This window comes from Streptomyces collinus Tu 365 (assembly GCF_000444875.1).
Classification (GTDB): domain Bacteria; phylum Actinomycetota; class Actinomycetes; order Streptomycetales; family Streptomycetaceae; genus Streptomyces; species Streptomyces collinus_A.
On sequence record NC_021985.1, the window covers coordinates 6,470,178 to 6,527,848 of the forward strand.

Here is a 57,671-nt window from a genome sequence, read left to right on the forward strand (position 1 = left end):
AGTTCTCCTTGGCAAAGTCATTACCACCGCACGCGCCCGCCGTCGCCCCGGTTCGCCGCCGGCGCGACCGACGTGAGGAGAACGCCCGTCATGGCCCCCACCCCCGCCTCGGGCCCGCACCACGGCCTACCCGGCCGCAGAACCGCGCAGCTCCCCGCTCGTGAACCGAGTCCGGGCGACGCGTCAGCACACCCGCGCCACTCCCGCTCGCTCCGGCGGGCCCCGGCCACCGCCCACCGGCGGACCGCCGCCCCCGCCACGCGCTAACAGCCTTCCCCCCACCGACTCGCACGGGCCCGCCAGGGACCCGTGTCAGCGCTGCGTCAGCGCGGTGTCAGGGAGCTGCGCGACAGTGGCGTACCACGTCCGCGCGTGCCCCGGAGGGAGTCATTCCTCTTCGTGGCCCGCCGGGCCCCCTCACCGTGCCCCCACGCAGAGAGAGAGTCGGTGCCGAGGAACACCTTTGCCCCCCGAACATGGAGGACGAACATGTCACTCGCGGACCACACCGACATCCTGGACTGGCCCTTCGCCCGGACCGAGGACGGCGCCCCACCGCCCCTCCTGGCCGAGCTGCGCAAGGCACCCCCGTGCGTGGTACGGATTCCCGCGGGCGCCGCTGAATCCCGCCTGGCCTGGCTGGTCACCCGCTACGCCGACGTACGGCAGGCGCTGGCCGACCCCCGCCTGAGCGCCGACGAGACCTTACCCGGCGCTCCCGTGCGCATCCAGGTGCCGCCCGGGGGCAACCCCAGTTCGTTCCTCCGCCTGGACGACCCCGAGCACGCGCGGCTGCGCGGCATGATCCAGACCGAGTTCACCGCCCGCCGCGTCAAGCGGCTGCGCGAGCCGGTCCAGCGCCTCGTCGACGAGCTGCTGGACGAACTGGCCGCCCAGCCCCAGCCGGCCGACCTGCACGCCGTCTTCTCCCGGGCGCTGCCCACCCTCGTCATCGCGCGGTTACTGGGCGTCCCCGAGGAGGACTCGCCCTTCTTCATCGAGAAGACCCGCGTCACCATCTCCCAGGAGGACCCGGCCGTCTCCCAGGCCGCCTTCGTGGAGATGTCCGAGTACCTGGCCAAGCTCGCGCTGCGCAAGCTCGCCGACCCCGGCGACGACCTGATCAGCCGGCTCGCCGTCAACCACCACGCCACCGGCGCCCTCAGCCTCGACGAACTCGTCGGCATCGCCCGCCTGGTACTGGTCGCCGGCCACGAGACCACCACCAACCAGATCGCCCTCAACGTCCTCGCCCTGCTGCGCGACGACGACCTGCGCGACCGGGTCGCCGCCGACGACGGCGCGCTGATCCCCGCGTTCATCGAGGAGTCCATGCGCTACTGGTCGATCTCGCAGGACGCCATGGTCCGCCTCGCCGTCGAGGACGTCGAAGTGGGCGGCGTGACCTTCGAGAAGGGCGACGCCGTCGTCATCTCGGTCCCGGCCGGCAACCACGACGAGTCCGTCTTCGCCTGCCCCCACCGCATCGACCCCGACCGCGACACCAGCGGCCACCTGCAGTGGGGCTTCGGCCCGCACTACTGCCAGGGCGCACCGCTGGCACGGCTGGAGATGGAGCTGGCCCTGCGCTCCCTCCTGCGCCGCTTCCCGAACCTCCGCCTCGCGGCAGACCCCCGCACGCTCTTCCGGCGCGGGACCGTCTTCCACGGGGTGACCGGCCTTCCCGTGACCTGGTGACCGGAGGAATCCGGTGCACCGGACAACCGACAGCGAAAGAAACAAGGAAACGGAGTCGTCATGACTTCTGAAGCAAGCCCGGACGTCGCGGTGGAGGGGCGCGAGCGGACCGTTGCGGCCGGCGCCCCGGCCGCCGCCCCCTCGGCCGGAGCCCTGCTGGTGGTGCTCGTCGGGACGTTCATCACGGTGCTGGACTTCTTCATCGCCAACGTGGCCGTCCCCGCCATCAAGGCCGACCTGCACGCCACCGCCGCCCAGGCCCAGATGATCGTCGTCGGCTACGGCGTCGCCTTCACCTCGGGCCTGATCACCGGCGGCCGGCTCGGCGACCTCTACGGCCGCCGGCGGATGTTCGCCCTCGGCATGGCGCTGTTCATGGTGGCCTCGGCCGCCTGCAGCTTCGCGCCCACGGTGACCGTCCTCGTCGTGGCCCGCATCGCCCAGGGCGCCTCGGCGGCGCTGATGGTGCCCCAGGTGCTGGGCATCATCGGCACCGTCTACACCGGCGCGGCCCGCGACCGCGCCTTCAACGTCTACGGCCTGGTCATCGGACTCGCGGGCGTCTTCGGCCAGTTCATCGGCGGCGCGCTGATCTCCGTCGACGTGGCCGGCCTGAGCTGGCGCACGATCTTCCTGATCAACGTCCCGCTGTGCCTGCTCTCCCTCGCCTGCACCCGCCGGACCATCCCCGAGTCCCGCGGCCAGGGCGGCACCCGGCTGGACCTGGCCGGCGCCCTGCTGGTCACCGTGACCCTCGGCCTGGTGGTCTTCGCGCTGCTCGAAGGCCAGGAGCGCGACTGGCCGGTGTGGGTGTGGGAGTCGCTGGCCGGCGCGGTCGTCCTGCTGGCGGTGACCGTGTGGCACCTGCGCCGCAAGGCGGCCGCCGGACGCGGCCCGCTGATCGAGCCGGGCATGTTCCGCTCCCGGATCTTCTCGACGGGCCTCGTCGCCACGGTCGTCTACTTCCTCGCCATGGGCTCGTTCTTCTTCACCCTCGCCCTCTACCTCCAGCTCGGCCGCGGCCTGAGCCCGCTGGAGTCCGGACTGGTCTTCCTGGCGCTCGGCGCGGGATACTTCGGTGCCTCCGTCGTCTCCGCCCGGTTCGCCGCCTCCGTCAACGCCCGCCGGGTGGCCGCCGGTCCGCTCGTCCTCGCCGTCGGCTACACCGCGATCGCCCTGACCGTGCAGGACCTCGGCATGAGCGGTCATGTGCTGTGGCTGCTGCCGGCCCTGCTGGTCGCCGGGCTGGGCATGGGCCTGACCACGGGTCCGCTGACCAACCTGGTGCTGGGCGGCGCGGTCCCCGAGCACGCGGCGGCCGCCTCCGGGCTGCTGAACACCGCGCAGGAGGGCGGGGCCGCCGTCGGCGTCGCCGTCGCCGGCACGGTCTTCTTCCCCGTGCTCGCGGACCACGGCGGCGGGGCCGGCGCCTACCCGCACGCGTTCGCCGTCACCCTGATCCCGCTCATCTGCCTGGGTGTCCTCGCCTCCCTGCTGGTGCTGGCCGCCCCCGGCCGTACCGCCCGGAAGTGAGCCCCGGCACCCCGACCCTTCCGAAGGAGGCGAGCAGACATGCCCCACCTCACCACCCGGGACGGGACCCGGCTGCACTACAGCGACTGGGGCGACGGACGGCCCGTGGTGCTCCTCGGCGCGGCCATGGCCGACTCACGCATGTGGGAGTTCCAGGCGCCGTTCCTCGCCGGCCGGGGTCTGCGCTGCGTCACCTACGACCGGCGCGGCAGCGGCCGCTCGGACATCCCCTGGAACGGCTACGACTATGACACCCTCGCCGGTGACCTCGCCGACCTGCTCGACCACCTCGACCTCAGGGACGCGGTACTGGTCGGCTACGCGGTCGGCGGCGGCGAGTGCGTGCGCTACCTGTCCCGGTACGGCACCGGCCGGGTGGCGAAGCTGGCCCTGGTCGCCTCGACCACCCCGTTCCTGATGCGCGCCCCGGACCACCCCGACGGACTGGAGCCCGAACTGTTCGACCAGGTCGAGGAGGCGATCCGCACCGACCGGGCCGCCTGGCTCGCCGCCCTCACCTGGCCGTTCTTCACCGGCCGCCCGGACCCCGACCCCGACGACCTGCCGATCTCACGCGAACTCGCCGACTGGCTCATCGGCATGTGCCGCAACACCTCGCCCCGAGCCGGAACGGAGATCTACCGCACCCTGTTCAGCACCGACCAGCGCGCCGAGACGGCCGCCGTCACGGTGCCCACCCTCGTGATCCACGGAACCGCCGACCTGGCGGCGCCCTACCCGCTGTGCGGACCGCGGACCGCGGACCTGATACCCGGCAGCACCTTCCTCACCTACGAAGGAGCCGCCCACGGGCTGTTCGCCACCCACGCGGAGCGGCTCAACGCCGACCTGCTGGCGTTCGCCAAGGAGTGACGGACACCCATCCGCCCACGGACGTCCGGCCCCCTTCCCCGGGGGCCGGACGTCCGTGCGTACGCCCCCGCCGGCCGCGTCAGCCGCACGTCAGCCCCGTGACAGCGCCCCCCGGCACAGTGGAGACCGCCGCGACGCCGGGGCGCTGAACGCCGCCCGGTCCACCGGTGCCGTCCGACGAAGGAGTACGCCCGACATGGCAGACACCGCAGCCCCGGCTCCCACCCGGGCACTCGTCCTCGGAAACCCCGCATCCGGCAGCCACTCGCCCGAACTGGTCGAGGAGGTACGCCAGCTGTGCGCCTCCTACCTGGAGCGCGCCGAGGTGCACCTCACCACCGGCCCCGGCGACGCCACCGTCGCCGTGCGCCGGGCCCTGCAGCGGCCGGCCGGGGCACCCGACCTCGTCGTCGTCATCGGCGGCGACGGGACCGTCCGGGAAGCCGTCCAGGGCCTCGTGCCCGTCACCGGTGACGCCACCCTCGCGGTGGTGCCCGGCGGCACCGGCAACTCGGGCTACAAGATGCTCTGGGGCGAACGCCCGTGGAGCGAATCCCTGAAGGCGATCCTCACCGACGGCGGTATCGGCGGCAGCGCCCGCCTGCGCCGCCTCGACCTGGCCCGCCTCACGGAGACCCGCAACTACGTCTACCTCGGCGCCTGTTCGGGTGTGATCGCCGACGCGCTGATCACCGCCCGCGACCTGCCGCTGTCCGGACGCGAGCGCTACGCCCGCGCCTTCGCCGACACCGCCGCCGGCTACGCGCCCTACCCGGGCCGGGTCACGGTGGACGGCAAGGTCGTGCACGAGGGCCCCACGGTCCTCGCCAACGTCGGCGGCGGCCCCTACCGCGGCGGCCGGTTCCACGTGCTGCCGGACTCGCTGCTCGACGACGGACTGCTCGACGTCTGCGTCATCGGCGACGGCATCGCCGCGGCCGACGTCCCCGGACTCACCCTGAACGCCGCGCACATGGACCACCGGGCGACCGTGTACGCGCGCGGCCGGAGCATCACCGTCGAGCGGACCGACGGCCGGCGGCTGCCGCTGGAGCACGACGGCGAGTACCAGCACGGCATCGGCGCGAAGGCCACCTTCGAGGTGCTGCCCGGCGCCCTGCCGGTCTGGGCGCCGGCCACCCCCTGAAAGCCCGCACCGAGCCACCCGTCCGAAGAACAAGCAAGCACGTCACAGAGGAGAACGCCCGCATGAGCGACCTGACCACCACCGTCTCCCGTTACCTCGACATCTGGAACGAGGCGGACGCCGACAAGCGCGCCGCGGCCATCGCCGAGCTGTTCACCGCCGACGCCCCGTACATCGACCCGCTCGCCGCGGTCGAGGGACACGAGGGCTTCGGGGCCGTGGTGGCCGGTGCCCGCGACCAGTTCAAGGGCCTCGCCTTCGAGCTGCACGGCACCGTCGACGCCCACCACGACCAGGCCCGCTTCCAGTGGGGCCTGGTGACCGAGCCGGGCGCCGAGCCGATCGCGATCGGCTTCGACGTCCTCGTCACCGACGCCGAGGGCAAGATCAAGGCCGTCTACGGCTTCCTGGACAAGGTCCCGGCCGCCTGAACACGCACCTGACCGCGGGAGCACCGGCTCGCCGGTGCTCCCGCCGTCGTGTCACCCGCAGCCGTACCCCCGACCCCGACGCACGCACGGCAAGGAAGGTACCCGCCTCATGACCGCTGTCCTCGGGGAGAGCGTCGCCCGGGCCCTGTGCGACGACTGGGCCGCGCAGGCACCCGCCCCGTCCCGGGCCGGCCGCGGCCGTACCCCCGCCGACACCCCGCTGCGCGAGCTCTCGCACTGGGCGGCCACCCTGCGCCCCCAGCACATCCCCTGCCGGGTGCTGAAGCTCGCGGCCAGCCAGGTGCTGTCGCAGATCGCCTCCATCCGGGCCGGTCTCCAGCACCCCCTGGGCCGCAAGCTGGTCGCCGCCTTCGGACACCCCATGCAGCGCGACCCCCGGCAGGCGGCGGGCGTCTTCGCCGCGCTCGGCTCCTGGCTCAACCTGGACGACACCGCGTACGCCGGTCACCTGTCCAACTCCACGGTCGCCGTCCCGCTCGCGTTCGCCTACGCCCGGCAGCTGGACGGGCTCTCGCTGCTGACCGCCGTGGTCGCCGCCAACGAGTGCGCGGCCCGCATCACCGCCTCGGCGACCCTGGGACCGCTGCGCGGCCAGAGCGCCGTGCACACCCACCTGGCCGGCGCCGTCGCCGGCCGCCTGCACTGCGACCGGGCCTCCGCCGGCCTCTTCGAGAACGCCTTCGGGCTGGCCTTCGCCATGCCCAACTGGCCGCTGATGCGCGCCTTCCTGGCCAGCGACGCCCGACTGTTCAACACGTTCACCCCGGTGCGCACCGCCATGGACGCCTGCGACGCGGCGCACGCCGGGCTGCGCGGCGCCCCGGACATCATGGAGCACAGCGACGGCTTCCTGGCCCGGTTCGCGACCGTGCCGCTGCCGCAGGCGGTGGCGAAGGGGCTGGGCCGCCGCTGGCACACCGACACCCTGTCGTTCAAGATGCACCCCGGCGGCCCCGGCATCGACGCGGCCGTGGACTGCGCCGCCGAGATCCACCGCGAACTCGGCGCCGTGAAGCCCGGGGACGTGGCCGAGGTGGTCGTCGAGGCGTCCCTGTACACGCTGTTCGCGGGGGAGCGGGCCGCCCAGTACGTCACCGGTCCCGGCTCCCCGCTGGGCGCGCTGGTGCTCGACGTGCCCTACCCGGTCGCCACCACCCTGCTCACCGGCGAGTTCTCGGTGGACGACTTCTCCTCGCCGCACGTGGACGACCTCGACCGCTGGGCGCTGGCCAAGCGGATCCGGCTGGAGCACGACACCGACATGACCCGCGAACTCTTCCTGTCCGACGCGCCGTTCGGCGAGGCGGTGCGCGAGGCGGGGGACCTGGCCGTGCCCTGGCTGCGCGGCTTCGGCGGGGACGAGCTGGTGGACCTGGTCGGCGCCGCGCGGGCCGACGACCGGGACTTCTCCCGGTCCACCAAGGCCACCGGCGCCCGGGTCACCGTACGGCTGACGGACGGCCGCACGGTCTCCCGCACCCGGCTGATCCCGGTGGGCGCCGCCGGCCCGGAGACCCGGGCGGGCCACGCCGACCTGGTGCGCGAGAAGTTCCTGTCGGTCGGCGGCTCGCAACAGGTCGCCGACACCGTCGGCCGCCTGCACCGGATGCGCCCCCGCGCGGTCCGCCGCTGGATCGAGACGGCCTTCCTGGACTAGTCCGAGGGGGGAGGGGGGTCAGCCGAGCCAGGCCAACGGGTCCTCCTCGTCCTCGCCGGAGGCCCGGACCGTCGTGAAGGTGACCGGGAGGCCCAGCTCCGCCAGACCGGCGAGCACGCCCGGGGAGAGGGCGAGCTTCGAACCGGACTCGGCGACGCCCGCCACGTCGACCTTCACCGACCGCCCCGCCTTCCTCAGCGCGTCGAGCGCCGGCCTGCGCGGGGTGAGGAGCGCGACGAGTTCGGCGGCCTGCTCGTCGGCGCTCGCCGAGTGCCGCTCGTCCACACTGAGCGTGGCCCAGCCGGGGCCGGAACAGACGTCCACGCCCTTGGCCGAGGAGAAATCGTCGCTGCCGGCGAGCCGCAACTCCGCGAGCAGAGAAGCGGAATCGACTTCCTGCCCCGACACGACCAGGGAGGTGCTCAAACTACCCCACGGCTTCAACGTCGTTCCACGTTCCATTCATGTCGATCAGTAGTAATCGGCGTCACTCAGCGCTCGTTCATATTCGCCGCGACCCGGAGCGGGAAACCCAGAAGCGCGAGACGCCTGAGTTCCTCCGGGTGGAGGGTGAGGCTGCAGTCGTTTCCGGCGAATCCGTAGATGCCGACGATCACCTCGTAGCCCTGCTCGGCCAGTCGCACGAGCTCGGCCCGCTTGCTCTCCGCCGTCGAGAGGATGGTGTCCAGCCGTTCGTGGAAGTCCCGGCTGACGTCGGAGCCGCAGTCGACGCCCCACTCCCCGTCGACCTCGTCCGGACGGCTCCACCTGCTGGGTCCCGGCTCGCGCACACCGGTGGGCTCGACACCGAGGAAGGACGTGATCTCCGCGGGCCGGAGGTCGGCTCCCTTGACGACGAGCGACACCTGCGTCAACACCCACTGGCGCTTTTCCCCGTTCTCGGACACGCTCGCCATCATCACACCGGCGCGTCGGCACGGACAACGCCGTTCTACGAGGCCTCGGTGGCCCGCCCACGTCCACCCGCGTCCCGGGCCCGGCGTCCCGGCCGGCAGGGACCGGCCGGTACGGTGCCGTGCGCCACGTACAGACGGACCGCGTCGTACAGCCGGTAGCGGACCCGCCCGGCCCGGTCCGGCTCGCCCGCCCGGACCAGCTGCCGGTGCAGCAGGTCCTCCAGCAGGTCCATGGCCTGCCGCCGGGACGGGGACAGCAGGGAGACCACGTCCTCGAACCAGAACTCCCTCTCGATCTCGCTCAGTTCATGGAGGGCGGCGCGGGACGCCGGCGGCAGCGGGCGGTAGTAGGCGGCCACGCTCGCGTCCAGGGAGAGGTCGCCGACCCGCAGCGCACCCAGCCGCTCACCCTCCTCGGCCAGCCGGTCCGCGAGGTCGGCGAGGCCGCGGTGCGGGCGTGCGGTGAGCCACAGGCCCGCGATGTGCAGCGCCAGCGGCAGCCCGGCGCAGGACCGCACGATGCGCAGGGCCGCCGGCCGTTGCGCCGCGGTCCGCCGGGCACCTGCCAGGTCGGCGAGCATCCGGTAGGCGTCACCGGACTCCAGCGGGCCGACGGGGGCACGGAACTGCTCGGGCAGCGCCGACAGTTCACGGCGGGCGGCCACCAGCACGGCGCTGCGCCCGCCGTCCACGAGCAGGGGCCGGACCTGCGCCTCGGAGACGGCGTTGTCCAGGACCACGAGCACCCGGCGACCGCTGAGCGCGTCCCGCAGCCGGGCGCGTGCCTCCTCCGGATCGCGCGCGGCGACGGCGTCGCCCAGCGAACGCAGGATGCGGCGCACCAGCAGATCCGGGGTGAAGGGCCGGCAGGACGCGGGGTGCAGGTCGACGTAGAGCTGCCCGTCCGGGAACCGGTCGCGCACCGCGTGGGCGGTGTGCAGCACCAGCGCGGTCTTCCCGGCGCCCGGTGGCCCGACGACCACCGCGGGTCCGCCGGGCCCGGGGAGGCGGGCCGCCAGCGTCTCCACCAGCCGCTCCCGGCCCACCAGCCGGCGGCGGGGCGCCGCGGGCAGTTCGGCGGGGCCGGCCCGGGGCGCCCGCGCGGGCGGCTGCTCCCCCCGGGGCAGCCGTAACAGGCGCCGGGTCTCGCCCGGTGCCAGCTCCAGCGCCTCGGCCAGCAGGACGAGGGACTGCCTGCGGGGCCGGGCGGTGTGCCCGGTCTCCAGGTTGCGTATGGCCCGCACGCTCAGCCCCGAGCGCACCGCGAGCTCATCCTGGGTGAGGCAGGCCGCCTCCCGGGCTCGCACCAGCGCGACGGCGAGCGTCGGCCCGGGCCCGGCGGGGTGCGGGTCGCTCACCCGTTCTCCCGGGCGCGGCCGGCGGACGGTCCGGCCACGGGGCGGCGCAGCGCGGCGACGAACTTGTAGCGGGAGCCCCGGTACACCGAGCGCACCCACTCCACCGGTGTGCCGTCGGCGTCCCGCGAGTGCCGCGACAGCAGCAGCATCGGCAGGCCCACGTCGGTGGCGAGCAGATGGGCCTCGCGCGGGGTGGACAGCGAGGTCTCGATCGTCTCGTCCGCCTCGACGAGATGGACGCCGTACACCTCGGCCAGGGCCGTGTACAGCGACGGGTGGGTGGTGAGCCACTGGCGCAGCCCGGGGAAGCGGCGCCCGGACAGGTGGGTGGTCTCGATCGCCATGGGGTCGCCGCTGGCCAGCCGCAGCCGCTCGATGCGCAGGACGCGGTCGCCGACCTCGATGCCGAGCAGTTCGGCGAGCCCCGCGTCCGCCGCGATCTCGCCGATGTCCAGCACCTGCGAGGCCGGCTCCAGTCCCTGGGCGCGCATGTCCTCGGTGTGCGAGGTGAGTTGCAGGGTCCGGTACAGCTTGGGCTGGGCCACGAAGGTGCCCTTGCCCTGGATGCGGTCGAGCCGGCCCTCGCCGACCAGTTCCTGCAGGGCCTGCCGGATGGTGGTGCGGGAGGTGCCGAACCGGACGGCCAGCAGCCGCTCCGCCGGCATGGCCGAGCCCGGCTGGAGCGCCTGGGTGATCTCCAGGACCTGCTGTTTGATCCGGTAGTACTTCGGCACGCGCGCGGCGCGGCGGGGCGCCCCCCTGGAGTGCTGGGCGCTGCTGACGTCGGTGGCCATGCCTGCCTTCCCGGCCGAGTGTGTGGGGGCTCCCGTTATAGCGACCAACTGCCCTATGGTCTAGTCCAACTGAGGTCGACAGGTCTAGTCCAGCAGGCGCGCCGGTCGCAAGGGGATGGGCGCGCTCCGGTGACTTTCTCGTAACGGCCCGGATCGTCTTCCGAACCACCCTTGACACCTCAAAAGGTCTAGGCCAAGCTCCAGCGTACTGGTCTACACCATTAGTGGCCAGGTCCCGAGCCCTACGTGCAACAGCGTCGTACGCAGGTCACCGCCGAGGGCGTGGGGGGATAAGTGGCATCCCTGAGGAGGGTGGCGTGAAGCGCAAGCTTGCTGCCGCGATCGTGATCGCGGGCATGATGGTCTCCGTCTCGGCGTGCGGCGGCGACGACGGCAAGGACACGGGCAAGAACGCGGGACCGGACAGCTTCAAGGGCCAGACCCTGACGGTCTGGACGATGGACGGCTCCGCTCCGCCCCAGTGGTCCAAGGACGTGCAGGCCGCCTTCGAGAAGAAGACCGGCGCGAAGCTGAAGTTCGAGATCCAGAAGTGGGACGGGATCCAGCAGAAGATCACCACCGCCCTCTCCGAGTCCAACCCGCCGGACGTCATCGAGGTCGGCAACACCCAGACCCCCGCGTACGCGGCCACCGGCGGTCTCGCCGAACTGGGCGACCTCAAGCAGCAGATCGGCTCGGACTGGACCCCGTCGGTCTCCCAGTCCTCCGTGTACGAGGGCAAGCAGTACGCCGCCCCGTGGTACTTCGCCAACCGCGTCGTGATCTACAACAAGAAGATCTGGGCCAAGGCCGGCATCAAGGACACCCCGAAGACCCGTGCGGACTTCTACAAGGACCTGGACACGATCGGCAAGAAGACCGACGCCGAGCCGCTCTACCTGCCGGGCCAGAACTGGTACTTCTTCGACGGCCTGACCATCGGCCAGGGTGCCGACCTGGTGAAGAAGGCGGGCGACAAGTACGTCTCCAACCTCGCTGACCCCAAGGTCACCGCGGCCATGGAGATCTACAAGAAGTACGCCTCCTACTCCAAGGCCCCCAAGGACAAGGACGAGGCCACCCCGCAGCAGGCCACGATCTTCGCCAAGGGCAAGACCGGCGCCTTCATCGGCATGGGCTGGGAGGCCGGCACGGCGATCCAGGCCAACAAGGCCATCGAGAAGGACCTCGGCTACTTCACCATCCCGGGCGAGACGGCCGACAAGCCCGAGGGCGTCTTCCTCGGCGGCTCCAACCTGGCGGTCGCCCAGGGCAGCAAGAAGCAGGCCCTGGCCAAGGAGTTCCTGAAGATCGCCCTGTCCGACCAGTTCGAGGGCCAGCTGGCCAAGCTCAACGGCGTCATCCCGAACAAGGAGTCCCTGGAGAGCAACCTCAAGGGCAACGGCGCCGCCGAGGCCGCCGCCCCCGGCGCGGCGGCCGGTGGCACCACCCCGCTGATCCCCGCGTGGGCCGCGGTGGAGAACACCCCCAACCCGATCAAGTCCTACATGACCGCGGTGCTGAACGGTAAGGCCCCGGCGGACGCGGCCAAGCAGGTCGAGGCCGAGATCAACAAGCGCCTGGCGCAGCAGAACTGATGACCCGCGCCGGGGGGTGTCGGCGGACACCCCCCGGCTCAGTCGTTCGTACGGCCGGTACGACAGGCACGGCCGGTACCGCCACGGAAGAGATGGCAACTCATGTCAGTGCAGACCGAAGGCACGGACACGGCCGGGGGGCCCGCTGTCCACAAGGCCCGGACACCGGGGCCGCCCAGGGACGCCGACCACGGCTCCGGGTCCCCGTCCCGCCGCGGTGGCGCCGCCCCCTACCTGCTCCTGCTGCCCGCGCTGCTGGCCACGCTGGTCCTGCTGGGCTGGCCCCTGGTCAAGAACGGCATGCTGTCGTTCCAGAACCTCAATCCGCGCCAGCTCATCCAGCACCTCACCGAGTGGAACGGATTCGACAACTACAAGGAGGTCCTGACCGGTTCGGACTTCTGGCACGTCGTCGAGCGCTCCCTGGTCTTCACCGCGATCAACGTCGTCCTGATCATGGTCATCGGCACCCTGGTCGGACTGCTCCTGGCCCGCCTCGGCAGGAGGATGCGGCTGCTGCTCATGGTCGGGCTCGTCCTCGCCTGGGCCATGCCGATCCTCGCGTCCACCACGGTCTACCAGTGGCTGTTCGCCCAGCGCTTCGGCGTCGTCAACTGGGTGCTGGACAAGCTGGGCTGGCACTCCATGGCCGACTACAACTGGACCGGCGGCCAGGTCTCCACGTTCACCGTGATCATCCTGCTGCTCGTCTGGCAGTCGGTCCCGTTCGTGGCGATCAACCTCTACGCCGCCACCACCACGATCCCCAGGGAGCTGTACGAGGCCGCGTCCCTGGACGGCGCCGGTGCCTGGCAGAGCTTCACCTCGGTGACCTTCCCCTTCCTGCGGCCCTTCCTGTACGCCACGACCTTCCTCGAGGTCATCTGGATCTTCAAGGCGTTCCCGCAGATCTTCGCGATCAACGAGGGCGGCCCCGACCACCTCACCGAGACGCTGCCGATCTACGCCTTCGTCCAGGGCGTCGGCAACCAGCACTTCGGCGTCGGCGCGGCCATCTCGTTCCTGACCATCCTGGTGCTGCTCGTCATGACCTCGTACTACCTGCGCATGGTGCTCAAGCAAGAGGAGGACGAGCTGTGAAGCGCTCGCTCGCCGGCCGGGTGTGGCCCAACGCGACCGCCGCCGTTCTCTTCGTCGGCTTCGTGTTCCCCGTCTACTGGATGTTCGCGACGGCCTTCAAGCCGACCGGCGACATCATCTCCGAGAACCCGGTGTGGTTCCCGACGAACGTCACCCTCAGCCACTTCAAGAAGGCCGTCGACGCGGACAACTTCTGGACGCTGGTCGGCAACTCCGTCACCGTGACGCTCTGTTCGGTGGTCTTCTCCCTCGTCATCGCCCTGTTCGCCGCCTTCGCGCTCGCGCGGATGCGGTTCCGGGGCCGGCGCGGGCTCATCGTGACGTTCATGCTGGCGCAGATGGCCCCCTGGGAGGTCATGATCATCGCCATGTACATGATCGTCCGGGACAACGACGTGCTCGACAGCCTGGTCCCGCTCACCGTGTTCTACACGATGATGGTGCTGCCGCTGACGATCCTGACGCTGCGCGGCTACGTCGCCGCCGTGCCCAAGGAGCTGGAGGAGTCCGCGATGGTCGACGGCTGCACCCGCATCCAGGCCTTCCGCAGGGTGATCTTCCCGCTGCTCGCGCCCGGCCTCATGGCCACCTCGCTGTTCGGCTTCATCACGGCATGGAACGAGTTCCCGCTCGTCCTGATCCTCAACAAGGACAACGAGAAGCAGACCCTGCCGCTGTGGCTGTCGCAGTTCCAGACCGCCTTCGGTGACGACTGGGGCGCCACCATGGCAGCCTCGTCCCTGTTCGCGCTGCCCATCCTGATCCTCTTCATCTTCCTGCAACGCAAGGCTGTCAGCGGTCTCACCGACGGCGCCGTGAAGGGATGACCCGGCCGATGACCACACTCGCCACCACTGGGTCCGGCAGCGGCTCCGCCGCGGGCGGCACCCTGAGCCGCGACGCCCTCGCCGTGCTCCAGCCGGGCTTCGACGGCACCACCGCTCCGGACTGGGTGCGCCGCCGCATCGGCGAGGGCCTCGCCTCCGTCGCCCTGTTCGGCCGCAACGTCGTCAGCGAGGAGCAGGTCACCGCGCTCACGGGCGAGCTGCGCGCCGAGCGCGACGACCTGCTGGTCGCCATCGACGAGGAGAGCGGCGACGTCACCCGTCTGGACGTGCGCACCGGCTCCTCCTTCCCCGGCAACCACGCCCTCGGCGCCGTCGACGACCCCGCCCTCACCCGGGGCGTGGCCCGCGAGCTGGGCCGCCGCCTGGCCGCGTGCGGAGTCAACTTCGACTGGGCGCCGTCCGCCGACGTCAACGCCAACCCCGACAACCCGGTCATCGGCGTGCGCTCCTTCGGCGCGGACACCGACCTGGTGGCCCGGCACACCGCCGCCTGGGTCGAGGGTCTGCAGTCCACCGGCGTCGCCGCCTGCACCAAGCACTTCCCCGGCCACGGCGACACCAACGTCGACTCCCACCACGCCGTCCCGCGCATCGACGTGGACGTGAAGACGCTGTACGAGCGCGAACTGCCGCCCTTCCGCGCCGCCATCGAGGCCGGCACCCGGGCCGTCATGAGCGCGCACATCCTCGTCCCCGCCCTCGACCCGGACCGCCCCGGCACCCTGTCCCGGCGGATCCTGACCGACCTGCTGCGCGGCGAACTCGGCTACCAGGGCCTGATCGTCACGGACGGCATGGAGATGCGGGCCATCGCCGGCACGTACGGCCTGGAGCAGGGCGTGGTCCTCGCGATCGCGGCGGGCGCGGACGCGATCTGCGTCGGCGGCGGCCTGAACGACGAGGGCACCGTGCTGGGACTGCGGGACGCCCTGGTGTCCGCCGTCCGCTCCGGTGAGCTGGCCGAGGAGCGGCTGGCCGACGCGGCGGCCCGGGTGCGGGAACTGGCGCGCTGGACGGCCGGGGCGCGTGACGACGCCGGAGCCGTCGCGCCGGAGCCCGGGATCGGCCTGGTGGCGGCCCGCCGCGCGCTGACCCTGACCCGGTCCGGCGCGTCCGTGCCGGTCACCGAGCCGGTCCACGTCGCCCGGTTCAGCCCGGCCCCGAACATCGCCGTCGGCGACGAGACCCCCTGGGGCGTCGCCGCCGAGCTGGAGCGGCTGCTGCCGGGCGGCACGGCCGGCACCTACGGCGGACCGGACGCGGGCCGTGCGGCCCTCGCGGCGGCGGCCGGCCGGCGGGTGGTCGCCGTGGTCCGCGACGAGCACCGGCACGACTGGATGGGCGGTGCCCTGGACGTGCTGCTCGCCGCCCGCCCGGACACCGTGGTGGTCGAGATGGGCGTACCGCAGGCCCCGCCGCGCGGCGCCCTGCACATCGCCACCCACGGCGCCGCCCGCGTCTGCGGGGTGGCGGCGGCGGAAGCCGTCGTGGCGGGCTGAACCAGTCACGCCGTCGGACCAGCGGCCGGCACGGGAGCTCACCGAGGCTCCGGTGCCGGCCGCTTTCCGTTGCCCAACCTGCGGCATTCAGGCGGCAGTTGGGCGGCACTTTGGCGGGGGTACCGGCCGGTAATCGTTGACACCCCCAATTGGTCTAGTCCAGCTTGGGAGGGCGCTACAGTTCGATCACCACGGAGCGACGGCATGCACCAGCCCTCCCCTTTCCTCCATCGAGCGGCGTCCGGCCGCCCCTACTTCAGCGCGGACGGCGAGACCTACCTCGCCCCGACACCCCTGCGCCACCTGGAGAAGTCCCGCCCCCTGCGGGTCCTCTCCGAAGAGGACTTCGCCTTCTGGCAGACGTACGGCTACGTCGTCGTCCGCGAGGCCATCACCCCCGGCGAGGCCAAGAGCCTGCTGGAGTTCGCCTGGGAGTTCCAGGGCCTCGACCCCGACCGCCCCGACACCTGGTACGAGGAACCGGAGTTCCGCTCCGAACTCGACCAGCACCTGTTCATCTACGGCTTCGTGGAGGCGTACCACCACCAGCTGCTGTGGGACAGCCGCCAGGCGCAACGGGTCCACGACGCCTTCGTGGACGTGTGGGACTGCGAGGAGCTGTGGGTCACCCTGGACCGGCTGAACCTCAACCCGCCCAACATACGCACCCGTTCACGCTCCCTGATCGAACCCACCGACGAGGGCTTCGACATCGAGCTGCACTGGGACGTCGACACCACCCTCGCCGTCCTGCCGCAGCGGGTCCAGGGCATCATCGCCCTCAACGACACCCGGCCCGAACTCGGCGGCTTCCAGTGCGCACCGGAGCTGTTCCGCCGCTTCGAGGAGTGGCGCGTCGCCCAGCCGGCGGGACGCGACCCGATCCGGCCCGCCGTCGACCGCGCCGAGTTCCCCGTGGTCCGGCCCGACCTCCAGGCCGGCGACCTGCTGATCTTCAACGGGCTGCTGGCGCACGGCGTCGCACCCAACCGCTCCGACGGGGCCGTCCGGGCCGTCCAGTACCTGTCGATGATGCCCGCCCTGGAGGAGCACACCCGGCTGCGGACCTCACGCGTCGACTCCTGGCGCAACCTCGCCACCCCGGACTGGAACGGCACCCTGCTCGGCGACGCCCGCCGGCCGGAGGCCCTGCGGTACGGACCCGCCGAACTGACCGGCCTCGGCCGCCGGCTGCTCGGCCTCGACTCCTGGACCGGCGGGGAAGGCGCACAGTGAACCGGATCTGCCTGACCCTGCCCACCAACCGGGCCTGCTCCGCCACGATCGCCGCGATCCACCGCGAGGCCGTCCACGCCGCCACCCGCTTCGGCGCCGACGTCCAGCTCCTGATCCTCGACTCCTGCGACGCGAGGACCCGAGCCGAGCACGCCGGTGTCGTGGCCGCGCTGCCGCGCACCGACGGCGTCACCGTCCACCACCTCGGCGAGGAGCCGCAACGGGCCTTCCTGCGCCGGGTGGTCGAACGGTCCGGGCTGCCCGAACCGGACCGGCTGCTGCGTCTGCTGCTCCCGGCCGGCGTCTCCTACGGCTCCTGCACCGACCGCGCCTTCCTGCTGGCCGCCGCGCTCGGCTGCGACTCCGTGCACCGCCGGGACTCCGACAGCGCCTACCAACTGCGCTCCGGCGAACCGGTCTTCCCCGTCCACCACGAACTGCCGTGGCTGGGCAGGCCGGCCGCCGACGCGACGGCCGCGGGCCTGCGCACCGACCTCGACCCCGCCGACGCCCACCGCCCGGTGTCCCTGGCCGGCGCCTCCTTCATCGGCGAACTCTCCGTCGACATCGGGGAGATACGCCGACGCGACGAGGGCGTCTACCACGAGGTCGTCGGCCTGTGGGCACCCGCCGGCTGCTCGCCCGAGGACCGGCGGCGGCTGGTCGAGGAGTCCTTCACCGGAGCGGGCACCGCCCCCTTCACCGAGGACCGCTCCACGCTGACCCTGGTGGATCCCATGCGGGTCGACATGTGCAACATCGCCTTCCACCGGGAGGTGTACGAACGCGTCCCGCTGCCCCCGGCCACCGACACCATCGGCAGCGACTACTTCCTCATCCACCTGGTCCACGACGCCCGGCTCCCCGGCATCCTGCACAACCGGCACATCGAGAACTTCCACACCCCCGAACGCCGTACCGACTCGGGCTTCACCGCCTACCAGACCCGCTACGTGAAGTTCCTGCTCTCGATGCTCCACCTGCACCACGTCTACGACCGGATGGCCGCCGAGGGCGACCGGCTGCTGGACGCCGGGCACCACGTCCGGACCGGGCGGATCGCGGAGCTGCTGCGCGAGAGCACCGGCCTGGACCGCGCCGAGAACGAGTGGCGCCTGGACCGGCTCGACACCGCCTACCGCAAACTGGGCGGACGCCACGAGGAGTTCGCCGAACGGCTGACCGGGCAGCGGGCCCGGTTGCTGGACGAGGCACCCCGGGACATGGCGGACTTCGCCCTGCTGACCGAAGGCTGGCCCGCCCTGGTCGACGCCGCGCGGCACACCGCGCCCGGGCCCGGGGAACGGTGACCGTGGGGATCAGCACGCCGCTGGCCGCCGCACTGGCCGCCGCCCCGGGCGACCGCCTCGTCTACGACCTCGACGGCGTCGCCGCCCAGTACGACCGGCTGGTGACCGAACTCCCCGGCGTCCAGGTCCGCTTCGCCCTGAAGGCCTGCCCCGTGGACGAGGTGCTGGCCCGGCTCGCCGACCGGGGCGCGGGCTTCGACGCGGCGAGCCCCGCGGAGATCGTCCAGGCCCTGCGCACCGGCGTGCCCGCGGACCGGATCCACTACGGCAACACGGTCAAGTCCGACACGGACATCGCCGAGGCCCACCGGCTCGGCGTGCGCACCTTCGCCACCGACAGCGTGCAGGACGTGACGGCCGTCGCCGAACACGCCCCCGGCGCCCGCGTCTTCTGCCGCCTCGCCACCAGCGGGGACGGCGCCCTGTGGGGCCTGAGCCGCAAGTTCGGCTGCTCGCCCGGGGACGCCGTCCGGGTCCTGACCACGGCCGCCGCCCGCGGGCTCGTCCCGGCCGGCCTGTCCGTGCACGTCGGATCCCAGCAGATGACGTACGAGGCGTGGCAGGAGGCCCTCGACACCCTCGCCGACGTGCTGGAGGACCTGACCGCGCGGGGAGTCGTGCCCGACCACGTCAACCTCGGCGGCGGCCTGCCCGCGCTCGGCTGCCTCGACCGCCGCGGCGAACCCCTCGACCCGCCCCTGGACAAGATCTTCGCCGTGCTCCGCGAGGGCATGGAACGCCTGGCCGGCCTCACCCCGGCCCCGCTCCGCTTCGTCGTGGAACCGGGCCGCCACCTGGTCGCCGACCACGGCGCCGTCCGCGCCCACGTCTACCGGCTCACCGAGCGGACGCAGCCGGACGGCACGCGCACCCGCTGGCTGTACCTGAGTGTGGGCAGGTTCAACGGCCTCTACGAGACGGACCGGCTCACCTACCGGCTGGTCTTCCCCGCCCAGGCGGGGCGGGCCGACGAGGAGTACGTGCCCGCCGTCGTCGCGGGCCCCACCTGCGACAGCGACGACGCCCACGGCGGCGGCCGGTACCCGGTGCGCGTCCCCGCGTCCGTCGCCTCCGGCGACCCGGTCTGGATCCTGTCCGCCGGCGCCTACGCCACCAGCTACACGACCCAGGGCTTCAACGGCATCCAGCCCCTGCCGTGCGTGTGCGCACGCGGCCCGGAAGGACAACGCTGACATGACCGACGTCATACGCGGCCTCACCGAGGCCGACTGGCCCCAGGTCGCGGCCCTGGAGGCCGGGGCGTACGCGGACACCGCCCTGACCGAGGGCGAGGACGCGCTGCGCTCCCGGGCCCGGGAGGGCACCTGCTTCGTCCTGGACCGCGACGGCCGGATCGCGGGCTACGTCCTGGCCCTGCCGTACCCGATGTTCCGCTACCCCGACCTGACCCGCCCGGAGGCGGCGGCCCACCGCTGCGCCAACCTCCACCTGCACGACCTCGTCGTCGGCGCCCCGCTGCGGCGCGCGGGACTGGGCAGCGCGCTGGTGCGCCACCTGACCGAAGCGGCCGGCGCGCTCGGCTTCCGGACGATCTCGCTGATCGCCGTCGCCGGCAAGGAGCCCTTCTGGCGCGCCAACGGCTACCGCGCCCACGCCGGCGTCCGGCTCCCCGCCGGCTACGGCGCCGACGCGGTGTACATGTCGGCCCCGGTGCCCACCGCCCTGCGGGAGGCGAGCTGATGACCACGGCTCCCGATCCGGCGGGCTTCCGCCGCGCCAAGTGGGCGATCGCCTGCCTGTTCTGCTTCCTGGGCCTGCAGTACGCCACCTGGGCCGCCCGGCTGCCCGCGCTCAAGGCCAGGCTGGACCTGGGCGCCGGTGAACTCGGGCTGCTGCTCATGGCCTGTGGGGCGGGCGCGGCGGCCTCCTTCCCGCTCGTCGCCCACCTGATGCGCAGGTTCGGCTCCCGCCGCCTGTCCCTCGCCTCCGCCCTGTGCCTCACGGTCCTGCTGATGGCCCTCTCCGCGGTGCCGGACTACCCCCTCGCGCTGCTGGTCATCTGCGCCGACGGGGTGGCCGTGGGCTGCCTGAACGTCGCCATGAACGCCCAGGGCGCCGCGCTGGAGAAGGCGTACGGCCGCACCGCCATGTCCCAGCTCCACGCGACCTTCAGCGCGGGCCTGCTCGCCGCCGCCCTGCTGGCCTCCGGCAGCACCGCCCTCACGGCCTCCGTCCCGGCCCACTTCGCGGTGGCCGCCGCGCTGTTGCTGCTGCTCCTCGCCCGCGCCCGCACCGGCCTGCTGACCCACGAGGAGCCCCGGCCCGGGGAGGCTCGGTCCGAAGCGGGCGGGTCGCAGGAGGCCGGATCGCAGCGAGTCGGCTCGGAGGGAACACGCGCCCCGGAGCCCCGGCCCCGCAAGAGGGGGGCGCTGACCGCGCTGCCGTCCGGCCGGACCCTGCTGATGGGCTGCGCCATGGCGTTCGGCACCATCACCGAGGGCGCCATGAACGACTGGTCCACGCTCTACATGAAGGACGTCGTCAAGGCGCCGGCGTCGGTGGCACCGCTGGGCATCGCGGTCGTCTCGGTCATGATGCTGCTGGCCCGGGTGCGCGCGGACCACTGGCGCGGCCGCTGGGGCGACGGACGCGTCGTGCGCACCGGCAGCGCCGTGGCCGGGATCGGCCTGGCCCTCGCCCTCGCGGCCGGCGGAGTGCTGCCCACCCTGCTCGGGTTCGCCTGCGTGGGGCTGGGGGCGGCCGCCGTCACCCCGTGCGTCTACGTCGCCGCCGCCGAGCGCGGTTCGGACGCGCTGTCCCTGGTCGCCGCGATGGGGACGACGGGACTGCTGGCCGGACCGGCGCTCATCGGGTTCGTGGCGGGCGCCGGCGGCCTGACCCTGGGCATGGCCACGGTCGCCGCCTCGGCCCTGATCGTGACCCTGACCGCCACCCGCATCCCCTGGCGGTCCCGCGTCCCGGCCCCCGCCGGGTAGCCGCCCCGCCCGCTCCCATGCCGCCGAGTACCCCCGGGATACCCCCGGGGGTACTCGTGCTACCGTCGAAGACATACCCCCGGGGGTAATTCTCCCCGGGCCGTCCGGCGACGTGAAGGGAGTCACCCCCGTGTTCTTCGTCGACACGATCGAGGTGTCGGGACTCGGCAACCGCTGCTACCTGGCGGGCGGCGAGCGGACGGCGGTGGCCGTCGACCCGCCACGCGACATCGACCGCGTGATCGAGGCGGCGGCACGACGCGGGGTGCGTATCGCGCACGTCGTCGAGACCCACCTGCACAACGACTACGTCACCGGCGGCCCCGAACTGGCCCGCGTCACCGGCGCCGCCTACCTCGTGCCCGCCGCCGCCCGCGTCTCCTTCGCGCGCACCCCGGTCCACGACGGCGACCGCACGGTGGTCGACGCCGCCGCCGGACTCACCCTGCGCGCGGTGGCCACCCCCGGGCACACGCCCCACCACACGTCCTACGTGCTGGAGGAGGACGGCACCCCGGTCTCGGTGTTCACCGGCGGCTCCCTGCTGATCGGCACCGTCGGCCGCCCCGACCTGGTGGAGCCCCGTCTGACCGAACGACTCGCCCGCGCCCAGCACGCCTCCGCGCACCGGCTGGCCACCGAGCTGCCCGACGACACCGCCGTGCTGCCCACGCACGGCTTCGGCAGCTTCTGCTCGTCCGGCCAGGCGCACGGGGAGTCGACCACGATCGGCAAGGAGAAGGCCTCCAACGAGGCCCTCACCCGGGACGTGGACACCTTCGTCGACGACCTGCTGGCCGGCCTGGACGACGTCCCCGCCTACTACACGCACATGACACCGGCCAACGCCGCGGGGCCCGCCCCGGTCGACCTCACCCCGCCCGCGCCGGCCGACGCCGCCGAGATCGCCGCCCGGCTGGCCGCGGGGGAGTGGGTGGTGGACCTGCGCAACCGGGTCGCGTTCGCCGCCGGGCACGTGTCCGGCTCGTTCAACTTCGAGGCCGAGGGGCAACTGGCCACCTACCTGGCCTGGCTGATCCCCTGGGGCCGCCCGGTCACCCTGCTCGCCGAGTCCGCCGAGCAGCTCGCCGCCGCCCAGCGCGAACTGGTCCGCGTGGGCATCGACCGGCCCGCCGCCGCGGCCACCGGAGACCCGCGCGACTGGGTCCGCCCCGGCGACACCCCGGCCTCCTTCCCGCGGGCCACCTTCGCCGACCTCGCCGCCCGGTACCCGGACCAGGGCGTCGTCGTCCTGGACGTCCGGCGGGACCTGGAGCGCTCGGACGGGTTCGTCGAGGGCTCGGTGCACGTCCCGCTGCACACCCTGCACCGCCGGCTCGACGAGATACCCGGCGGACAGGTGTGGGTGCACTGCGCGGGCGGCATGCGCGCCGCCGTCGCCGCGTCCCTCCTGGACGCGGCCGGCCGCGAGGTCGTCGCCGTGGACGACGCCTTCGGCGCGGCAGCGGACGCCGGGCTCCCGCTCCGCCTCGGCTGACCGCGCCGCGTGCGGGCGACGCCCGTGCCACCGCCGTACCGACCGAGGACGACCGAGGACCACCGAGGGAACAGGAGCGCAGAGCCCCGATGAGCATCTTCCGACGAGACCCGCGCGCCCCCGGCCGGGTGACCGTCCAGGAGGCCGCCGCCCGCACGGGCCACGGCGGTGCCGCGGACAGCGCCGTCGCCGTGCTGCTGGACGTCCGCGAACCCGACGAATGGCGGGCCGGGCACGCCCCGGGCGCCGTGCACCTGCCGCTGTCCGGGCTGTCCGGGCTGTCCGCCGGGGCGGGGCTGCCCGCGGCGGCGCACGCCCGGCCGCTCGTCGTGATCTGCCGCTCCGGCAACCGCTCCCGGCGGGCGGCCGAGCTGCTGGCCGCCCGGGGCGCCGACGCCGTGGACGTGATCGGCGGCATGCGCGAGTGGGCCGCGGCGGGGCTGCCCGTCGTGGACGGGCGGGGCGGGAACGGGACCGTCGCGTGAGCGCCCTGCTGCTCGCCCTGGCCGCCGGGGCCGTCATCGGTCTGGCGCTCGGCGCGCTCGGGGGCGGCGGCAGCGTCCTGGCCGTCCCCGCACTGATCTACCTGCTCGGCTTCACTCCGGTCGCGGCCACCACCGCCAGCCTGATCGTGGTCGGTGTCACCTCGGCCACCGCGCAGTCCGCGCACGCCCGGGACGGCCATGTCCGGTGGCGCACCGGGCTGCTGTTCGCCGCCGCCGGCATCGGCCCCGCCGTCCTGGGCGGCGCGCTCGCCGCCCGGCTGCCCGGGGCCGCCCTCACCGCCGGGTTCGCCGTGGTGGCGGCGGTGGCCGCGCTACGGATGCTGCGCCCCGGGCCCGCGGCCGACGGCACCGAGCGGGTACGCCCCGGCCGGGCGGCCGCGGCGGGCGCGGGCCTCGGCGCCGTCACCGGTGTCCTCGGCGTCGGCGGCGGCTTCCTCGCCGTGCCCGCGCTGGTCGGCGTGGTCGGCCTGCGGATGCGCGACGCGGTGGGCACCAGCCTGCTGGTCATCACCGTCAACTCGCTGGCCGCGCTGGCGATGCGGGCCGGCACGGCCGACGGGCTCGACTGGGCCGTCGTCGCGCCCTTCGCCGGGGCGGCGATCCTCGGCGCCTGGGACGGCAGGCGGCTGGCCTCGAAGGTGTCCGGGAGCGCGCTCCAGCGCGTCTTCGCGGTGGTGCTGTTGGCCGTCGCCGCGTTCATGCTGATCGACGCGGTGGTGTGATGGACCGCCACTCGCCCGCCACGGCGCGGGGCCGTGCGGCGCCCCGCGCGGGCCCTCACGCCAGCGACAGGAAGAGCCGTTCCAGACGGGCCCGCATCTGCTCGGGGTTCTCGCCGTTCGCGCGGCCGGACTCCACGTCGGTCATGCACTGCTGCAGACCCGTCGCGATGAGCGCGAAACCGGCGCGGTCCAGCGCCCGGGACGCGGCGGCGAGCTGCGTGATCACGTCCTCGCAGTCGCGGCCCTCCTCGATCATCCGGATCACGCCGGCAATCTGGCCCTGCGCGCGGCGCAGACGGTTCAGGACGGACTTCAGCTCCGCACCCGCGAGTTCCAGTTCCACCATCGCTCCTCGACCGATACCCCTAGGGGTACTGTACGTCCCGGTTCGGGACGGCGTCGACCAAGAAGGATTCCCGCCATGAACGCCCCCCACACTCCCCTCACCCTGAGCGTCGACGAGATCGGCGGCCGGCTGCACGATCCGGCCGTCATCGACGTGCGCACGCCCGGCGAGTACGCCTCGGGCCATCTGCCCGGCGCCCTGAACATCCCCCTGGACCGGATCAGGCACGCCCTGCCCGAGATCCGGGGCGCCGCCGAGCGCGGTGACGTCCTGCTGGTGTGCGCCTCAGGGGCCCGCTCCGAGCGCGCCGGCCGGCTGCTGGCCGAGCAGGGCGTGCGCACCGCCACCCTGGCCGGCGGCACCACCGCCTGGGCCGCCGCGGGCCACGACCTGGAGCGGCCCGCCGCCTGCGACACCCGGTCCGGGTGGAGCATGGAACGCCAGGTACGCCTGACCGCCGGGTCGCTCGTCCTGGCCGGCATCGTCCTCGGCCTCCTGGTCCACCCGGCCTTCCAGCTCCTGTCGGCCGGCATCGCGGCCGGCCTGGTCTTCTCCGCACTCACCGACACCTGCGGCATGGCGGCCGTCCTGGGCCGGCTGCCCCACAACCGCCCGGCCGACCTCGACGCGATCCTCACCGCGCTGCGCGCCCGCTGAGCCCCCGGGGGGCGTGAGCCCCCACCCGCCCTGCGGGGAAGCCGCCTCAGCTCGCGGCGAGCCGGTGCGGGGTCTCCAGGCAGACCGGCGGCAGCGGGAACCAGCGCATGCGTTCGAAGGCGGGGGGCAGGCCGGTGGGGCCCTCCTCCAGCCGGCCGGGTCGGGAGGTGAGCAGGTCGCGGGCCTGTTCGAGCTGGGCGGCCAGCGCCTCCTCGCCGAGCCGGCGCCTGCGGGAGGGCGGGGCGGCGATCCGGCCGTCGGCGGTGAAACCGACGTCGGTCAGCCGCAGCAGCGGCTCGCCGGTGCCGTCGTGATGGTGCCACCGGCCGCTGCCCGCGTCGAAGCGGTAGTCGGGCAGCAGCCGGTGGCCGTGCGTGGCGATCAGGTCGACGGCGTCCACCAGGTAGTCCCGGACGGTGTCGCTGATGAAGTAGTTGAAGTTCAGGCGGATCCAGCCGAGTTTGATGCCGTCACAGCCGCGCGCGACCTCGTCGAGCAGGGCGTGCGAGGTGGCGGAGTCGATCGCCAGCAGCCGGTGCCCGTACGGCCCCGCGCAGGAGCAGCCGCCGCGGGCCTGGATGCCGAAGAGGTCGTTGAGCAGCGCGACCACGAAGTTGTGGTGCAGGTGGGAGCCGTCGCCGTGGCGGACGCGGAAGGAGACGATGGACAGCCGGCGGGCGTGCCGGTTGCCCAGGATCTCCAGCCCCGGGTTCGCGTCCCAGCGGGCCAGCGCATGCCGCCAGTGGCGTTCCTCGGCCGCCTGGATGGTGTCGGTCCCGACCGCCCGCTTGAGGGTGAACACCAGCCCCGCGCGCACGGATTCGACGATCGCCGGGGTGCCCCCCTCCTCCCGGGCGACCGGGTCGTCCAGGTAGCGGTGGCCCAGCGGGTCGACGAAGACGACCGTGCCGCCGCCGGGCACGGTGGGCACCCGGTTGCGGACCAGGTCCCGGCGCACGACCAGCACCCCCGGCGTCTGCGGGCCGCCGACGAACTTGTGCGGGGACAGGAAGACCGCGTCCTTGTGGTCGCCCGCGCCCGGCGCGCTCGCCGCGACCCGGATCGGCACGTAGGGGGCGGCGGCCGCGTAGTCCCAGAACGACAGGGCGCCGTACGCGTGCAGCAGCCGGGCCACGCGGTCGGTGTCGGTCAGGATGCCGGTGACGTTGGAGGCGGCCGAGAAACTGCCGATGCGCAGCGGCCGGTCCGCGTGCCGGCGCAGCTGGGCCTCCAGCGCCCCGAGGTCGACGTGGCCGTCCGCGTCCTCGTCGATCACCACCACGTCGGCGACGGACTCCCGCCAGGGCAGCTCGTTGGAGTGGTGCTCGTAGGGCCCCACGAACACCACGGGCCGCTCGGCCGGGGGCGGCGGCGGTCCCGGCCGGCGCAACTCCAGGATGCCGACCAGCTTGTTGACCGCGGCCGTGGCCCCCGAGCCGCAGAAGATCACGACGTCGTCCTCGGTCCCGCCGACCGCGTCCCGCACGATCCGGCGGGCGTCCTCGCGCAACCGGGTCGTCTGCAGTCCGGTACGGGAACTCTCGGTGTGGGTGTTGCCGTAGACGGGCAGCACCCGCTCCCGGACGAAGTCCTCGACGAAGTCGAGCGCGCGGCCGGAAGCGGTGTAATCGGCGTAGACGATCCGCTTGGGCCCGTACGGCCCGTCGAGCACCTCGTCGTCGCCGATGAGCCCTTGCCGTATCCGCTCCAGCAGCGGCGAGGCGGCCGCTAATCGCGAGGCGCTCACGACCGCGCCCCGAGGGTGAGCGCGGGCGGCCGCCGCCGTACGTCCGGATCGTGGGGCCCCGCTGCGGTGCCGGTCATGACCGCGCCTTTCGCGTCGTCGCCGCCCGCGGCCGACGTCCGGCCGGCCACGGACAGCGCGGTGGATCGAGAGGTCGACGACGCGCGCCGAGCGCCCTTGTGCCCGCACGCGAGCCGCCGCGGCATATACCCTACCGGGTATTCTTCGAGGGGCGGGGGCGGAGCACCGTACCCCCGCGAAATGACCGAGAGTCGACGCGAATGCGATGCGCGGGAAGGGGCGTTGTGGGAGCCGACAGCCGCCCGCGGCGGCCGGGCAGCTGGTCCGGACGGAAATCCGGCCGCGCAGGCAGCCGCGCCGGGATGTGCTTCCGCCGTGGTTCAGCGAGCGATGCGGTATCGGTGTTCGGGGCGGCCGTTGGTGCCGTAACGGAGTTCCAGGCGGAGCGTGCCCTCCTTGACGAGATAGGACAGATACCGCTGGGCGGTGGCACGCGAGACGCCGGTCACCTCGGCGGTCTCGGCGGCTGACAGGGCTGTGTGGGCGGTGCGCAGGGCCTGGTGGATCGCGCTGAGGGTGGGCGCGGAGTGGCCCTTGGCCGGGACGCGGGGGACGGCGGGTGGGCGGGCCGCGCTGAACAGGGCGTCCACGTCGGCCTGGTCGGCCATGGCCGACCGGCTGAGCGCGTCCACGCGGGCGCTGAGCCGGCGATAGGCGCTGAGCCGTTCGGCGAGGTCGGCGGAGCCGAACGGCTTGACCAGGTAGCCGACGGCACCGAGTTTCATCGCGGCCCGGACGGAGGAGAGGTCGTGGTCGGCGGTGATCACGAGGGCGTCGGGACGGGTGTCGCCCTGGTCCTGGCTGAGCCTGCGCAGGACGTCGAGTCCGCTGCCGTCGGGCAGGAAGATGTCGAGCAGCAGCAGGTCCGGGTACAGAGTGCGGACCGCCGCCAGAGCCTCGGCCACCGTCGCCACCTCGCCGACCACTTCGAAGCCCTGGACCCGGCGCACGTAGTCGCTGTGGATCTGGCTGACCCGGAAGTCGTCGTCCACCACGAGGGTCCGGATCATCGGAGGTCACCTTCCATCGACAACGCCGTCGTGAACAGTGCGCCGTACGCCGGCGGTGCCGTGTCCCGCTGCGGCAGCGCGACCGTGAAGACCGCGCCCGGGCCTTCACTGACCGTGATGCTGCCGCCGTGCCCCTGCACCAGCCGGTGCACCAGGGCCAGCCCCAGGCCGCGGCGTGCGGTGCCCCGCTCGGGGCGGGTGGACCAGCCGTCTTCGAAGATCGACTGGGCAGTGCCCGGCGCGATGCCGGGTCCGTTGTCCGCCACACGTACGACGATCAGCTCGTCGCCCTCGGTCAGCGTGAGCAGGATCCGCCGCCCGCCGTCGCCGGACGGCGCCCCGGCCGTCGCGTCGATGGCGTTGTCGAGCAGGTTGCCGACGATGGTCAGCAGTCGCCGCAGGTGCGGTGGGTCGTCGCCGAGCGCGGAGTCGTCGGTGAGGACGATCCGCACCCCGCGTTCGGCGGCCACCGTGGTCTTCGCCACGATGAGCCCCACCATCAGAGGGTGGCCGATGTTCCGGCGCACGGCCTCGGTCAGGGCCTGCCCGGAGCGGGCTGTCTCGATGGCGTACTCGTACGCGGACTCGTGTTCGCCGATGTCCAGCAGTCCGGCCAGCGTGTGCATCCGGTTGGTGAACTCGTGCTGCTGAGCCCGCAGAGCGTTGGTCAGTCCGCGCACGGAGTCGAGTTCGCGTAGCAGGCCGATCAGTTCGGTACGGTCGCGTACGGTGACCACGGCGCCCAGTTCACGGCCGTGCAGGGTGACCGGCATGCGGTTGACGACGAGACAGTGGTCGTCGGTCAGGACGCTGAGGTCGGCGCCGGTCAGAGTGCCGTCCAGCGTGCGGCGCAGCCTGCCGTCGGGCAGCACCTCCTCCAGCCGGCTGCCGAGCGGGGCACCGAGGCCGAGCAGTCGCCGGGCCTCGTCGTTCACGACGGTGATCCTCCCGTCGGGGGCGAAGGCGACCACGCCTTCCCGGATGCCGTGCAGCATCGCCTCGCGGTCCTGCAGCAGGCCGGCGATCTCCTCCAGTTCCAGGCCGAACGTGGTCCGCTTCAGCCGCCGCGCCAGCAGGTAGGCCGCTGCCGCGCCGATCGCCGTGGCGATCGCGGCGTAGACCCCGAAGGTGGGCAGCTCGCGCCACAGTTCGCCGAGCACGTCATGTTCCGGGATACCCACCGACACCTCGCCGACCAGTGCACCGGAGGGCCCGTGCAGGGGGGCCTTGCCGTTGGCGGACCGTCCGGTGGCACCCTGGTCGGCGCCGACGTGCGGACGGCCGTCCTTCACCACGATCGGCTCGGCCACCGGCTCGCCGATCAGAGCCGGGATCGGGTGGGAGTGCCGTATGCCGTTCAGGTCGAGCACGACCACGTACGACGCCCCGGACGCCCGGCGGATCCGTTCGGCGACCGTCTGCACCACGTCGCCGCTGCCGCCCCCGTCCTCCATGGCCTGCCGGATCTGCGGATCCGCGGCTGTGGACTTCGCGATCGCGAGCGCCCGTTGCTCGTAGGAACGGTCGAGTTCGGTCCGCTGCGCGAAGGCGAACAGGACGAAGCCGATCAGGCCGGTGAGCGCGAGGATGCCCAGCTGATGGGCGAGGATCCGCGTGGAGAGCCTCCGCATCCCGCCGCGGCCTGTCCGGAAACGGATGCGTATCAAGGCTGCCTCTTCGTCCCGGTCGTGTGTCGTGCGCCGTGCCGGGCCGGCTCGTACAGCGTGCCCGGGTGGCGCGATTGTGCCTGATGGCCGAGATGTTGCCCACCCCCGTCCGTTGAGCAGAACGAGCAGAAGCCCGCTTTACGCAACTATCGCGAGATACCTCGGAAACAGCGACGCAACAGGCGCCCGCCTCTAGCGTCTGCCTTCCTCGGCCTGCGAGGACACCCCCCAGGCCCCACGAGGACCTCCCCGAGGGAACTTCCCCGGGGACTCCGGATGAAGGAAGGAAGCGGCACCACATGGCTTCGCGAAACGATGTCGCGAAGAGCCCGGGCGCCGGTGCGGCGGACCATGCGAACGCACGCATCGAGATCTCCGGGCTCACCAAGCGATTCCTGACCCCTGCCGGTGAGGTGTTCACGGCGCTGCAAGGCGTTTCGTTCACTGTGGAGCCGGGCCAGTTCTGCGCCGTGGTGGGTCCCACCGGCTGCGGCAAGTCGACGACACTCAGCATGGTGTCCGGGCTCGACCGGCCCAGCGAGGGTTCGGTCAAGGTCGGCGGCCGTGAGGTGGACGGCATCACCGACGGCGTCAGCTTCATGTTCCAGGCCGACGCGCTGCTGCCCTGGAAGACCGTCCTCGGCAACGTGCTGATGGGCCCCGTCTTCCGCGGGGTGCCCAAGCGGCAGGCACAGGCATCGGCGCGCGACTGGCTGCGGCGGGTCGGCCTTGCCGGGTTCGAGGACCGCTATCCCCACCAGCTGTCCGGCGGTATGCGCAAGCGCGTGGCGATGGCTGCGGCCCTGATCAACGAACCCAAGATCCTGATCATGGACGAGCCGTTCGGCGCCTTGGACGTGCAGACCAAGGCGATCATGTCGACCGAGCTGCTGAGCCTGTGGGAGCAGATCCGCCCGTCCGTCATCTTCATCACCCACGACCTGGACGAGGCGGTCGCACTCGCCGACCGGGTCGTCGTGATGACGTCCGGCCCCGGGTCGGTCAAGGCGGTCTTCGACATCGACCTGCCCCGCCCGCGCGGCTCGGTCCAGGAGATCCGCTTCCAGCCCCGCTTCATCGAACTCCAGCACCAGATCTGGGACACGCTGCGCGAAGAGGTGGAACGCGCCTACGCGCTCACCGCAGGAGGCAAGGAATGAGTGCGTCCACCGTTTCCACCACCCCTGTCACCGACGGCGGGGAAAGCCCGGCCGTGACCGCCGCGCAGCGCGCCGCCAGGCGACGCGTCGCCCTGGTGTGGGCCGGCCGTATCGGTCTCGCGGTCCTCGTGATCGGCGGCTGGCAGGCGTTCACCACGTGGGGCCTCGTCGACCCGTTCTTCTTCGGACAGCCGTCGGGCATCTGGCAGCGGCTGATCGACCTCTTCGAGCACGGCACCCAGTTCGGCTCCTTCTACGAGAACATCTGGACCACCATCCAGGAGGCGCTCGTCGGCTTCGTCGTGGGATCCCTTACCGGTGTCGTCCTCGGCATCGCGCTCGGGCAGAGCCGCTACCTCTCCGACGTGCTCGGTCCCTACATCAAGATGGTCAACGCGATCCCGCGTATCGTCCTCGGCTCGATCTTCATCGTCGCCTTCGGTATCGGCGTGACCCCGAAGATCCTGCTCGCCGCGGTGCTGGTGTTCTTCATCGTCTTCTTCAACGCCTTCCAGGGTGTACGCGAGGTCGACCGAAACGTTCTCGCCAACGTCAGGGTGCTCGGCGCCTCCCAGACGCAGATCATCCGCCACGTCGTCCTACCCTCCGCGCTGACCTGGATCATCGCCAGCCTGCACAGCGCCTTCGGCTTCGCCATCGTCGGCGCGCTCGTCGGCGAGGTGCTCGGCGCGCAGAGCGGCCTGGGCCTGGTCATCAAGACCGCGCAGAACAACTTCGATCCCAACGGCGTGTTCGCCACGATGCTCGTCATCGCGGTGATCGTGCTCGGCGCGGAGTGGCTGATCGGCAAACTCGAACACCGGCTGCTCTCCTGGCGCCCCCCGTCCGCCTCCGAGACGAACGTCCTGTGACCCCCGCTTCCCCTCTCGCTGTCCCGTCCGCCGCCTGTCACCAAGCAGTCCCCGCGATCCCGAAGGGTGTATGCCTCGCCATGCTCAAGAGAACCCTCACCGCATCGATCGTCACCGTCCTCGCCCTCGGCGCCGCCACCGCGTGTTCCGGCAACTCCGGCAGCTCCGGGTCGTCCGGCTCCGCCGGCACCCCGACCGTCAAGCTCATGGTCGGCGGCATCGACAAGCAGATCTACCTGCCCTACCAGCTCGCCCAGAGCCTCGGCTTCTACGAGAAGTACGGCGTCAAGGTCGAGCTGAGCACCGAGCAGAACGGCGGCGTCGGCGCAGAGGAGGCCATGGCCTCGGGGCAGGTGGACATGGCCGGCGCCTGGTACAACCACACGATCGAGTTCCAGGCGAAGGGCAAGGCGGTCGAGGACGTCGTTCAGCTGTCCGGCGCTCCCGGCGAGCGGGAGATGTGCACCGCGAAGAGCGGCGTGCGGTCGGCCGCCGACTTCAAGGGCAAGACGCTCGGCGTCACCGATCTGGGCTCGGGCACCGATACCCTCACCCAGTTCATGGCGGCGAAGAAGGGCGTCAAGACCAACCAGTTCCACCGGCTCGCGGTCGGTGCGGGCTCCACGGCCGTCGCCGCGCTGCAGAACGGCAAGGCCGACTGCGTCATGACGACGGAGCCGACGGTCTCCGCGGTCGAGAAGAAGGGCGTGGGCACCTCCGCGATCGACCTGGCCACCACGGACGGCGCCAAGGCGGCGCTGGGCGGTGCGTTCCCGGCCGCGAGCGTCCTGGCCCGCACCGACTGGGTGAACTCGCACAAGGACGCCGTGCAGAAGGTCGTCGACGCACTCGTGGCGACCATGCACTGGATCAACACGCACAGCGCGGCCGACATCGCCAACAAGCTGCCGGCGTCGTTCGTGCAGAACCAACTGGTCACCAAGGCCGACTACATCAAGGCCCTGAACGAGGACAAGGGCCAGTTCCTGCCGGACGGGATCATGCCGGCCGGTGGCCCGAAGACCGCACTGGCCACCGAGCAGATGGTCGGGACCGTGACCTCCTCGGTGGACCTCAGCAAGACGTTCACCAACGAGTTCGCCGTCAATGCCGACAAGAAGGAGGGCCTCACCACCACCACGACCCCTGCCGGGGCCAACGGCTGAGTCTCCGGCACTGCTCGGGGCCCCCACGTATCCACAGGTCAGCTGACATGTTGCGGTGTCGTGCCCCTTGCCTCCCAGGGGCACGGCACCCCGGCGTTCAGATGTCCCGGAAGAGACCAGCCAGCGCCGTGACCTGCAGCGATGGATGGTCGTGGGTTGCTGACCTGCAGGAATGGCCTTTCAGCTGTTTCATGTACGTACCCGTTGATGCAGCTGGAAGTCCCAGGAAAGTCCCAGGAAACTCCCCGTGCCAGGAGCCATTCTTTCGACCCTATGCTGGTGTGCGGGTGCTGTGTGGGCTGGTGTCCGTGCATCAGTGGTACTTCGGCATGGCCATCATTGGGACGGCCTGGCGTTCGCGGGTGATGGCACCTCGGACGTGTCCGCCGGGTCTCTGGCGCCGGTGGAGGGCGGCAGGCGACGGTCGGCTCCGGACCGAACGCGCAGTTCGACGTACCGTGTTTGATCTCGCCGCTCGGATGCTCGATGTCGACGACCCTTTCGTCGTCGAACGCCTCGTCGCCGCCGCGTTCGGGGCCGCCAGCGCCCACCAGATGCCCGACCCCGGCGGACCGCTCGAAGGCGCGCTGCGGGATTGGCTGGTGCAGCTACGCGACCGCTTCCTCGACGGCGGGACCACACCCACCTCGCACGAGCAACTGCGCGGCTATGTACGAGCCACCTATGAATTCGCCGGCGCCCTCCACCCAGCCGCCGTCCCGGACGGGGTTGATGCCTTCGCGCCGAGGTTCGCCGCCGTGGCGCGGACCTTGGTCCCGATCACGTCCTCCTCCGCGAGGACGGGCCCGTACGGGCTCTGGGCGACCGGCCGCCAGAAGATCTCCTTGAGGATGTCGACTTCGCATTCCTGCCCGATGGCCGGGTCGGACACGGTGAAGCGGGCGGACAGCGGAGCGGTCTCCAGCGCGTGCACCTTCCAGCCGCGGGCTTCCAAGCCGGCGCGGAGCGTGGCGGCGATGTCGGCCATGGGCGCCGGGTTCTCGGTGGCGACGTCGAGGTCCTGGCTAGGGCGGTTCACGAGGCGGTGTGCCCGCACGGCGTATCCACCGGTGAGAACCAGTGGATACGGGGAGCCGAGCGCGATCACATCCGCCAGGAGCCGCGTGTGCAGCTCCGGCATGTCCGTCACGCAGCCGCCCGGGCGCGGGAGGCGATCTGGGGGAAGGCGTCTTCCCACACGGTCCGCACAGTACGACCGACGAGGGTGCGCAGCAGCGGCCACAGGTCGAGGAGCAGATCCCGGTTGAGGTAGCGGGGCAGATCGTCGTGCAGGCCCTCGTGCAGAACGGTGCGGTATAGGCCCATACGCTGGCGCGGCTTGTCCAAGTCGTATGAGGTCATCCCGGACCAGGCCATGTGCAGCGGAAGTTCCACCACACCGTTGGCCGGCCCGTGCAGCTCGTCCAGCGACTCCGGTAGACGGCGGCGGAACTTCTCCCGGTACCGCGCGAGGTCCTCGGCGTCCGCGCTCGAGACGTTCCTCGGGGCGGGTGCGGGGTGCTGTGGGCTGGAGGGCATGACTCCATTATGGCGGCCGGAGACGTTGCGAGGGTCATGATCTGCGAGCTGGCGTCCGGAGCGGATGAGGGCGGATCCCCGGGCGAGCTGGTTGCCGCAATCTGCTCAGCCCTGAGCAGGACGGACTCTCGGCCTTGACGCTCGTTGGACGCTCTGCGCGTCTGCGCGAGGGACGATAAGCCGAGAAACCGAGTCTGACCAGGGGTTTTCTGGGAGCCGTTCAGGTCGACATCCTTCCGATGGCGGATCACGTGACGTGCATGTCACTCAAAGACTCCACGCCCGGCCAGAAGTCCCAGAAAAGTCCCAGGGATACCCGGAGGGCCCCTCCCGCCCCGCGTTTGTGCAGGTCAGGAGGGGGTTCACGCTATTATTTCGCAGAGCTTTCAGATGTCCCGGAAGATCTCGATCTGCGCGCCGATCGAGTTCAGCCGTTCCGCGAGGTCCTCGTAGCCGCGGTTGATGACGTAGACGTTGCGCAGCACGGACGTGCCCTCCGCGGCCATCATCGCCAGGAGGACGACCACGGCGGGGCGCAGGGCCGGCGGGCACATCATCTCGGCGGCGCGCCAGCGGGTGGGGCCCTCGACCAGGACGCGGTGCGGGTCGAGGAGCTGGAGGCGGCCGCCCAGGCGGTTGAGGTCCGTCAGGTAGATGGCGCGGTTGTCGTAGACCCAGTCGTGGATGAGGGTCTGGCCCTGCGCCACGGCCGCGATGGCCGCGAAGAAGGGGACGTTGTCGATGTTCAGGCCCGGGAAGGGCATGGGGTGGATCTTGTCGATCGGGGCCTCGAGCTTGGAGGGGCGGACCGTGAGGTCGACCAGCCGGGTGCGCCCGTTGTCCGCGAAGTACTCGGGGCTGCGGTCGTGGTCGAGGCCCATCTCCTCCAGGACGGCCAGCTCGATCTCCAGGAACTCGATCGGGACCCGGCGCACCGTCAGCTCCGACTCGGTGACCACGGCGGCGGCCACCAGGCTCATCGCCTCGACCGGGTCCTCGGAGGGGGAGTAGTCCACGTCGACGTCGATGTTCGGCACGCCGTGCACGGTGAGGGTGGTGGTGCCGATGCCCTCGACCCGGACGCCGAGCGCCTCCAGGAAGAAGCACAGGTCCTGGACCATGTAGTTGGAGGAGGCGTTGCGGATGACCGTCACGCCGTCGTGGCGGGCGGCGGCGAGCAGCGCGTTCTCGGTCACGGTGTCGCCGCGCTCGGTCAGGACGATCGGGCGGTCGGGGCGCACGGTGCGGTCGACCCGGGCGTGGTACTGCCCCTCGGTGGCCGCGATGTCCAGGCCGAACCGGCGCAGCGCGATCATGTGCGGCTCGATGGTCCGGGTGCCCAGGTCGCAGCCGCCGGCGTAGGGCAGCTTGAAGCTGTCCACGCGGTGCAGCAGCGGCCCGAGGAACATGATGATCGAGCGGGTGCGGACGGCCGCCTCCGCGTCGATGGCCGCCATCTCCAGCTCGGCGGGCGGCACCAGTTCCAGGTCGACGCCGTCGTTGATCCAGCGGGTGCGCACCCCGATGGAGTTGAGCACCTCCAGCAGGCGGTACACCTCCTCGATCCGGGCCACCCGGCGCAGCACCGTGCGCCCCTTGTTCAGCAGCGAGGCGCACAGCAGTGCGACGCAGGCGTTCTTGCTCGTCTTGACGTCGATGGCACCGGACAGCCGGCGGCCGCCGACCACCCGCAGATGCATCGGGCCGGCGTACCCGAGCGACACGATCTCGCTGTCCAGGGCCTCGCCGATGCGGGCGATCATCTCAAGGCTGATGTTCTGGTTGCCGCGCTCGATGCGGTTGACGGCGCTCTGGCTGGTGCCCAGCGCCTCGGCGAGCTGCGTCTGTGTCCAGCCCCGGTGTTGCCGGGCGTCACGGATGAGCTTGCCGATGCGTACGAGGTAGTCGTCTGCCATGAGGTTGAGGTTATCTCAGATATGAGATGGCGCCCGTTGGGGGGTCCGTTCGGGTGATGCCCCGTCAACGCTCCCTGGCCGTACGGGTGCGACGCCATCCGAAAGGTCCGGGCAAATCAACCGATGTCGTACGACGTCCGGTACTGCTGTGGGTGTGTCGCGGTCCGTGTTTGCCGCCGGTGGTGAGGGACCAGGAGTGCCGGTTGATGTTCAGCCGTACCCCGGGCAGGATCCGGAAGCTCTTGCGGAAAGTGAGCGGCATGGACGCCTCCTTGGGTCGTGTTCGGGTCGAGCGCCGCTCAACTCGGATACCCCGTACCGGCGTGGAGATGGCAGGCGGCCCAAGGGGGGCGCCGGCCGGTGTCCGGTGTGCGCCGGTCCGCCCCGCGCGGGATGCTCGACTGTGGCCGACGCCACCGGAAAACGGCGGGAGCCGGGCCCGGCCGGGCATGACCAGCCGGTGCCCATGTACTAGAGTTATCTCGACATCGAGATATCTGCCGAGGCGCACCGTGGTCGTCACGCTGGTAAGGCTCACCTAACTTAGCCTGACCTTACTGGATTGCCCGAGCCGGGGTGGCGGCACGATGGACGGTGGTAGGCGCACATCAATGAAGGAGACTGTCGTGTCGGCGAACAGCTTCGACGCCCGCAGCACGCTGCAGGTGGGCGACGAGTCGTACGAGATCTTCCGGCTGGACAAGGTGGAGGGCTCCGCTCGCCTGCCGTACAGCCTCAAGGTCCTGCTGGAGAACCTGCTCCGCACGGAGGACGGCGCGAACATCACCGCCGACCACATCCGCGCCCTCGGCGGCTGGGACTCCCAGGCCCAGCCCTCGCAGGAGATCCAGTTCACGCCGGCCCGCGTGATCATGCAGGACTTCACCGGCGTCCCCTGCGTCGTGGACCTCGCGACCATGCGTGAGGCGGTCAAGGAGCTGGGCGGCGACCCGGCGAAGATCAACCCGCTGGCGCCGGCCGAGCTGGTCATCGACCACTCCGTCATCGCCGACAAGTTCGGCACCAACGACGCCTTCAAGCAGAACGTCGAGCTCGAGTACGGCCGCAACAAGGAGCGCTACCAGTTCCTGCGCTGGGGCCAGACCGCCTTCGACGAGTTCAAGGTCGTCCCGCCGGGCACCGGCATCGTCCACCAGGTGAACATCGAGCACCTGGCCCGCGTCGTCATGGTCCGTGACGGCAAGGCCTACCCCGACACCCTGGTCGGCACCGACTCGCACACCACCATGGTCAACGGCCTCGGCGTGCTCGGCTGGGGCGTCGGCGGCATCGAGGCCGAGGCCGCGATGCTCGGCCAGCCGGTCTCCATGCTCATCCCGCGCGTCGTCGGCTTCAAGCTGACCGGTGAGCTGCCCGCCGGCACCACCGCCACCGACCTCGTGCTCACCATCACTGAGATGCTCCGCAAGCACGGTGTGGTCGGCAAGTTCGTCGAGTTCTACGGCGAGGGCGTGGCCGCCACCTCCCTGGCCAACCGTGCCACCATCGGCAACATGTCGCCGGAGTTCGGCTCCACCGCCGCGATCTTCCCGATCGACGGCGAGACCCTGAACTACCTGCGCCTGACCGGCCGCTCCGAGCAGCAGGTCGCGCTCGTCGAGGCGTACGCCAAGGAGCAGGGCCTCTGGCTGGACCCGAAGGCCGAGCCGGACTTCTCCGAGAAGCTCGAGCTGGACCTCTCCACGGTCGTCCCGTCCATCGCCGGCCCGAAGCGCCCGCAGGACCGCATCGTCCTCGCGAACGCCGCCGAGCAGTTCAAGCTGGACGTGCGCAACTACGTCGACGACCTCGACGAGGCGGGCAAGGAGTCCTTCCCGGCCTCCGACGCCCCCGCCGTCCACCCCAACGGCTTCCCGTCCAACCCGTGCCAGGTCACCGCCCCCGACGGCACGACCTACGAGCTGGACCACGGCGCGGTGACGGTCGCGGCCATCACCTCCTGCACCAACACGTCCAACCCGTACGTCATGATCGGCGCCGCCCTGGTCGCCAAGAAGGCGGTCGAGAAGGGCCTGACCCGCAAGCCGTGGGTCAAGTCCACCCTCGCCCCGGGCTCGAAGGTCGTCACCGACTACTTCGAGCGGGCCGGTCTCACCCCGTACCTGGACAAGCTGGGCTTCAACCTCGTCGGCTACGGCTGCACCACCTGCATCGGCAACTCCGGCCCGCTGCCGGAGGAGGTCTCCAAGGCCGTCAACGACCACGACCTCGCCGTCACCTCGGTCCTCTCCGGCAACCGGAACTTCGAGGGCCGCATCAACCCCGACGTCAAGATGAACTACCTGGCGTCCCCGCCGCTGGTCGTCGCGTACGCCATCGCCGGCTCCATGAAGGTGGACATCACCCGTGACGCCCTGGGCACCGACCAGGACGGCAACCCGGTCTTCCTGAAGGACATCTGGCCCTCCGAGGCCGAGGTCAACGACGTGGTCGCCGCGGCCATCGGCGAGGACATGTTCTCCAAGTCCTACAGCGACGTCTTCGCCGGCGACGCCCAGTGGCAGGCGCTCCCGGTCCCGACCGGCAACACCTTCGAGTGGGACGCCGAGTCGACCTACGTCCGCAAGCCCCCGTACTTCGAGGGCATGGGCATGGAGCCGGAGGCGGTCTCCGACATCACCGGCGCCCGCGTCCTGGCCAAGCTGGGCGACTCGGTCACCACCGACCACATCTCCCCGGCCGGTGCCATCAAGGCCGACACCCCGGCGGGCAAGTACCTCACCGAGCACGGTGTGGAGCGTCGTGACTTCAACTCCTACGGCTCGCGCCGTGGCAACCACGAGGTCATGATCCGCGGCACGTTCGCCAACATCCGCCTGCGCAACCAGATCGCGCCGGGCACCGAGGGCGGCTACACCCGCGACTTCACCCAGGCGGACGCGCCGGTGGCGTTCATCTACGACGCCTCGCGCAACTACATCGAGCAGGGCATCCCGCTGGTCGTCCTGGCCGGCAAGGAGTACGGCTCCGGCTCGTCCCGCGACTGGGCGGCCAAGGGCACCGCGCTGCTCGGCGTCAAGGCCGTCATCGCCGAGTCCTACGAGCGCATCCACCGCTCGAACCTCATCGGCATGGGCGTCCTGCCGCTGCAGTTCCCGGAGGGCGCCACCGCCCAGTCCCTCGGTCTGACCGGCGAGGAGACCTTCTCCTTCACCGGCGTCGAGGAGCTGAACAACGGCACCACGCCGCGCACGGTCAAGGTCACCACCGACACCGGTGTCGAGTTCGACGCGGTCGTCCGCATCGACACCCCCGGTGAGGCCGACTACTACCGCAACGGCGGCATCATGCAGTACGTGCTGCGCAGCCTGATCCGCAAGTAGCACGCACGAGCGGTACGACGACCGAGGGCCGTACCCCCCGCAGCGGGGGTACGGCCCTCGGCCGCGCGTCCGTGCACCGGTGGCGCGGCCCCGCGCCGTCCGCCCACGCACCGGGAGGTCCGGCCCCGCGCCGTGCGGCCATGCACCTGGGGTGCGGCGCCTGCCGTGCGGCCATGCACCTGGAGGTGCGGCCCCCGCCGTGCACCCGTGCAACCGGGGGTCCGGCCCCGCGCCGTGCACCCCATGCACGCGGCGGCCCCGCGCCGTGCGGCCATGCACCTGGGGGTGCGGCCCCTGCCGAACGGCCATGCACCGGGAGGCGCGGCCCCCGCCGTGCACCCGTGCGACCGGGAGGTCCGGCCCCGCTGCGTGCGTGCGTGTACCGGGGACGCGGCCCGCGGCCGTGCGCTCACTCCAGGGGGATGTCCGGGATCTCGAATCCCGGGACCCCCGGCAGCTCCCCGCTCTTCGGCAGCGCCACCTCGGCCCAGATCACCTTGCCCTGGGGCGTGTACCGGGTGCCCCAGCGCTCGGTCATCTGCGACACCAGGAACAGGCCCCGGCCGCCCTCGTCGGTCGTCGCGGCGTACCGCAGGTGCGGCGAGGTGCTGCTGCCGTCGGCGACCTCGCAGATCAGCGTGCGGTCCCGGATCAGCCGGACGTGGATCGGCTCGGAGGCGTAGCGGATGGCGTTGGTGATCAGCTCGCTCAGCACCAGCTCCATGCCGAAGCCCAGCTCGGCCAGGCCCCACTCCGCCAGCTTCGCGGACACGGCGCCGCGCATCCCGGACACGGCGGCCGGGTCGCCCGGCACGTCCCAGTCGGCGACGTTCTCCGGTGGCAGCGCCCGGGTGCGCGCGATCAGCAGCGCCACGTCGTCGGCGGGCCGCTCGGGCAGCAGCTCGTCCAGCACCGCCTGGCAGCTCTCCTCCGGCGCCCGGTCGGGGTGCCCCTCCAGCGCCCGGCGCAGCAGCTCCATGCCCACGTCCAGGTCGCGCCTGCGGTCCTCGATGAGCCCGTCGGTGTACAGCACGAGCTGGCTGCCCTCGGGCACGTCCAGCTCGGCCGTCCGGAACGGCATGCCGCCCAGGCCCAGCGGCGGCCCGGCCGGCACGTCGGGGAAGGTGGCGCTGCCGTCGGGGTACACCAGGGCCGGTGTCAGGTGCCCGGCGCGCGCCATGACGCAGCGGCGCGCCACCGGGTCGTAGATGGCGTACAGACAGGTGGCGCCGACGATCTCACCGGAGGTGTCCGCGCACGCCTCGTCCTGGTCGATACGGCCGACCAGGTCGTCCAGGTGGCTGAGCAGCTCGTCCGGCGGCAGGTCGAGGGTGGAGAAGTTGTGCACCGCGGTGCGCAGCCGGCCCATCGTCGCGGCGGCGTGCAGACCGTGCCCGACCACGTCCCCGACGGCCAGCGCCACCCGGCCGCCCGGCAGCGGGATCACGTCGAACCAGTCGCCGCTCACGCCCGACTGGGCGGGCAGGTAGCGGTAGCCGACGTCCAGGGCGCTCTGCTCGGGCAGCGCCCGCGGCAGCAGGCTGCGCTGGAGGGTGACCGCCAGCGCGTGCTCGCGGGCGTACCGGCGGGCGTTGTCGATGCTGACCGCCGCCCGGGCCACCAGCTCCTCGGCCAGCGACAGCTCCTCCTCGTCGAAGGCGTCCCGTTTGGAGCGCCAGAAGTTGACCATGCCCAGCACCACGCCGCGGGCCTGGACGGGCGCGCTGATCAGCGAGTGGATGCCGAAGTCGACGATCTGCCGGGCGCGCTCCGGGTCCTGCGCCTGCCAGCCCGAGGCGGAGGACAGGTCGGTCACCAGCTGGGTGCGGCCGGCGTCGTAGCCGAGGGCCTGCGGGGTGGAGGGCAGGAAGTCGATCAGCCGGCCCCGCTCGTAGAGCGGGTGGTCGTCCCGGATGCCGCTGACGGCGACGCGCCGCATGTCCGTCGCCTTGGGGCCGGGCTCCTCGCCGTGCAGGACGGCGTCGGCCACGTCCACGGTGACGAAGTCGGCGAACCGGGGCACGGCGAGCTGGGCCAGCTCGTCCGCCGTGCGGACCACGTCGAGGCTGGTGCCGATGCCGAGGCCGGCGTCGTAGAGCAGCTCCAGCCGCTCCCGGGTGACCTCGGCCCGGCCCGAGACGGCCTGCAGCTCGGTGGAGTCCCGCAGCGTCACCACGGTGCCCCGGGGGCCGCCCTCGGGGTGCGTGGGCCGCTGGTTGACGGCGAGCAGCCGGCCGCCGGCGAAGTGCACCTCGTCGGTCGCCTCGCGGCCGGAGGAGAGCAGCTCCGCCATGTCGGCGTCGAGGCACGACAGCTCGCGCACGGTGTGCCCCTCGGCCTCCACGGGCAGCTCCAGCAGCCGCCGGGCCTCGTCGTTGGCCAGCAGCAGCCGACCGTTGTCCTGGACGATGAGGACGCCCTCGCGCACCGAGTGCAGCACCGTGTCGTGGTGCTCGTACATCCGGGACATCTCGTCCGGGGCCAGGCTGTGGGTCTGCCGCCGCAGCCGCCGGCCCACGAGCGCGGTGCCGCCGGTGGACACCACGAGGGCCGCCGCGCCGGCGCCGAGGATGATCGGCAGCTGCCGGTCCACGGCGTTGGTCACGTTCTTCACCTTGAGCCCGGCGGAGACCAGCGCCGTCACCTTGCCCCGGTCGTCCCGGATCGGCACCGTCGCCTGCACCTCGTGGCCGAGCGGGCCGTGGACGCTCTCGGTGTAGACGTGGCCGGCCAGCGACGGGGCGATCCTGCCGACGAAACGTTTCCCGATCTTGCTCGGGATGGGGTGCGTGTAGCGGATGCCCTTCTTGTCCATGACGACGATGAAGTCGACGCCCGCGCTCTTGCGTCCCGCCTCGGTCAGCGGCTGGAGCACCGCCGACGGGTGGGGCGAACGCAGCGCCTCCACGACACCGGGGGAGTGCGCGAAGGTCTCGGCGACGGCGATGGACCGGCGCCTCGCCTCCGTGCTCGTGTCACGCTCCGACTGCAGGACGAGGGCGAAGACCGCGCAGACCACGAGAACCACGACCAGCGCCACCTGCAGGACGAAAACCTGCCCGGCGACGCTGCGGGGACTCTTGCCGATCATCGAGCGCAATGAGATGCGCCTGAATCGGCCGATTCGGTCCGACATGCGACATTTCTAACACTGGCGTTTCCCGGTGACTACGGCTGGTCCAAGCGATGGACATCACACGGGCCCGGGAACGAGCCTCGGGAGCGCTCCCAAAAATCGCTGCGAACAGTGCATCACCATTCTCTCGCGAAGCGGTGGGAAGTGCTCGGGGCGGACCCGGTGGCCGTGCGCACCGGGTCCGCGAGCCGGGCAGGTGAGGGGGGTGGTGGTGTCCCTGCCCGGGTGGTGCCGGCTTGTGGAGGAGCGTGAGGTCCCCGGGGGACCCCGACCGGTGGTGCGACAACGTTGTCGACTGGTCTGTACATGACTTTACCGCCTCAACCGACAACGATGTCAACCTACTTGAGGTCCCCCGACCGGGTGATCCGCGGGCGTGCCAGGACCGCCGTACGCGGTCTTCCGTGTGACCGGTGGCGCACGCTACTGTCCCTGCGGCTTGTGCGACCGGTGGTGCGCGACCCGTCCGTCAGAGGAAGGGCCGCTCCATGCGTTTCCGTCCCATGTCCCTGCTGCTGGCCGCGGTGCTCGCGATGAGCGGTGCCCCCACGGCCCTCGCGGCGACCGCAGCTCCCCCCGGGCTCGTCAAGGACCCGACCCCGTACGTCGACCCGCTGATCGGCACCAGGAACGGCGGCAACGTCTTCCCGGGCGCCGTCGTGCCCTTCGGCATGCTCTCCTGGAGCCCGGAGAACACCCGGGGCGACGCCACCCGCACCGCGGCCCCCGGCGGCTACCAGTACGACGCCACCCGGATACGCGGCTTCAGCCTCACCCACATGTCCGGCACCGGCTGCGCGGGCGGCAGCGGCGACATCCCGTTCTTCCCGTACGCCGGCGAGGTCACCTCGTCCCCGGCGAGCGACACCAAGGACGCCGTCTACGCCTCCGGCTTCAGCCACCCCGACGAGACCGCGGAACCCGGCCACTACCGGGTCGGCCTCGCCTCCGGCGTCACCGCCGACCTCACCGCGACCGCCCGCACCGGCTCCGCCCGCTTCACCTTCCCGGCCGACAAGCCCGCCTCGCTGCTGGTGCGCACCGCCAACTCGGAGGTCGGCTCCACCGACTCGTCGGTCACCATCGACCCCGCCGGCCGCACCGTCTCCGGCTCCGTCACCTCCGGCGACTTCTGCGGCTACCTCGACCCCGAAGGCCGGCGCGCCTACTACACGCTCTACTTCACCGCCCGCTTCGACCGGCCCTTCAAGACCCACGGCACCTGGCGGGACGGCACGCTGGACCCCGGATCCACCACCGCCTCCGGCGGGACCGGCGGCTTCGCCGACGGCGGTCGGCCGGTCGCCGGCAAGGGCGCCGGCGGGTACGTCGAGTTCGCCCCCGGCACCGGCCCGGTGAACGTCAAGGTCGGCATCTCCTACGTCAGCCGGGCGGCGGCCGCGGCGAACCTCGCCGCCGAGAACCCGCCCGAGCGCTCCTTCGACGCAATGCGCGACGCCGCCCGGGCCGCCTGGCGCGAGCGCCTGGGCGCCGTCCGGGTCGGCGGCGGCAGCGCCACCGACCGCACCACCTTCTACACCGCCCTCTACCACTCCCTCCTGCACCCGAACGTGATCAGCGACGCCGACGGCCGCTACCGGGGCAGCGACGACAAGGTGCACCGGGTGGCCCGCGGCCACCGGGCCCAGTACGGCACCTTCTCCGGCTGGGACGTCTACCGCGACCAGGTCCAGCTGCTCACCCTGCTCGACCCGCGCACCGGCTCCGACGTCGCCCAGTCGCTGTACGAGATGGCCCGGCAGAACGGCGGGGTCTGGGACCGCTGGCTGCACGGCGCGAGCGGCACCCACGTCATGAACGGCGACCCCGCGCCCACCGCGCTCGCCGGGATCCGGGCCTTCGGCGGCACCGACTTCGACCTGCGGGGCGCGCTCGGCTCACTGGTCCGGGCGGCCACCGTGCCCACCGAGCAGGACCTGTCCGCGGCCGGCAAGCCGGTGCTGTCGGTCGGCCAGCGCCCCTCCCTCGACAAGTACCTCGACAAGCACTACATGCCGTCCGTCTCCAACGCCTGGGGCGGTGCCGCCGAGACCCTGGAGATGTCCACCGCCGACTTCTCGCTCTCCCAGCTCGCCGCGGCGGCGGGCCGCAAGGGCACGGCGGCCGCCTTCGCCCGGCGCGCCCAGTGGTGGCAGAACAACTTCGACATCGCGGCCGTCCCCTCCGGTGCCGACGGCAGCGGCGGCTACATCGCCAACCGCAAGGCCGACGGCAGCTGGGTCACCGGCTTCACCCCCGACACCGGCAACGGGTTCGTCGAGGGCACCGCGGCCCAGTACACCTGGATGGTCCAGCACGACCCGGCCGGGCTGTTCGCCGCCATGGGCGGCACCGGCAAGGCCCTGGCCCGGCTCGACGACTTCTTCCACGACGCCGACGGCGGCTGGGCCTTCACCGGCAGCGGCGGCACCAAGTCCGAACTCGACAACGAGCCCTCGCTCAACGTCCCCTACCTGTACGACTACGCCGGCGCCCCGTACAAGACCCAGGAGACCGTCCGGGCGGCCATGCGGCGGCTCTGGTCGGCCGAGCCCGGGGGCATCCCCGGCAACGACGACCTCGGCGCCATGTCCGCCTGGTACGTCTTCTCCGCCCTCGGCATGTACCCGCAGGTCCCCTCCCGCGCGGAACTGGTCCTCGCCTCGCCGCTGTTCGAGCGCGCCGAGATCCACCGCCCGCACGGCAACGACATCTCCGTCCGCGCGCCGGGAGCGGCCTGGGACGCGCCCTACGTCCGGTCCCTGAAGGTCGACGGCCGCCGCGGCGACCGGCCGTGGCTCCCGGCCTCGTTCGTGCGGGACGGCGGACGGCTCGACTACACGCTCTCCGCGACCCCGGACCGCTCCTGGGGCGCGACCGAGCCGCCGCCGTCCTTCCGCCAGGGCGAGCAGCCCTACCAGATCGGCGTCGGCCCGACCGCCGCGACGCTCGCGCCCGGCGACTCCACCGAGGTCGCCGTCCGCGCCCTGTCGCTGAACGGCGGCACCGGACCCGACGTCCGCTTCCGCGTCGAGACCCCGGACGGCGTCACCGCCACGCCCGCCGAGGGCTCGGTCACCGACGGCGCGCGGCAGATCACGCTCACCGCCGCCGACGGCGTCCACCAGGGCTTCTACGACGTCACCGTCACGGTGACCTCCGACGGCACCTCCTACCGGCAGCCGGTCGCCCTGACCGTCGCCGCGCCCGGCACCCTGCTGGCGGCCTACAACGGCACCGGGGTCTCCGACGACACCGGCGACCACGCCGAGGCCGACTACGACGGCGGCGGCTGGAGCTACTCCCGCCAGGCCCTCGCGGCGGCCGGCCTGACCCCCGGCGGCCACGGCACCGTCGACGGCCTCGCCTTCACCTGGCCCGACTCGCCCGCCGGCCGCCCCGACAACGCCTCGGCGGCCGGCCAGAGCGTCGACCTCGCCACCCCGGCGGCGACGCTGTCCTTCCTCGGCAGCGCGGTCAACGGCAACCAGAGGACCACGGCCACCGTGACCTACACCGACGGCAGCACCGGCACGATCGACCTCGCCTTCACCGACTGGACCGTCGGCGGGGGCGGCGGCACCGTCCAGTACGGCAACCGGGTCGTCGCCAAGACCGCGTACCGCAACGTCGCGGGCGCCGACAAGGACCCGGTGGCGACCTACGTCTTCGCGACCGAGCCGTTCCGGGCGCCCCCGGGCAAGTCCATCAGGAGCGTCCGGCTGCCCGACGACACCGACCTGCACGTGTTCACCCTCGCGGTGGGCTGACCCGTACGGCACAAGGCCGCCCCCCGGGTCCTTCCGGGGGGCGGCCTTCGTTCCGTACGGCGGGTGCGTCAGCCGAGCAGCTCCACCTCCGCCAGCGTCGACTCGGAGTCGAGGACCAGCCGGTACTTCGGGTACGAGCCCGGCTTGGCGATCGTGAACGCCCGGGTCTGCCGGTCCCAGGCGAACGACTCCCCGGACCGGTGGTCCAGGGTGCGCCAGGTCGTGCCGTCCGCCGAGCCCTGCAGCGTCCAGCCGGCCGGTGCCTCCGTGTGATCGGCGGCCGAGGTCAGCGTGTACTGGACGGGCTTGCCGGCACCGGTGACCGGGAGGTCGACCGAGGCGACCGTCGCGCTCGTCGCCGAGGTGTCGTCGAACAGGGCCCCGTCACCCTTGAGCAGGTCGGTGCGCGGCGTCGGCACCTTGTCGTCCTGGGTGATGGACACGGGCGCCGCGTCGCGGCCGCTGCCCCAGGTGGACGGCTTCGCCCCCATGAAGAACTGCAGCACCCCGCCCTTGGCCAGCAGCGAGTGGGGGAGCGAGGTCGACGTCCAGGGGCGGCCGTTGACGGTCACGCCCTGCACGTAGACGTTCTCCGCGCTGTTGCGCGGGGCCTTGATCACCAGGTCCCGGCCGTTCTCCAGGTGCACGGTCGCCTTCTTGAACAGCGGGGAGCCGATCGCGTACTCGCCGCCGCCCATCACCAGCGGGTAGAAGCCGAGCGAGGAGAAGAGGTACCAGGCCGACTGCTCGCCGTTGTCCTCGTCGCCGTGGTAGCCCTGACCGATCTCGCTGCCGGTGTACAGGCGGGAGAGCGCCTCGCGGACGTACTGCTGCGCCTTCCAGGGCTGGGAGGCCGCGTCGTACATGTAGATCACGTGGTGCGCGACCTGGTTGGAGTGGCCGTACATGCCCATCCGCACGTCCCGGGCCTCGGTCATCTCGTGGATGACACCGCCGTAGGAGCCGACGTAGTCCGGGGAGGCCGTCTCCGGGGTGGCGAAGTACGTGTCGAGCTTGTCCGCGAGGGCCTGCCGGCCGCCGTACAGGTTGGCCAGGCCCCGGCTGTCCTGCGGGGCGGTGAAGGCGTAGCCCCAGCCGTTGGTCTCCGTGTAGTCGTAGCCCCACACGCGCGGGTCGTACTTCGCGGAGTCCAGGCGCCAGCCGCCCTTGGCGTCACGGCCCTGGAAGAAGCCCGCCTTGGCGTCGAAGAGGTTCACGTAGTCCCGGGCGCGGTTGAGGAAGTACGTCGACTCCTCCTGGTACCGCTTCTCGCCCGTCTTCTCGTAGAGCGCCTGGCCCATCCGGGCGATGCCGTAGTCGTTGACGTAGCCCTCCATCGCCCACGACAGGCCCTCGTGCGTGTCGGTGCTGGTGTAGCCGAGGAACGGCGAGGTGCTCATGCCCTTGCGGCCCACGCCCGACGCCGGGGGGACGACCGTGGCGTTCTTGACCGCCGCCTCGTACGCCGCCTTCGCGTCGAACTTCACGCCCTTGACGTACGCGTCGGCGAACGCCACGTCCGAGGAGGTGCCGGTCATCAGGTCGGCGTAGCCGGGGGAGGACCAGCGGGAGGTCCAGCCGCCGTCCTTGTACTGCTGCACGAAGCCGTCGACCATCTCGCCGGCCTGACCGGGGGTCAGGAACGAGTAGGCCGGCCAGGTGGTGCGGTAGGTGTCCCAGAAGCCGTTGTTGACGTACACCTTACCGTCGACGATCTTCGCGCCGGTGTGCGTCGGGGTGTCCGGGCCCGGCATGGCGGAGAACGGCGAGGCGTACCGGTCCTTGCCGCCGACCTCCTCGAAGCCGGAGTTCGGGTACAGGTAGAGCCGGTACATGCTGGAGTACAGCGTGGTGAGCTGGTCCGGGGTCGCGCCCTCCACCTCGACCTTGCCGAGCAGCCGGTCCCAGGTGCGCTGGGCCGCGTTCCTGACCGTGTCGAAGGAGGTGCCGTCCGGGATCTCCCGGGCCAGGTTGTCCTTCGCCTGGTCGACGCTGATCAGCGAGGTCGCCAGGCGCAGCCCGACGGTGTGGTCCGCGCCCGCGTCGAACCGCAGGTAGCCCTTGACCCCGCTGGAGCCGCCGTCGGTCACCTGCCTGTCGAAGACGCCGTAGACGAACAGCCGGGTGGCGCCCGTCGACAGGCCCGACTTCACGTCGGAGTAGCCGGTGACGACGCCGTGCTCCTTGTCCAGGGTCAGCCCGGCCTGCTCGGTGACGTTGTCGAACACGACGCTCGCGTCGTCGCCCGGGTAGGTGAAGCGCAGCGCCGCCGCGTGGTCGGTCGGGGCTATCTCCGCCTTCAGGCCGTTCTCGAACCGGACGCCGTAGTAGTACGGGCGCGCGGTCTCGTTCTCGTGCCGGAAGGCCAGCTCGCGTGCCTCACGCCCGGTGTCCGGGGTGCCGGAGGCGGCGGAGGGCATCAGCTGGAAGGTCTGCCGGTCGCCCATCCAGGGGCTGGGTTCGTGGCTCGCGCTGAACGCCTGGATCGTGGGGAGGTTGTCGCTGTTGTTCGCACGTGCGTACTCGTACAGCCAGCTCAGCGAGGACGCGTTGGTGACCGGCGTCCAGAAGTTGAAGCCGTGCGGGAGGGCCGCCGCCGGGAAGTCGTTGCCGCGCGAGAAGCTGCCGCTGGAGTTGGTGCCGCGGGTGGTCAGCGCGTAGTCCGACAGGTGCGCCTTCGGCTTCTCGGGGGCCACCCGGCGCAGCGCGACGTCGTCTATCCAGCCCCGGAACTTCGCCGGGCCGTCGGGGGAGTCGTAGGCCACCAGGATCCGGTCGACGGTCTTGCCCGCCGCCACCGAGCCGATCCGCGAGGCCACGTTGTTCCACTGGTTGACGTACAGCGCCTTGGACGCGCCCTGGCCGCGCGGCGACAGCGGGAAGCCGTGCTGGTCGGTCGCGCCCAGGTCGCTCAGGTAGGTGCCGTCGGTGAAGGCCAGGTCCACGGAGACGTTGGTGGCGTCGTAGTCGCGGTCGCCGTCGGCCATGGACGGGAAGACGCGGTACGACAGCCGGGTGTCGCCGGCGACCTTCACGTTCACGTCGAAGACCTTGTTGGACGAGTACGCCCGGCCGGCCGCGGTGTGCCGTCCGGCGTAGCGCAGTGCGCGCTTTCCGGTGAATCCGGCCCCCGCCTTGGCCGTCGGCGAACCGCTCGGTCCCTTGTCGACCAGCGACAGCATGTCCTGCGGCACCGGGCCGCCCGTGCCGCCGGTGGAGAACTGCACGTCGGCGAGTTGCAGGATGCCCGAGGCACCGTTGTTCCTCGTCACGTCCAGCCGGAAGTGCTGGTACTCGGCCGGCTCGGCGAGGTCGTAGGACTTGGTCTGGAACCGCTCCGGGAAGGACTCGTCCGAGCGGCTGTCGAGGGTCTTCCAGTCCTTGCCGTCCGTGGAGCCCTGGAGCGTCCAGTCCCGCGGGTCGCGCTCGTCGTAGTCGTTGGCCGAGGTGAGCGCGTACGTCACCAGCTTGACGGGCTTGTCCAGGTCGAACTCGGCCCAGCCGGTGGGCTGGAAGGTCAGCCACTTGGTGCCGGGCTCGCCGTCGGCGAGGTTCTCCTTCACCTCGCCCGCTCCGCTGTTCTCGCCGCTCGCCCGGACCTCGGTGACGTGGTCGGTGACGTTGCCCGGGATACCCGTGCTGTAGCCGCCGTCCACGCCCGAGGCGCGCTTGCCGCCGTCCGCTCCGGTGTCGACGGTGTTCAGCCAGTCGGGTGCCGGATCCCCCGCCTCGAACGAGGATGCGAACTCGTGGTCGGCGGCGGCCGCCCGGGCGGGCAGCGCGACCGCCGCCCCCTGTGCTCCGGCCGCCATGACAAAGGCGGCCGTGAGGACGACCGCCGGACCGTATCTGTGCCGAGTTCTCCGCTGCATGTACGGATTCCCTCCCTGCGCCAGGGCTCTGGACAACGTTGTCAACTTCGGGGCGCAGGTATCAGTAGGGCGTCAAGTGGCCTGTGATGTCAAGGGTGTTGGGTGTGGCATTCAGGGGTCTATGTCGGGAATTTTTCCGCCGGGACGCGCACAGGGGCCTCATATTTCCGTGAGGTCTCAACTCGGAAAAGACCCATGGGGAACCTTGCATTCGATCTTGCTCCGTCGGCCGGAAGTGGACTATACCTGTCGGCGTTTCCCGCATGACCCTGCACTACCCGACAGCGGTGCCGGGGAGGATCCGGTTCACCGCCTGAGTCCTGGAGAAGGCGAGGACTTGAGCATGGGATCCACTGCGCACCACGGTGGCGAGGGTGTCGGCCGCCGCGATCTGATCAAGCGTTCGGCCGCACTCGGTCTGGTGGCCGCCCCCGGAATGGGCCTGCTGTCCGCCTGCGCGAGCAGCGGCGGCGACGGACAGGACAAGGCGAAGGCGGGCAAGAAGACCGCCAAGAACCCGCTCGGCGTCAACGAGAGCGCCAAGATGGAGTTCGTCCTCTTCGACGGCGGCTTCGGCAAGGAGTACGCCCAGGACGCGGTGAAGATCTATCAGAAGGACTTTCCCAAGGCCACGGTGAAGTTCTCCGCCACCCAGAAGATCCAGTCCACCCTTCAGCCCCGTTTCAACCAGGGCAACCCGCCGGACCTCATCGACAACTCCGGCGCCGAGCAGATGGACATGGGCGTCCTCGTCGGCAAGAACCAGCTCGCCGACCTCACCCCGCTGCTCGACGCGCCGTCGTACGACGACCCGTCCAAGAAGGTCCGTGACACGCTGCGCCCCGGCATCGTGGAGATGGGCCAGTTCGACGGCAAGCCGGTCTGGATCCTGTACTACGCCTACACGGTCTACGGCGTCTGGTACTCGCAGAAGGCCCTCGACTCCCTGGACGCGACGTACCCGGAGACCTGGGACGACATGCTCGCGGTCTGCGCCAAGGCCAAGAAGAAGGGCATGGCGGGCTGGACCTACGCGGGCAAGTACCCGTACTACATCCCCTTCTCGCTGTACCCGATGATCGGCAAGGTCGGCGGCCGCGAGGTGCTCGACGCCATCGACAACCTGGAGCCGAACGCCTGGAAGCACCCGGCGGTCAAGGCCTGCTTCGAGGCCTACTACGAGCTCTACAAGAAGGGCTACATCCTCAAGGGCACCCCGGGCCTGGACCACATCCAGTCGCAGACCGCCTGGGCGAAGGGCAAGGCGCTGTTCATCCCGAACGGCTCCTGGGTGGAGAACGAGTCGGCCAACGTCATCCCGTCCGACTTCAACCTCGCCGTCTCGGCGCCCACCGGCATCGACAGCTCCGACAAGATGCCGTTCGGCACCATCTGGGCCTCCGGCGGTGAGCCCTTCGTCGTCCCGGCCAAGGCGGCGAACACCGAGGGCGGCATGGAGCAGCTGCGCATCATGCTCTCCGAGGCGTCCTCGAAGAACTTCACCGCCAAGGTGAAGTCGCTGACCGCGTTCAACGGCGGCACCTCCGGCATCAGCCTCACCCCTGGTCTGAAGTCGGGCGTGGCGGCGCTGGAGAAGGCCGGATCCAACGTGGTGAATCCGCGTCTCCAGGACTGGTACGTCCAGTTGCAGAAGGAGAAGATCGGTGTGGCCGGTCTCGGCGAGATGATGGCCGGCCGGCTGACCCCGGCGGAGGCCATCAAGAAGATCCAGGGCTTCGCCGACGAGGCCGCGAAGGACTCGTCCATCAAGCACTACAAGCACCAGTAACCAGCACCTCTACCGCACCGGAGTGGCGATGCAGCACGGCAAGTACCGGTTCATCGTGGGGTTCCTGGCACTGCCCCTGGGACTGTACGCGCTCTTCGTGGTGTGGCCGTTCATCCAGTCCATCTACTACTCGTTCACGGACTGGACCGGCCTGAGCCCCGAATTCAAGATGGTCGGCTTCGACAACTACCGGAGGATGCTGCACGACGACATCTTCTGGAAGTCGTTGCAGCACAGTCTGCTGTTCGCCCTGGTGCTTCCGCTGGTGACGATCAGTCTGGCCCTGTTCTTCGCCTTCATGATCAATGTGGGCGGCCGGCACAGAAGGGGTGGCCCCGTGGTCTCCGGGGTGCGGGGCTCCTCCTTCTACAAGATCGTCTATTTCTTCCCGCAGGTCCTCTCCATCGCGATCGTGGCGCTGCTGTTCGCCTTCGCGTACAACCCGGACAGCGGCGCCATCAACTCACTGCTGCGCGGGATCGGCCTCGACAGCGTCCAGCCGCTGTGGCTGGGCGACCCGGACCTCGCGCTGTGGTGCGTGATGGCGGTGCTCGTGTGGTCCACGGTCGGCTTCTTCGTGGTCCTGTTCTCGGCGGGCATGGCGTCGATCCCGGCCGAGATGTACGAGGCGGCGCTGCTGGACGGCGCGAGCCGCTTCACCACGTTCTTCCGCATCACCCTGCCGCTGCTGTGGGACACCGTGCAGTCCGGCTGGGTCTACATGGGCATCCTCGCGCTCGGCGCCGAGTCGTTCGCGGTCGTGCAGATCATGACGACCGGGCCGGGCGGTCCCGACTACTCGACCACCGTGATGGTCCTGTACGTGTACCAGAAGGCGTTCCGGGACGGTCAGGCCGCCTACGCCACCACCATCGGCGTCGCCCTGCTCGTGGTCACGCTCGCCTTCGCGGCGATCGTGATGCGGCTGGGCCGTCGCGAGCGGCTGGAGTACTGAAGCGATGAAGACGACCGAGACCCCCGCACCGCTGCCGGCCGAGTCCGGGGCGAGCGTCTCCAAGATCGACGTGGCGCCGGCCGCGCGGCCCTCCGGGCGGAAGAAGGAGGGCGGCGTCCTCAACGTCTTCTCCCACGGCGTGCTGATCATCTGGGCGATCATGGTGGTCATGCCGCTGCTGTGGGCGGTCATGACGTCGTTCAAGGACGACAGCTCCATCTTCGGCTCGCCCTGGTCGCTGCCGGACAAGCTGCACTTCGACAACTGGTCGCGGGCGTGGACCCAGGCCAACATGAGCGACTACTTCCTGAACACCGTCCTGGTGGTCGGCGGGTCGCTCATCGGCACCCTGGTCCTCGGCTCCATGGCCGCCTACGTCCTGGCGCGCTTCGACTTCCCCGGCAACCGCTTCATCTACTTCCTGTTCGTCGGCGGCATGAGCTTCCCGATCATGCTGGCGCTGGTCCCGCTGTTCTACGTCGTGAACAACATGGGCCTGCTCAACACGATCCACGGACTGATCCTGGTCTACATCGCGTACTCGCTGCCGTTCACGGTCTTCTTCCTGACCGCGTTCTTCCGGACCCTGCCCACCTCGGTGGCGGAAGCGGCCTTCGTGGACGGCGCCTCGCACACCCGTACGTTCTTCCAGATCATGCTGCCCATGGCCAAGCCCGGCCTGATCAGCGTGGGCATCTTCAACTTCCTGGGCCAGTGGAACCAGTACATGCTGCCCACGGTCCTCAACACCGACCCCGACAAGCGCGTCCTGACCCAGGGCCTGGTGCAGCTCGCGGTCAGCCAGGGCTACAAGGGCGACTGGTCCGGCCTCTTCGCGGGCCTGGTGATGGCGATGCTGCCGGTCCTGGCGGCGTACATCGTCTTCCAGCGCCAGGTGGTCGCGGGACTCACCGCAGGCGCCCTGAAGTAACCGACTCACCCGAACGGAGGCACCCGGGGACCACCTGGTCCCCGGGTGCCTCCGCGTCCCCCCGAGCCCGGTAAGCCGCCGGCCCGGCCCGGGGAGCCCTCCAGCCCGCTCCGAGCGCCCCGAGCCACTCCGGCCCGGCCGGCCCTCCTGAGCCTCGCGCGCCCGCGTCCCTGGCAGGCCCGCAGCCGCGCCGCGGGTTCACCGCGCCACCGCGCGCCGTCCCTCCCCTTCGAGCTCCCGCCGTCGCCGGGGCGCCGCGTGGCGTCCACACCCTTTCGGCCCACCCCCAGGGCCCCGTGGGCCCCACGCTCGGATCCTCTTCGCAATAGGGATTTGCAGTCGGCTTCTCGGTGAGCCATCCCGGCACCCGCGGCTCCTTTCGCGCCCGCATCCCCGTCTCCGTGCCGGGGCGTCGCCGGGTTCCGGGGCTGAACGAAGTGGGGAGAGGGGTTCCGGGTGTGGGGCGCGCCACGTGGGGGGCTTCGGGGAGGCCGCCCGGACGGGCTTCCGCCCTGCTCGGGAGTGGCGTGGGCGTGTCCTCGGGGTGTCCTGCGCGCGACCGGTGAAGTGACAGCGATTTCCGTCAAGGACTTGACTGCGGTAACCCGTACAGCCGAGCTTGGAGTTCATAACTTGTAAGTGGCCCGGTTCCGCAGATGTGACCTGGGCCACGGGCGGCGCAGGAGCCGCCCACCGATGTCGGGAGTGGATGGGTCGATGGAGACTCCGGGGTCGCAGTCGTCGCTGCACCGAGCCAACCTGGAACGAGTCGTACGAGCCGTGCGGCTGGCCGGGTCGCTCACGCAGGCGGAGATCGCGCGGACGACCGGCCTGTCCGCCGCTACGGTCTCCAACATCGTGCGGGAGCTGAAGGACGGCGGAACCGTCGAGGTCACGCCCACGTCGGCAGGTGGCCGGCGGGCCCGCAGCGTCTCGCTCAGCGGGGACGCGGGCATCGTGATCGGAGTCGACTTCGGGCACACCCACCTGCGCGTCGCGATCGGGAACCTCGCGCACCAGGTGCTGGCCGAGGAGTCCGAGCCGCTGGACGTCGACGCCTCCTCCACCCAGGGCTTCGACCGGGCCGAGGAGCTGGTCAACCGCCTGATCGCGGCCACCGGCGTGGACCGGTCCAAGGTGGCCGGCGTCGGCCTCGGCGTGCCCGGCCCGATCGACGTGGAGTCGGGCACCCTGGGCTCCACGTCGATCCTGCCGGGCTGGAGCGGCACCAAGCCCGCCGAGGAGCTGCGCGAGCGCCTCGGCGTGCCCGTGCACGTGGACAACGACGCCAACCTCGGCGCGCTCGGCGAGCTGGTCTGGGGCAGCGGCCGGGGCGTCCGTGATCTTGCTTACATCAAGGTCGCGAGCGGTGTCGGCGCCGGTCTCGTGATCAACGGGAAGATCTATCGCGGCCCTGGCGGCACCGCTGGAGAAATCGGACATATTACACTCGATGAATCCGGCCCGGTCTGCCGCTGTGGAAACCGTGGCTGCCTGGAGACCTTCACGGCCGCGCGCTACGTGCTGCCGCTGCTCCAGTCCAGTCATGGCACCGATCTGACGATGGAAGGCGTCGTGCGGCTGGCCAGGGACGGAGACCCGGGCTGTCGTCGGGTGATCGCCGACGTCGGCCGCCACATCGGCAGTGGAGTGGCCAATCTCTGCAACCTTCTGAACCCGAGCCGGGTGGTCCTCGGTGGTGATCTCGCCGAGGCCGGAGAGCTCGTCCTCGGGCCCATCAGGGAGTCCGTCGGTCGCTACGCCATCCCCAGTGCGGCGCGCCAACTGTCCGTTCTCCCGGGGGCACTTGGCGGCCGTGCGGAGGTGCTCGGAGCACTCGCTCTCGCACTCAGCGAGATGGGTGATTCGACCCTTTTGGACGGCTCTGTCACGGGTGGCCTGTCTGCGGCCGCGCCTGCCTTCACTTAGAGAACGGATGGCACCGTTGCCATCTCGTTAAGGATTTACTTCTTGACGTCGCACGTGTGGCCGAGTTGACTTCCAGCCACCTCGGCCGCAACGACGCGGCCTCGTCAGGGAGGTTTACAGAGTGAACACGCGTATGCGTCGTGCCGCCGTTGCCGTTGCCGCTGGGGCGATGGCCGTCGCACTTGCTGCCTGTGGCAGCGCCAAGGAGTCCAAGGGCAACGACTCTTCTTCGGCTTCCGCCAAGAAGGGCGACAACATCAAGGTCGGGCTCCTCCTTCCGGAGAACAAGACCGCCCGCTACGAGAAGTTCGACAAGCCGCTGATCGAGAAGAAGATCAAGGAGCTGACGAACGGCAAGGCGGAGTTCCAGTACAACAACGCCCGCCAGGACGCGAACCTGCAGGCCCAGCAGGTCGACACCATGATCACCAACAAGGTGGACGTCCTGATCCTGGACGCGGTGGACGCCAAGGCCATCCAGAACTCGGTCCAGAAGGCCAAGGACGCCGGCATCAAGGTCGTCGCCTACGACCGCCTCGCCGAGGGCCCGATCAGCGCCTACACCTCGTTCGACAACGAGGAGGTCGGCAAGACCCAGGGCACCGCGCTGCTGAAGGCGCTGGGCTCCAAGGCGACCAAGTCCTCCAAGATCGTCATGGTCAACGGCTCGGTGACCGACCCGAACGCCGCCCAGTTCAAGAAGGGCGCGCACTCCGTCCTCGACGGCAAGGTCACCATCGCCAAGGAGTTCGACACCAAGGAGTGGTCGCCGGACAACGCGAACTCCGAGATGGAGTCGGCGATCTCCGCGGTCGGCAAGGGCAAGATCGCCGGTGTCTACTCCGCCAACGACGGCATGGCCGGCGGTATCATCACCGCCCTGAAGGCCGCGGGCCTGAACGTCCCGGTCACCGGCCAGGACGCCGAGCTCGCGGGTGTGCAGCGCATCGTCGCCGGTGAGCAGTACATGAGCGTCTACAAGCCGTACGCCCCGGAGGCCGACGCCGCCGCCGAGATGGCCGTCGCGCTCGCCCAGGGCAAGTCGCTCGACTCGGTCGCCAAGGACAAGGTCTCCTCGGGCTCCGCCCAGGACGTCCCGTCGGTCCTCGTCCCGGTCACCGCGCTGACCAAGGACAACATCAACGACACCGTCATCAAGGACGGCGTCTACACGGCCGCCGACATCTGCACGGGCAAGTACAAGTCCGCCTGCGACAAGCTCGGCATCAAGTAAGCAGCCGAGTCCCTTCCCGAGCACGGGCGTTCGCCCCATTCGAAGCAGAATGGAAGCGCCCGTACCGGAACGGACGGACTGCCCAAAGGCTCCTCCGGTGCCCCGCGCATCACACAGCCCCGCAAGCTCGAGCGCGGGGCGCCGGACGGAAACTCCCCCAAACTTCTGCACAACCTCCCGCCGGGTCAGGCGGCGAAGGAGATGGTTCACGTGTCCGCTACGCCCGTGCTGGCGTTGCGCGGGGTCTCCAAGCGATTCGGTGCCGTCCAGGCGCTCACCGACGTAGAGCTTGAGGTCCACGCCGGTGAGGTGGTCGCCCTGGTGGGCGACAACGGCGCCGGAAAGTCCACGCTGGTCAAGACGATCGCCGGCGTGCACCCCATCGATGAGGGCGCCATCGAGTGGGACGGCAAGGCGGTGTCGATCAGCCGGCCGCACGACGCCCAGTCCCTGGGCATCGCGACGGTCTACCAGGACCTCGCGCTGTGCGACAACATCGACGTCGTCGGCAACCTGTTCCTCGGCCGTGAGCTGAGGAAGTGGGGCGTCCTGGACGAGGTCGAGATGGAGCGCCGCGCCCGCGAGCTGCTCACCACGCTGTCGATCCGCATCCCCAGCGTCCGCATCCCGATCGCCTCGCTCTCCGGCGGCCAGCGGCAGACCGTGGCCATCGCCCGCTCGATGCTCGGCGACCCCAAGCTGGTCATCCTCGACGAGCCCACCGCCGCCCTCGGCGTCGAGCAGACCGCCCAGGTCCTCGACCTCGTGGAGCGACTGCGCGAGCGCGGTCACGCCGTCATCCTCATCAGCCACAACATGGCGGACGTGAAGGCGGTGGCAGACAAGGTC

At 71.4% G+C, this 57,671-nt stretch carries 43 protein-coding genes and 1 pseudogene (1 of these 44 only partly in view); 30 read left to right on the forward strand and 14 right to left on the reverse strand.

Annotated elements, in window-relative coordinates:
- Positions 1 to 489: 489 nt before the first annotated feature.
- The 6 genes from B446_RS28110 to B446_RS28135 all read left to right on the forward strand — a co-directional run bounded on the left by B446_RS28110 (position 490) and on the right by B446_RS28135 (position 7,360).
- A complete protein-coding gene (locus tag B446_RS28110) occupies positions 490 to 1,698 on the forward strand; it encodes a cytochrome P450 (protein WP_020942818.1) in 1,209 nt (402 codons plus the stop codon).
- A gap of 60 nt (positions 1,699 to 1,758) precedes the next feature.
- Positions 1,759 to 3,231 carry an MFS transporter gene (locus tag B446_RS28115; RefSeq protein WP_043476559.1) on the forward strand — a complete coding sequence of 491 codons (1,473 nt, stop codon included), beginning with the start codon at positions 1,759 to 1,761 and terminating at the stop codon, positions 3,229 to 3,231.
- A gap of 39 nt (positions 3,232 to 3,270) precedes the next feature.
- Complete coding sequence (locus B446_RS28120) at positions 3,271 to 4,104, forward strand: alpha/beta fold hydrolase (protein WP_020942820.1); 834 nt, start codon at positions 3,271 to 3,273, stop codon at positions 4,102 to 4,104.
- 196 nt (positions 4,105 to 4,300) lie between these two features.
- A complete protein-coding gene (locus tag B446_RS28125; protein WP_020942821.1) occupies positions 4,301 to 5,251 on the forward strand; it encodes a diacylglycerol/lipid kinase family protein in 951 nt (316 codons plus the stop codon).
- Between the two features lie 62 nt (positions 5,252 to 5,313).
- Positions 5,314 to 5,682 carry a nuclear transport factor 2 family protein gene (locus B446_RS28130; RefSeq protein WP_020942822.1) on the forward strand — a complete coding sequence of 123 codons (369 nt, stop codon included), beginning with the start codon at positions 5,314 to 5,316 and terminating at the stop codon, positions 5,680 to 5,682.
- Between the two features lie 109 nt (positions 5,683 to 5,791).
- Positions 5,792 to 7,360, forward strand: a complete 1,569-nt coding sequence (locus B446_RS28135) for an MmgE/PrpD family protein (protein WP_020942823.1) — start codon at positions 5,792 to 5,794, stop codon at positions 7,358 to 7,360.
- 18 nt (positions 7,361 to 7,378) lie between these two features.
- Here B446_RS28135 and B446_RS28140 read toward each other — a convergent pair whose 3' ends face one another.
- From B446_RS28140 to B446_RS28155, 4 genes are all read right to left on the reverse strand, one after another.
- On the reverse strand, positions 7,379 to 7,768 hold the full coding sequence (locus B446_RS28140; RefSeq protein ID WP_148305754.1) for a hypothetical protein: 390 nt from the start codon (positions 7,766 to 7,768) through the stop codon (positions 7,379 to 7,381).
- A gap of 83 nt (positions 7,769 to 7,851) precedes the next feature.
- Complete coding sequence (locus B446_RS28145) at positions 7,852 to 8,268, reverse strand: DUF4279 domain-containing protein (protein ID WP_020942825.1); 417 nt, start codon at positions 8,266 to 8,268, stop codon at positions 7,852 to 7,854.
- 44 nt (positions 8,269 to 8,312) lie between these two features.
- Positions 8,313 to 9,635: a helix-turn-helix domain-containing protein gene (locus B446_RS28150; RefSeq protein ID WP_020942826.1), complete on the reverse strand. Its 1,323-nt coding sequence runs from the start codon at positions 9,633 to 9,635 to the stop codon at positions 8,313 to 8,315.
- Positions 9,632 to 10,429: a GntR family transcriptional regulator gene (locus B446_RS28155; protein ID WP_020942827.1), complete on the reverse strand. Its 798-nt coding sequence runs from the start codon at positions 10,427 to 10,429 to the stop codon at positions 9,632 to 9,634. The genes B446_RS28150 and B446_RS28155 overlap by 4 nt, the downstream gene beginning before the upstream one ends.
- A 317-nt stretch (positions 10,430 to 10,746) precedes the next feature.
- On the opposite strand from B446_RS28155, the gene B446_RS28160 reads away from it, so the two are divergent.
- The 12 genes from B446_RS28160 to B446_RS28215 all read left to right on the forward strand — a co-directional run bounded on the left by B446_RS28160 (position 10,747) and on the right by B446_RS28215 (position 23,704).
- Positions 10,747 to 12,027 carry an extracellular solute-binding protein gene (locus B446_RS28160; protein ID WP_020942828.1) on the forward strand — a complete coding sequence of 427 codons (1,281 nt, stop codon included), beginning with the start codon at positions 10,747 to 10,749 and terminating at the stop codon, positions 12,025 to 12,027.
- Positions 12,028 to 12,129: 102 nt separating this feature from the next.
- Positions 12,130 to 13,128: a carbohydrate ABC transporter permease gene (locus B446_RS28165; protein ID WP_020942829.1), complete on the forward strand. Its 999-nt coding sequence runs from the start codon at positions 12,130 to 12,132 to the stop codon at positions 13,126 to 13,128.
- Entirely contained in the window at positions 13,125 to 13,955 is an 831-nt protein-coding gene (locus tag B446_RS28170) for a carbohydrate ABC transporter permease (RefSeq protein WP_020942830.1), read from the forward strand. The genes B446_RS28165 and B446_RS28170 overlap by 4 nt, the downstream gene beginning before the upstream one ends.
- A gap of 8 nt (positions 13,956 to 13,963) precedes the next feature.
- Positions 13,964 to 15,475: a glycoside hydrolase family 3 protein gene (locus B446_RS28175; protein ID WP_020942831.1), complete on the forward strand. Its 1,512-nt coding sequence runs from the start codon at positions 13,964 to 13,966 to the stop codon at positions 15,473 to 15,475.
- Positions 15,476 to 15,679: 204 nt separating this feature from the next.
- Entirely contained in the window at positions 15,680 to 16,711 is a 1,032-nt protein-coding gene (locus tag B446_RS28180) for a phytanoyl-CoA dioxygenase family protein (RefSeq protein ID WP_020942832.1), read from the forward strand.
- The gene (locus B446_RS28185) at positions 16,708 to 18,021 is read left to right on the forward strand and encodes a DUF6271 family protein (protein WP_020942833.1); all 1,314 of its coding nucleotides are present in this window, start codon (positions 16,708 to 16,710) and stop codon (positions 18,019 to 18,021) included. The genes B446_RS28180 and B446_RS28185 overlap by 4 nt, the downstream gene beginning before the upstream one ends.
- Positions 18,018 to 19,214: a type III PLP-dependent enzyme gene (locus tag B446_RS28190; protein ID WP_020942834.1), complete on the forward strand. Its 1,197-nt coding sequence runs from the start codon at positions 18,018 to 18,020 to the stop codon at positions 19,212 to 19,214. Before B446_RS28185 ends, B446_RS28190 begins: the two co-directional genes overlap by 4 nt.
- Position 19,215: 1 nt before the next feature.
- On the forward strand, positions 19,216 to 19,722 hold the full coding sequence (locus tag B446_RS28195) for a GNAT family N-acetyltransferase (protein ID WP_020942835.1): 507 nt from the start codon (positions 19,216 to 19,218) through the stop codon (positions 19,720 to 19,722).
- Positions 19,722 to 20,978: an MFS transporter gene (locus tag B446_RS28200; RefSeq protein WP_020942836.1), complete on the forward strand. Its 1,257-nt coding sequence runs from the start codon at positions 19,722 to 19,724 to the stop codon at positions 20,976 to 20,978. The genes B446_RS28195 and B446_RS28200 overlap by 1 nt, the downstream gene beginning before the upstream one ends.
- A 130-nt stretch (positions 20,979 to 21,108) precedes the next feature.
- Positions 21,109 to 22,476, forward strand: a complete 1,368-nt coding sequence (locus B446_RS28205; RefSeq protein WP_020942837.1) for an MBL fold metallo-hydrolase — start codon at positions 21,109 to 21,111, stop codon at positions 22,474 to 22,476.
- A gap of 89 nt (positions 22,477 to 22,565) precedes the next feature.
- Entirely contained in the window at positions 22,566 to 22,961 is a 396-nt protein-coding gene (locus B446_RS28210) for a rhodanese-like domain-containing protein (protein WP_020942838.1), read from the forward strand.
- On the forward strand, positions 22,958 to 23,704 hold the full coding sequence (locus B446_RS28215) for a sulfite exporter TauE/SafE family protein (protein WP_020942839.1): 747 nt from the start codon (positions 22,958 to 22,960) through the stop codon (positions 23,702 to 23,704). Before B446_RS28210 ends, B446_RS28215 begins: the two co-directional genes overlap by 4 nt.
- Positions 23,705 to 23,759: 55 nt before the next feature.
- On the opposite strand, the gene B446_RS28220 is transcribed toward B446_RS28215, so the two are convergent.
- A complete protein-coding gene (locus tag B446_RS28220) occupies positions 23,760 to 24,047 on the reverse strand; it encodes a metal-sensitive transcriptional regulator (RefSeq protein ID WP_020942840.1) in 288 nt (95 codons plus the stop codon).
- A gap of 78 nt (positions 24,048 to 24,125) precedes the next feature.
- Here B446_RS28220 and B446_RS28225 point away from each other — a divergent pair, with 78 nt between their 5' ends.
- Entirely contained in the window at positions 24,126 to 24,707 is a 582-nt protein-coding gene (locus tag B446_RS28225) for a rhodanese-like domain-containing protein (RefSeq protein ID WP_020942841.1), read from the forward strand.
- A 46-nt stretch (positions 24,708 to 24,753) separates the two neighbouring features.
- On the opposite strand, the gene B446_RS28230 is transcribed toward B446_RS28225, so the two are convergent.
- The 3 genes from B446_RS28230 to B446_RS28240 form a co-directional block, all read right to left on the reverse strand.
- Entirely contained in the window at positions 24,754 to 26,454 is a 1,701-nt protein-coding gene (locus B446_RS28230; RefSeq protein ID WP_043476568.1) for an aminotransferase class V-fold PLP-dependent enzyme, read from the reverse strand.
- A gap of 398 nt (positions 26,455 to 26,852) precedes the next feature.
- Entirely contained in the window at positions 26,853 to 27,542 is a 690-nt protein-coding gene (locus B446_RS28235; protein ID WP_020942843.1) for a response regulator, read from the reverse strand.
- Positions 27,539 to 29,173 carry an ATP-binding protein gene (locus B446_RS28240; RefSeq protein WP_020942844.1) on the reverse strand — a complete coding sequence of 545 codons (1,635 nt, stop codon included), beginning with the start codon at positions 29,171 to 29,173 and terminating at the stop codon, positions 27,539 to 27,541. The genes B446_RS28235 and B446_RS28240 overlap by 4 nt, the downstream gene beginning before the upstream one ends.
- A gap of 335 nt (positions 29,174 to 29,508) precedes the next feature.
- Between B446_RS28240 and B446_RS28245 the strand changes: the two genes are divergently transcribed.
- From B446_RS28245 to B446_RS28255, 3 genes are all read left to right on the forward strand, one after another.
- Entirely contained in the window at positions 29,509 to 30,369 is an 861-nt protein-coding gene (locus B446_RS28245; protein WP_020942845.1) for an ABC transporter ATP-binding protein, read from the forward strand.
- Positions 30,366 to 31,241, forward strand: a complete 876-nt coding sequence (locus tag B446_RS28250) for an ABC transporter permease (protein ID WP_020942846.1) — start codon at positions 30,366 to 30,368, stop codon at positions 31,239 to 31,241. Before B446_RS28245 ends, B446_RS28250 begins: the two co-directional genes overlap by 4 nt.
- An 80-nt stretch (positions 31,242 to 31,321) precedes the next feature.
- Positions 31,322 to 32,407 carry an ABC transporter substrate-binding protein gene (locus tag B446_RS28255; protein ID WP_020942847.1) on the forward strand — a complete coding sequence of 362 codons (1,086 nt, stop codon included), beginning with the start codon at positions 31,322 to 31,324 and terminating at the stop codon, positions 32,405 to 32,407.
- A 754-nt stretch (positions 32,408 to 33,161) separates the two neighbouring features.
- On the opposite strand, the pseudogene B446_RS28260 reads toward B446_RS28255, so the two are convergent.
- The 4 genes and pseudogenes from B446_RS28260 to B446_RS37480 all read right to left on the reverse strand — a co-directional run.
- Positions 33,162 to 33,548: pseudogene (locus B446_RS28260) on the reverse strand (nucleotidyl transferase AbiEii/AbiGii toxin family protein); the annotation flags it as partial.
- 5 nt (positions 33,549 to 33,553) lie between these two features.
- Positions 33,554 to 33,946 carry a hypothetical protein gene (locus B446_RS28265; RefSeq protein ID WP_020942849.1) on the reverse strand — a complete coding sequence of 131 codons (393 nt, stop codon included), beginning with the start codon at positions 33,944 to 33,946 and terminating at the stop codon, positions 33,554 to 33,556.
- A 386-nt stretch (positions 33,947 to 34,332) separates the two neighbouring features.
- Positions 34,333 to 35,862, reverse strand: coding sequence for a helix-turn-helix domain-containing protein (locus tag B446_RS28270; RefSeq protein ID WP_020942850.1), 1,530 nt, complete (start codon positions 35,860 to 35,862; stop codon positions 34,333 to 34,335).
- Positions 35,863 to 35,926: 64 nt separating this feature from the next.
- Positions 35,927 to 36,124, reverse strand: a complete 198-nt coding sequence (locus B446_RS37480; RefSeq protein ID WP_020942851.1) for a DUF4236 domain-containing protein — start codon at positions 36,122 to 36,124, stop codon at positions 35,927 to 35,929.
- 364 nt (positions 36,125 to 36,488) lie between these two features.
- On the opposite strand from B446_RS37480, the gene acnA reads away from it, so the two are divergent.
- A complete protein-coding gene (gene acnA / locus B446_RS28275) occupies positions 36,489 to 39,206 on the forward strand; it encodes an aconitate hydratase AcnA (RefSeq protein ID WP_020942852.1) in 2,718 nt (905 codons plus the stop codon).
- A 409-nt stretch (positions 39,207 to 39,615) separates the two neighbouring features.
- Here the strand turns inward: acnA and B446_RS28280 are convergent, their stop codons facing one another.
- Positions 39,616 to 42,297: a SpoIIE family protein phosphatase gene (locus tag B446_RS28280; protein ID WP_020942853.1), complete on the reverse strand. Its 2,682-nt coding sequence runs from the start codon at positions 42,295 to 42,297 to the stop codon at positions 39,616 to 39,618.
- Between the two features lie 533 nt (positions 42,298 to 42,830).
- On the opposite strand from B446_RS28280, the gene B446_RS28285 reads away from it, so the two are divergent.
- A complete protein-coding gene (locus B446_RS28285; protein ID WP_020942854.1) occupies positions 42,831 to 46,112 on the forward strand; it encodes a GH92 family glycosyl hydrolase in 3,282 nt (1,093 codons plus the stop codon).
- Positions 46,113 to 46,180: 68 nt separating this feature from the next.
- Here the strand turns inward: B446_RS28285 and B446_RS28290 are convergent, their stop codons facing one another.
- Complete coding sequence (locus B446_RS28290) at positions 46,181 to 49,984, reverse strand: GH92 family glycosyl hydrolase (protein ID WP_193384506.1); 3,804 nt, start codon at positions 49,982 to 49,984, stop codon at positions 46,181 to 46,183.
- Between the two features lie 343 nt (positions 49,985 to 50,327).
- Here B446_RS28290 and ngcE point away from each other — a divergent pair, with 343 nt between their 5' ends.
- The 6 genes from ngcE to B446_RS28320 all read left to right on the forward strand — a co-directional run.
- Positions 50,328 to 51,773 carry an N-acetylglucosamine/diacetylchitobiose ABC transporter substrate-binding protein gene (ngcE, locus tag B446_RS28295; protein WP_020942856.1) on the forward strand — a complete coding sequence of 482 codons (1,446 nt, stop codon included), beginning with the start codon at positions 50,328 to 50,330 and terminating at the stop codon, positions 51,771 to 51,773.
- 28 nt (positions 51,774 to 51,801) lie between these two features.
- Positions 51,802 to 52,728, forward strand: a complete 927-nt coding sequence (locus B446_RS28300; RefSeq protein WP_020942857.1) for a carbohydrate ABC transporter permease — start codon at positions 51,802 to 51,804, stop codon at positions 52,726 to 52,728.
- A gap of 4 nt (positions 52,729 to 52,732) precedes the next feature.
- Positions 52,733 to 53,659: a carbohydrate ABC transporter permease gene (locus B446_RS28305; RefSeq protein ID WP_020942858.1), complete on the forward strand. Its 927-nt coding sequence runs from the start codon at positions 52,733 to 52,735 to the stop codon at positions 53,657 to 53,659.
- 717 nt (positions 53,660 to 54,376) lie between these two features.
- A complete protein-coding gene (locus tag B446_RS28310; RefSeq protein ID WP_043479271.1) occupies positions 54,377 to 55,588 on the forward strand; it encodes an ROK family transcriptional regulator in 1,212 nt (403 codons plus the stop codon).
- Between the two features lie 133 nt (positions 55,589 to 55,721).
- Positions 55,722 to 56,822: a sugar ABC transporter substrate-binding protein gene (locus B446_RS28315; RefSeq protein WP_043476571.1), complete on the forward strand. Its 1,101-nt coding sequence runs from the start codon at positions 55,722 to 55,724 to the stop codon at positions 56,820 to 56,822.
- Positions 56,823 to 57,023: 201 nt separating this feature from the next.
- Positions 57,024 to 57,671, forward strand: partial view of an ATP-binding cassette domain-containing protein gene (locus B446_RS28320; RefSeq protein ID WP_043476574.1) — the 5' portion only. 144 nt of this gene lie beyond the right edge of the window; 648 of the gene's 792 nt are visible here — the first part of the coding sequence; the start codon lies at positions 57,024 to 57,026; the stop codon falls past the right edge of the window.

Coding starts and splice junctions, on each gene's coding strand:
- B446_RS28245 (WP_020942845.1), top strand. CDS start 29,509: ATGGCTTCGCGAAACGATGTCGCGAAGAGCCCGGGCGCCGGTGCGGCG.
- B446_RS28200 (WP_020942836.1), top strand. CDS start 19,722: ATGACCACGGCTCCCGATCCGGCGGGCTTCCGCCGCGCCAAGTGGGCG.
- B446_RS28125 (WP_020942821.1), top strand. CDS start 4,301: ATGGCAGACACCGCAGCCCCGGCTCCCACCCGGGCACTCGTCCTCGGA.
- B446_RS28180 (WP_020942832.1), top strand. CDS start 15,680: ATGCACCAGCCCTCCCCTTTCCTCCATCGAGCGGCGTCCGGCCGCCCC.
- B446_RS28265 (WP_020942849.1), bottom strand. CDS start 33,946: ATGCCCTCCAGCCCACAGCACCCCGCACCCGCCCCGAGGAACGTCTCG.
- B446_RS28210 (WP_020942838.1), top strand. CDS start 22,566: ATGAGCATCTTCCGACGAGACCCGCGCGCCCCCGGCCGGGTGACCGTC.
- B446_RS28115 (WP_043476559.1), top strand. CDS start 1,759: ATGACTTCTGAAGCAAGCCCGGACGTCGCGGTGGAGGGGCGCGAGCGG.
- B446_RS28135 (WP_020942823.1), top strand. CDS start 5,792: ATGACCGCTGTCCTCGGGGAGAGCGTCGCCCGGGCCCTGTGCGACGAC.
- B446_RS28310 (WP_043479271.1), top strand. CDS start 54,377: ATGGAGACTCCGGGGTCGCAGTCGTCGCTGCACCGAGCCAACCTGGAA.
- B446_RS28250 (WP_020942846.1), top strand. CDS start 30,366: ATGAGTGCGTCCACCGTTTCCACCACCCCTGTCACCGACGGCGGGGAA.
- B446_RS28255 (WP_020942847.1), top strand. CDS start 31,322: ATGCTCAAGAGAACCCTCACCGCATCGATCGTCACCGTCCTCGCCCTC.
- B446_RS28300 (WP_020942857.1), top strand. CDS start 51,802: ATGCAGCACGGCAAGTACCGGTTCATCGTGGGGTTCCTGGCACTGCCC.
- B446_RS28315 (WP_043476571.1), top strand. CDS start 55,722: ATGCGTCGTGCCGCCGTTGCCGTTGCCGCTGGGGCGATGGCCGTCGCA.
- B446_RS28110 (WP_020942818.1), top strand. CDS start 490: ATGTCACTCGCGGACCACACCGACATCCTGGACTGGCCCTTCGCCCGG.
- B446_RS28235 (WP_020942843.1), bottom strand. CDS start 27,542: ATGATCCGGACCCTCGTGGTGGACGACGACTTCCGGGTCAGCCAGATC.
- ngcE (WP_020942856.1), top strand. CDS start 50,328: ATGGGATCCACTGCGCACCACGGTGGCGAGGGTGTCGGCCGCCGCGAT.
- B446_RS28165 (WP_020942829.1), top strand. CDS start 12,130: ATGTCAGTGCAGACCGAAGGCACGGACACGGCCGGGGGGCCCGCTGTC.
- B446_RS28290 (WP_193384506.1), bottom strand. CDS start 49,984: ATGCAGCGGAGAACTCGGCACAGATACGGTCCGGCGGTCGTCCTCACG.
- B446_RS28240 (WP_020942844.1), bottom strand. CDS start 29,173: ATGCGGAGGCTCTCCACGCGGATCCTCGCCCATCAGCTGGGCATCCTC.
- B446_RS28280 (WP_020942853.1), bottom strand. CDS start 42,297: ATGATCGGCAAGAGTCCCCGCAGCGTCGCCGGGCAGGTTTTCGTCCTG.
- B446_RS28155 (WP_020942827.1), bottom strand. CDS start 10,429: ATGGCCACCGACGTCAGCAGCGCCCAGCACTCCAGGGGGGCGCCCCGC.
- B446_RS28175 (WP_020942831.1), top strand. CDS start 13,964: ATGACCACACTCGCCACCACTGGGTCCGGCAGCGGCTCCGCCGCGGGC.
- B446_RS28130 (WP_020942822.1), top strand. CDS start 5,314: ATGAGCGACCTGACCACCACCGTCTCCCGTTACCTCGACATCTGGAAC.
- B446_RS28285 (WP_020942854.1), top strand. CDS start 42,831: ATGCGTTTCCGTCCCATGTCCCTGCTGCTGGCCGCGGTGCTCGCGATG.
- B446_RS28305 (WP_020942858.1), top strand. CDS start 52,733: ATGAAGACGACCGAGACCCCCGCACCGCTGCCGGCCGAGTCCGGGGCG.
- B446_RS28195 (WP_020942835.1), top strand. CDS start 19,216: ATGACCGACGTCATACGCGGCCTCACCGAGGCCGACTGGCCCCAGGTC.
- B446_RS28120 (WP_020942820.1), top strand. CDS start 3,271: ATGCCCCACCTCACCACCCGGGACGGGACCCGGCTGCACTACAGCGAC.
- B446_RS37480 (WP_020942851.1), bottom strand. CDS start 36,124: ATGCCGCTCACTTTCCGCAAGAGCTTCCGGATCCTGCCCGGGGTACGG.
- B446_RS28225 (WP_020942841.1), top strand. CDS start 24,126: ATGAACGCCCCCCACACTCCCCTCACCCTGAGCGTCGACGAGATCGGC.
- B446_RS28270 (WP_020942850.1), bottom strand. CDS start 35,862: ATGGCAGACGACTACCTCGTACGCATCGGCAAGCTCATCCGTGACGCC.